The organism is Bernardetia sp. MNP-M8, from assembly GCF_037126285.1.
Lineage (GTDB): Bacteria > Bacteroidota > Bacteroidia > Cytophagales > Bernardetiaceae > Bernardetia.
The window spans coordinates 4,895,317-4,952,987 of record NZ_CP147012.1; the positions used below are offsets into that span (position 1 = coordinate 4,895,317).

The following is a 57,671-nucleotide window of genomic DNA, read 5'->3' on the forward strand; positions in this document are numbered from 1 at the left end:
GAGCGACCAAAAAAACAACTAAACCAGCAGGAACATCATATTTGAAGTTTCCAAAAAGAGAAGGTTCTGAATAAGTGTTTTTTTTAGTAGTGGTGTTTTTAGTGATTTTGGGAAATGAATTAGGCATTTTTGTAAGAGTAGTTAAGCAGTAGTTGTGTGTTTTTTAATTTTCTTTTTCATTAGAAATACTTCAAAAAGATAATGTGTTACTTGTTGAGGAAGTAAATAAAAAGTATTTTTGATAGTAATACTTTTGTTTTAAACAAACATACAAAATTTTGGTCTACTTTGAAATTCTTATTGTGTTATTTTAAGGAAGGAAATGAAGTAATAAACCTTATCAGGGTTTGTATTAAGATAGTTCAGACTTCTAGTCTAAACATCAGAAACAGTATTTTATCAAATTCAACAGTCTGGAAGACTGTTATACAAAAATAATTGTGATAACCTTTACTATTTAATCACTCAAAATAAAATTTTTCTTAAAAACTGTAATTCTCAATCTTATCGTGCAACATATTACAAAAAAAGCACTCTATTACAGAAGTTAATTAAAAATCATTTTTCACTCACTTAACTACTTTTTATGCAATTAGTCATCAAAAATCTCAATAAAACTTACGCCAATGGCGTACAAGCTCTTACAGATGTTTCCCTTACTATTAACAAAGGAATGTTTGGACTTTTAGGACCTAATGGAGCAGGAAAATCTTCTCTTATGCGAACAATAGCAACATTACAAGAAGCAGATAGTGGAGTAATTTCATTTCAATCTTCAACAGGAGAAATAAATGTCTTAGAACAAAAAGATAAAGTTCGTTCAATTTTGGGCTATTTACCTCAAGAATTTGGCGTTTATCCAAAAGTAAGTGCAGAGGTTTTATTGGATCACTTGGCAGTTTTGAAAGGAATTACAAATAAAAAAGAACGTAAAGAAGTAGTAGCTGCGCTTTTAAATAAGACAAATTTATACGATAAAAGAAAAAAGAATTTAGGAGGTTTTAGTGGAGGAATGAAACAGCGTTTCGGAATTGCTCAAGCTCTTTTAGCCAATCCAGAACTCATTATTGTAGATGAACCCACAGCAGGACTAGACCCAGCCGAACGAAATCGTTTTCATAATCTTTTGAGTGAACTTGGCGAAAACACAATTGTAATTCTTTCTACTCACATTGTAGATGATGTAAAAGAACTGTGTACGGATATGGCAATTATCAATAAAGGTGAAGTATTATTACAGATTCACCCTCTCAGAGCAATTGAAAAGCTAGAAAATAAGATTTGGAGAAAACGAATTGAAAGAAATGAAGTAGAAAGTTATGGAAAGAGAATGAATGTGATTTCGGATAGAATGAGCGCAGGAAAACCAGTCATTCATGTCTTTTCTGAAACGCAACCTGAAGAAGGTTTCGAAATTGTTGAGGCTGATTTAGAAGATGTTTATTTTAATACAGTTAGCAGTCACCAGTTAGCAGTTACCAGCAAATAGTAACCAGTTAATTTCAATTATTCGTTTTTTGACTTTGACAATTCTTTTCAGAAGGCTGTCAATAGTTAGAAAGAATAGTGGATTACTGAAAACTACTAACAAAGTTTTTTAAAAAAACATGAGAACTCATTCCTGTAATTCGCTTATCACTTACCATTTATCACTAATCACTAAGAAATATGCTTTTAGAAGTCATTCGTTTCGAACTCAAATATAGGCTCAAGCGTCCTGCAACCTATCTTTATTTTGCCATTCTTTTTCTGCTTACACTTGCAGCCATGACAAGTGATTTTGTACAAATTGGTGGCGCAGCAGGACAAGTCAAAATAAATGCTCCTGTTACTCTTGCCAATACAATCCTGATTATTACAGCTTTTTTTAGTATGATAGTTTCGGCTATTATGGGAGTAGGAATTTTGCGTGATTTTGAACATAAAACCCATTCTATGCTCTTTACTACGCCTATTACTAAACGAGATTATTTATTTGGGCGTTTTATAGGTTCTTTTATAATTCTAATTTTTGTTTTTAGTGGTGCTTTCTTTGGAATGACTTTAGGTTATCTTAAATCATTTTCTGAGCCTGATCGTTTTTTAGCCTTTAATCTTTGGCATTATTTACAACCATTTTTACTTTTTGGTATAACAAACCTCTTTATTAGTGGAACAATTATGTTTGCTGGTGGTGCTTTGAGCCGTAAAATGTTAGTCGTTTATACACAAGGAATTTTACTTTTGGTGCTTTATATTGTTGCACTCCAACTTTCTAGCTCATTAGAATATAAAGATATTGTTGCTTGGCTAGATCCATTTGGAATTTCAGCTTTTAGAAGACAAACAGAATATTGGTCTATTGCACAGAAAAACTCGCAAACAGCACAACTTACAGGTTTTGTTTTGTATAATCGTTTGTTATGGCTCAGTATTGCTTTTGTATCTTTATTTGTTTTATACAAAGGTTTTGCCTTTCGTGTTGTTCGTCAGAGTTTTATAAAACCTAAAGCAGAAAAGAAAACGATTGCTACTTCAATTGTGCTTACCAAGTTACCTAAAGTAAATCTTCATTTTGGCTTTGGTGCAACCACTCAACACGTTTTCAAACTAACTATTTTCTATTTTAAAAGTCTTTTTAAAGAAGTTCCTTTTCTTGCTGTCGTAATTGCTGGAATGCTCATGACTTTTGCTGCTTCAATGAATATGAATCGACTTTATGGAGCATATTCTTTTCCTACAACGTATTCTGTTATAGAACTTATTCAAAGTCAGTTTACACTCTTTTTCTTAATTATTGCTGTTTTCTATACAGGAGAATTGGTTTGGAAAGAACGAGAAGCTAAAATGGATTTAATTCTTGATGCACTTCCTACACAAACATGGATTGGAATTATTAGTAAATTCTTTGGACTTCTTTTATCCTATTCTGTTTTGATTGTGATGCTAATTTTTACAGGCGTTTTGATACAAACTTTCAAAGGATATTATAATTATGAACTCGGTTTGTATTTCAAGACAATGTTTACCGATACACTTTCGATGCTCATTATTTACACTTTACTTGGCTTATTTGTACAAGTCATGGTCAATAATAAATTCATTGGATTTGCTACAATGATTATAATTTTTATTGTTGATGGTCTTTTACAATATATTGATGTAGAGCATCCATTGTTTCACTTTGGAAGTGGAATGAGTTTAGGTACATATTCAGATATGAATACGTTTGGACATTTTGTAACGCCTTTTTCTTGGATGAGTGCCTATTGGATTATGTTTTCTATAGTTTTGTTGTTTTTAGCTATTTATTTCTCAGTAAGAGGAACAGAAACAAATCTTAAAACACGATTTGAAATTGGAAAATACAGAATCAATAAAGTGTGGGTTGCTGGTCTTATGGTAAGCGTTGTTGCTGTTGTGTTTTTAGGTTCTTTTGCATTCTATAATACTAATATTTTGAATGAATATAAAAATTCTAAAGAGCAAGAAAAACAACAAGTAGCCTATGAAAAAGAATTGAAGCAATACAAAGATGTAGAATTACCAAAAATAACGGCTGCTAATCTTAAAGTTGATATTTTTCCAAGTGAAAGAAATGTAGTTGCTGAAGGTTATTTTACACTCAAGAACAAAACAGATAAACCTATAAAAGATATTCATATCCAAAAAGGAGACAGAGGAAATATCCGAACAGAATATCTGAAATTTTCAAAAGAAGTTGGTCTGAAAGATAAATTTGAAGAATTTAATTATGAAATCTATACACTTGCAAAACCTTTACAACCCAATGAAATCATGAAACTCAATTTTAAAATGGTTTTGGAAACAGAAGGATTTGTCACTCGTGGAAGTAATACACAAGTGGTAGAAAACGGAACATTCTTTAATAATGGCTTTTTTCCTTCTTTAGGATACAATGAAGGCTATGAAATTTCAAGTGATGACAAACGAAAAGAATATGATTTACCAGAAAAAGAACGTATGCCAGCTCGTGAGGAAGAGAAATTTCATTCGCATAATCTTTTTGGAAATGATGCTGACATGATTGATTTTGAAATTGTTTTAAGCACTTCGCCTGACCAAATTGCCATTGCCCCAGGTTATTTACAGAAAGAGTGGACAGAAAATGATAGACGTTATTTCCATTACAAAATGGATGCTCCGATGGCTAATTTTTATGCTATGCAGTCGGGCAAATATGAAGTAATGAAAGATATTTGGAAGTCAAAAACTGATTCGAATGGAACACAAAAAGAAGTTGCTCTTGAAATTTATTATCACAAAGAACATACAGCTAATTTGGATAGAATGATGAACGGAATGAAAGATGCTTTGTCTTATTTCTCTGAAAATTTTGGAGAATATCAACATCGCCAGTTGCGTATTATTGAGTTTCCTCGTTATCAATCGTTTGCTCAATCATTTGCCAATACAGTTCCTTATTCAGAGGAAATTGGTTTTATGTTAGATATGAAGCAAGAAGATGTTGATATGAATTATTATGTTACAGCACATGAAACAGCACATCAATGGTGGGGGCATCAAGTTACAGAAGCTCCTGTGCAGGGAAGTACAATGCTTTCTGAAACGCTGTCTCAATATTCGGCTTTGATGGTAATGAAACATAAATATCCTAAAGAACTTGTTCAAAAATTCTTGATATATGAGTTGAATAGTTACTTAAGAGGAAGAAGTAATGAAAAAAAGAAAGAGCTTCCTTTAGATTTGGTAGAAGGACAGCAATATATTCATTATCGTAAAGGTTCTTTGATTATGTTTGCTTTGCAGGATTATATTGGCGAAGATAAAATAAATCTTGCCTTGAAAAATTATCTCAATAAATGGAAGTTTAGTGAAGGAAATTATCCAACTACGACTGATTTGACAGACGAAATAAAAGCTGTTACACCTGATTCGCTTCAATATTTGATTACTGATTTAGTAGAAAGTATTACTTTTTATGAAAATCAAGTCGAAAATGCAACTTATAAAGATTTGGGTAATGATACGTATGAAGTTACCTTAGAACTCTCTAGTGGAAAAGTCGTTGCAGATTCTTTAGGAAAAGAAACTGAATTGCCTTTGACTGAATGGATAGATATTGGAGTTTATGGAGAAGAACCAACTGAAGCAAATGCAGAAGGTTATAAGTTTGCTCCTCTTTTATATCTTGAAAAACATCAAATCACAAAAGAAAACTCTACATTAAAAATTAAAGTAAAAGGAAAGCCTGTAAAAGCTGGAATTGATCCTCTTAATAAACTTATCGACAGACACCCTGATGATAATGTCAAAAAAGTAGAGAAAGAGTAGCCTTTATTTATTTGAAGTCAAAAGTCCAACAAAAAACCACTTTTAGAAAATAAACTCTAAAAGTGGTTTTTTATTTTTCTGATGTGTCTTCCTAATATTGTAGTGATGAATATCAAACAATTTTGACTAAAAATCGTATTCGGTGTAGTATTACAAAATGTTATAATCCCTACGAAAATGCAGTTGCAGAACATGTCAATGCATATTTTGAAACAAGAATTTTACTAGAAACTCAACAATCTTATTTGACTTGGATGAAACAACTGGTAGAGCAAAGTGTACAAATATATAATAAAGAATCAAGAAGAAAATGTTCAAATAAGAACCTATAAAAAAGAAAAATCAGACAGTTTAGAAACTGCCTGATGTATATATAATTTATCTAAAAAACTGTAACACTATTTCAAGACGAGACAACTTCTTTAATAGGGAGAAATAAAATAGTATAAATTTTAGATTCTTAAGGAAGAAAAATAACTTCATTAGGACCTGCACTTGCAGTAAATGTATTTTTTAGAGTTCCTTTATTGTCATATTGTATTACTTCATTTCCTTCTGGACCTTGAAAATTAGCAATTCCTACCCAAATATCACCATTTGAAGGGTCAATACTTACCCCATAAGCACCATTCTGAATAATTGGAGTTGTAGCTTGAGCTGTCGCAGTAATAGGTAACTCATAGATTCCACTGCTAAAATTATAATACAAAATATCTTTGCTTGGATTAATAGCTAAATGTCCACCTACATTTTCACTTCCTGCATTCAATTGAATAGTAGTTTCGATACTATTTGTAGATGTATTTATCTTATAGATTGCTCCAGTTGAAGAACCAAAAGGAGATGCTGTCACCCAAATATCACCATTTTTATCTAAAAGCATATCTTTTGGGCTGTTTGGAGAAATATCAATTGTATTTTCTAATACATTGCTAGAAGGGTTATAAACTGAAATAGTAGAACCAAAAGTATTAGCAACAAATGCTTTTTTAGTCTTACTGTCAAACACTACATATTCAGCACCTGAACTAGCTTCTATTGTAGTAATAATTTTTTTTATTTGAGTATCTATAACCAAAATTTTTGCAGGAATATCTCCAAAATTTCCCCAAGTAGTAATATATGCTTTATTGTTTCCAACATCAGCAAGATAACGAGGGTTTGCAAATTTGAAGGTGGTAGTATCAAAAATAGTTGCCTGTCTTTCGAATGTTCCTCTATGTACAACTTCAATTTTATCACTTCCACTTACCATCAAATAAGCTTCATCTTCCAAAATAGATATAGATTGAAGTTGATCTCCTAAACTATCACCAGTAACGGTCTGAAAAATTTGCTGAGTAACACTATTAGATGTAGAGATGTGTCCAACTGAAGAATTATTCATTCCAAAAACACCTTCATTAACTACTAAATAACCTTGTGCATATTTTCCCTCAAGAATATCAGGAGTATTTTCTCCGTCATCATTACAAGAAGAAAAAACAGAAACTGAAATAAGAACATACAAAAACAGAGTCCAAAAGTTTGGACGTAAATTAGAATTACGAATAGACATAAAAATTAAAAAGAATAAAATAAAATAATGACTCTAGTTTTTTCCCGAACTGAGAGTACAAGAATAGAAAAGGCAGGTCTCCTGACTGATTTGAAAAATTGCTGACCTTCCCACCTAAATCAATTACGAATTATGAAATAATCAGTGTAACTAATTAAAAATTACGAATTGAATAAATTTATAATTAGGCAGTGGTATGTAGAACACAATTATTTTTTGAAGTAGAATTACTTGATAACTATCAAAAAACCAAATTCACAGTTGCGGGTACAGTTACGGAATAAATCACATAAAATGATGACCGTATTCCCTTTTCAGTGTTTTTATATAAAAAACACCACCTTTTCAAGCTGCAAAGGTAGTGTTTTTTGTGAAATGATTTTGTATTATTTTATCGCCCTTTACTAGATTTATCTTATTTGTGTTTCTAGAGCCATAAAATGAGTGACTTCATTAGAATAAAGAGGAAAGATTTGAACTTGACAAGTATAAGGCGTTTTATCTTTTTTATAATTGACAACTGATATTTTAAAAGGTCTTCTTTTTTGAAGGTTCATTTTGATTTCCTTTCTTGATGGTCGTCGGTAGGGACACCAACAACGGCTATAGCTCTTATACTCCTCCAAACGTAATTAGTGAGTGTCTAATCGGAATTCCTATTTGGATTTTGTATGAAATAAGTATTCTTAATTTCGGCTTCTATTCAAAAGAATAGAAATATAGCAATTGCAAAAGCTGAAAAATTAAGACAAATGGAATAAAATAATTTCTAATTTTATATAATTTTTCTAATAAATCAGAAAATTTATAAAACTATATCTATATAATCTAGTTATGTCTCCAACTATTACCTCCTAGCCTTTATACTATTTTTCAATCATTATTTTTTGTATGTTATTTAATAAAAAACAAGCTACAAAGAAGGCAATAGTCATTTTTTAAACTCTCTTAGATAGTTCATGCTAGATTCTATTCCATTTTTACGTGTTCCAAAACACTTAGCTCCTGAAAAGCACCGAGATTTTGCTATTCTTACGATGGTAGGAGTTTTAGGTTTTTCTGCTCATGTAGTATTTTTGATATGCTTTCTGATTTTTGGAGTATATTCAATGGCATATTTTAATATAGCTAGTTGTTTTCTTTTTGCTGTTATTTTTATGGCAAACAGACAAATTGACTCAAATACGTCTACACTATTAACTGTTGCTATAGGAGAAATTATTCTTCACGCTATTTGTGCAGTTATTATTATAGGCTGGGATTCTAACTTTCATTACTATCTCTTTTTGGCAATGATGACTTCGTTTTTAACAGGTCGTGTGGGCATGACTTCTTATTTTTCTAATGGGATTGCTTTTTTTTCTTACCTAGCTCTTTATTTTTATACTTCTAATTTTGCGCCTTTACAGGAAATTTCAGAAACAGGAAAATTTACATTTGGAATAATGAATTTAATAAGTGCTGGCATAATGGTAGTTACAATTACAGCTTATTTCAATTATGTAGCCAGCGAATCAGCTAGAAAATTTATAGCTTCAAACACCGAACTTTCTCAACAAACAGAAGAATTAAAGACACAATCTGAAAAATTAAGTAAAGCCAATACACATACAATGGATAGCATTAAGTATGCCCTGCGTATTCAAGAAGCAATGCTTCCTTCATCAAAGGAATTAACTCAAATTTTGGGAAATGAAAATTATATGGTGTTTTATAGTCCTAAAGATATTATTTCAGGCGATTTTTTTTGGTGTAAAGAGGTAAAAAACAAAAAAATAATTGCTCTTGGAGACTGTACGGGGCACGGCGTTCCAGGGGCAATGCTTACAATGATAGGAGAAAGCCTTTTGAATAGTATTATAGAAAAAGGAATTACACAACCGTCTCTTATTTTAGATGCTTTACAAGATTATTTTTCTACGTTATTTATCAGTAGAAATGATGTGAGAGATGGAATGGATATTTCTATTTGTACAATTGATAGTAATCAAAATCAACTCTCTTTTGCAGGTGCTAAAGCTCCTCTTACTTATATACAAAATGGAAAAATAAAGGCGATAAAAGGAGATAGAATGAGTATAGGACAAACATTTACTCGTAAGTTTATACCTAGAGATTTTACAAATCATCAGATAGATATTTCTATTCCAACTACTTTTTATATGTATTCTGATGGTTATCAAGACCAATTTGGAGGAAAAAATAATACAAAATTTTATAGTAAAAATTTGAGAAAACTTCTACTAGAAATTTATGAGCAGCCTATGAAAAAACAGCGTCTTGTCTTTAAAAGAACCCTTTTTAAATGGAGAAATCTAAATAAACAAACTGACGATGTTACTATACTTGGGTTCAAAATCGATCCTAATGAATCGCAAGAAAAAACAAAGAGTATAGAAGAACAAATAATTGAAAATGAATATAATGATGATAAATTAAGTGATGAGATTATTCAAAAACAATTGGAAATTCGAAAAATTTTGTATGAAGAAAATTATCGAAGTTAGTTAGAAATTGTTTAAGAACAGAACACAGATAAAGTGTTCATTCTTCCATAAAATGTCCATTCTTAAATAACTTCAAAGTATATATAGAACCAAAATTATAAAAAGGCTTTTAAACTTATTTAGTTTGAAAGCCTTTTTTGTTGTTTATTTTTTTAACTTGAGCTAGAAAAATTCTTTGAATAAAAAAACATTCAATCAAATGAAAACAAATACACTAGTATCATTTTTTATCTTGTTGCTTTTCTCTATCTCAATTTGTAAAGCTCAAAGCACTTATAAAAATGAACCTTCATTAGAAAATCAGTATGGCACACCAAATGCAGATGCACCAAAAGAAATTTTAGATTATGCTGATTTAATTGGAAAATGTAATTGCAAATCTGTCAGTCGAATTAATCAGACAGAATGGTCAGATACAGTTGCCATGACTTGGGAATTCAAATATATCATGAATGGAATGGCTATTCAAGACCAAACTCTAAAGGCTGATGGAAAACATTCAGGCAGTATTCGTCAGTTTAATTCAGATAGTTCTCGTTGGTATGTGCATTATTATAGTAGCTCAGTAGCTATTCCTATTATGTCGGTTTGGGAAGGAAATAAAAATGAACAAGGTGATATAGTTTTGTATAAAAATCAACCTTCACCAACTGGTGCAGCAGGTTTTTACAAAATTGTGTTCTCAAATATTTCTAAAGAGAGCTTTGATTGGACAGGAGCTTGGGTAAGCAAAGATGAATCTATCATTTATCCAACTTGGAAGATATTTTGCAAAAAACAAGTTCAACTCACAGCACACCAAGAAAAAGAAATTATATTGAAAAATATAGATGCATTTTCAAAAGCCTATATGAATGCTAATTTTGAGGCGATTGCAAATTCTTATTCTATTGATGCCAAGATTTTCCCTAGTGGTTCGGATATTATTGATGGACGAGAAGCGATAAAAGAAAAGTGGATTATCAAAGATGGAAGCAAAATTCTGAATCATAAAATTACACCTTTAGAGATAAAATTAGTAGGTGATTATGCCTATGATTTTGGATACTACGAAGGAGAATCAGAATCTAAAGAAGGAGAAAAATCTAGTTTTAAGGGAAAGTACGTCATTGTTTGGAAAAAAACAGAGGGAAAATGGAAAATGTATTTGGATATTTGGAATAGAATTTAAAATTATTTTTATCAACATTTTTATATATATTTTCTCAAACAATTCAATTTTAATTGGATTGGTAATTTTATAATTCATTCTATTTTAGTGTATCATATTGCAAGGTTTATTGTATGAAGTAGCAAAAATAAGATAAAAAAATTTCGTGCGTTTGCCCTAGTCTTTTTTGATTTTATCTAAAAAATTTTCAGCATCTTCTACTGTATAGAATATATTTTGAGGAAGAGAGGAACGCTCAGCAATTCTTCCAAACTGTAAATTTACAATATCATTATTTGGCAAAACTCTAGCAACCTTTAAAAGTCCGTTCTCAGTTACATACTTTTGAATTTCTTCATGATATTTATCTAACTTTGGAGACTGTATTTGCATATTTCTGATATCTGATAGAATAGTAAAATTAGGTTGAATTTCTTTAATTACATCTTTCCAATCAGATAAAAAAATATCCATATCTTCTATTTTCCAAACTCCTTTTTGAAGTCGAAAGTAGACACGGTTTTTTGATGTATCAATAGAAAACATATAATTTTTTCTGTCAATTAATTTTATTTTCATTTTACAATAAATTTTTTTATGTTTTATCTACATTCATCCAAAAACTTATCTAAAAATCTATCAGCTAGTTCGTATGTTTCGAATCTACTTATCGGAACTCCAGAATGTTGAGCAATACGAGCCATTTGCAAATTAGAAATATCATTTTCTGCTACAATTTCAGCAATATGACAAAGTCCATTTCTAGAAACATACTCTTGCATATTTTCAAAAACTTTTACCATTTGGCGAGACAAAATAGGCATCAAACGAAAATCACAAATGATGGTAAAATCTACAGTTATTTTGTTTATTATTTCATGCCATTCTTCAAAAAAATGACAAAAATCATCTTCATCGTTCCATTTTTGGAGTATAGAAAGGTAGACTCTATTTTTTGAATAATCTACTTCTAGTGTATAGTAAATATTTTTTGATACTTGATTTTTCATAAACAGTTTCTAATAATTATAAGTAAGTTTACAAAGATAGAATTTATTTATGATGTTATTCCCCTAATTTTTATACTTTTTTTCTTGTTGATTTAGATATTCTTCTGCTTCCTCAAGAGAGGGAAACATATTTTTGGGAATTTTATTCTTATCTTCCAAACGATCAATTTGTATATTAGAAATGTCATTTATTGCTGCTACTTCTGCTACATGAAACAGTCCTTTTTCTGTAAAATAATTATGTGTTTTAGAAAATAGAGCTGCAATTTCTTTAGATAAAATTGGCATTACTTTCAAATCAGAAAGAATTGTAAAATTAGTTTCAAGCGACTCCACAGCTTGTTTCCACTCTTCAAAGAAAGTAGGAAAATCTTCAATTCCATTCCAAGGAGCAAGAACATAAAAATAAGCTCTATTCTTTGTTTTATCTATTTGTATATGATAATATTGAGTCTTTGCAATATCTATTTTCATCTTTTTATCTCTTTTTTTTACTAGAGAATAAGTTCTTTAAATTTTGTTTATTAAGTAAATTCCACTAGCCACAATATCATATATTTGGTTTTGTGTTTTGCTAATTAATTACAATTAAATTTCAACTATATCTTGATAAAAAAGACTACATATTCAAATTAGCTACTAATTGGTCAAGATAATTTTCAGCTTCCTCTTCAGTTTTGAATTTATTGACAGGCATTTGATTACGTTCAGAAAGTCTGTGTATTTGCAAATTCGAAATATCATCAACTGCTGCTGTTTCTGCAAGAGCAATAAGCCCATTCTCTATCAAATAACTTTGAATTCGTCCAAAAAGAGCCTCTATATCATAATTCAACTTTGGCATCAATCTCAAATCAGAATGAATTGTAAAATTTGGTTTCATTCTTTTTGCTGTTTCTATCCATACCTCTTCAAAATTCTCAAAATCTTTTATTCCAGACCATTTAGCTAATACTGCAAAATAAATCCTGTTTTTTGAAAGGTTTACTTCTATACAATAATGTTCCGTTTTTAATACTTCTGTTTTCATGATGAGATATTCTTATTTAATGTGAACTTATTGAGACACCAACGATTTTATAGAGTGGTTTGTTGATAGTGTTACACTAGAATAGCAACAAAGGTAAAGTTTTTCTATCAAAACAGATTTTTTTTTTAGCCTACATAAATTCCCATCACCAAAATATCATCTGTTTGTTTTTCGGTCTGTTTCCAGTCTTCCAAAATCTGATTTAAGGTATTTTCTTGTTCTGAAATAGGAAGTTTACTTATTTCTAACAAAAGTTCTCTAAACCGTTTTTTCATGAATTTCCTAATTTCACTTTGTCCATCTTTTGGCTTTCCAAATTGGTCTTGAAAACCATCACTTGCCATATAAAGTGTTGTTTGAGGAGGAAGAATAAATGTAGATGTTTCAAAGCTTTTTTCTTTTCGCTTTTTATAATTTGATTTTCCTCCTCCAATAGCATGTTTTGAGCCTTTTACTTCTTGTATTGTTCCATGTTCTACTAAATACAATGGATTTTTTGCGCCTGCAAACTTTACTGTTCGGGTTGTGTGGCAATAATTAATAATAGAAATATCCATTCCATCTCTAGTATTTTGATTTCTAAATGTAGCTTCTACTTTTTCATCAAGAAGTTTTAAAACTTCATTTGGCTGAGTTACTTGTTTATTAATTACAATTTCTGTCAATAAATCATTTCCCATAACGGTCATAAATGCCCCTGGAACGCCATGACCTGTACAATCTGCACAAACGACAATAGAATGTATTTTTTCATTAACAATCAATTTGGTAAACCAATAAAAATCTCCAGAAACAATATCACGAGGTTTAAACAATACGAAACTCTCAAGAAATAAATCCTCTAAACCATTTTTGTCTCCTAAAATTGATTGCTGAATTCGTGCAGCATAACGAATTGAATCTGTAATATGTTGATTTTTTTCCTCCAAAATGTGACTTTGCTGTTCTAATTCAGTATTTCGCTCATTTACTTCAAGAGTTCTTTCAGCTACTTTGTGTTCCAAATTTATTGTTAAATCTTCTACTCTATTAAAAGCTCTTGAAAAACGTTTGGCAAGAATTCCCATTTGTAAAAGAATAAAAGCACCAAAGCCAAATTGAATCAAGTCAAAATATGAGGTTAGCGAAATTCCTACTGTATTTAGTCCATCATGTATGCCTGTAAGCAGTAAAAATGCAATACCTAGAGTTTGCCAAAGCGTTTCATCTCGTTTTTTGTAAATAGCTGTTCCTAATATAATCACACCAAAAAGGATTGCAATAACCATCTGAACAATCTGTAAATACTGTATAAATTGAAGGAAAATATAAGTCGGTAAAAGCAAAAACAACAGACTCAAAGCAGCCAAACCTCCAGAAACAGGAAACATAAACTTTTTAGCCTCTCTTGGATAAAGTGATTGCAAATATAAAATAGCTGTTGGAAAAAGCAAGAAAAACGAACCGTAATAAAATCTTGGTTGAAGACTTGAATCAAAACTTGTATGCAAATGAAGATATTCGTAAAAATAATGGTCTGCAAAAATCAGATGAATAACTCCTAAAAAGAAAGTCAAAAGCCCAAAATATAATGTCGATTTTTGTTTTGGGCGAAAAAGAAATAAAGCAAAATGATAAACAGCAATAAAAAATAGAAGTCCAAGCCAAATTCCACTCCATGTCTGCTTTATTTCCTTAGTTTGTAACAGATTTTTGTATATTCCAATTTTGAAATTTTCAAGAATTCCACCAATAAAAAAATCAGGATTTGCTACTTGTACAACAATATCTAGTTCTGCATTTTCTCCCTCTAACATAAGTAAGTCTCCCGAAAAAACATCATCAGCTTCTTTTGCATTTGTTGTCATTTTGCCTGCCTCATAAATTAATTTTTGATTGACAAATACTTTGTTTGCAGACCATATTTTAGGAATTTTGATAGCCAAATTTTTACGCAGATTTCTAGGCAATTTTACTTGAATTCGGTACGTTGCTGCACCTCTTGATGGATAATTTTCTCCCGTTTTTGGGTCTTTATAGGTATTCCATGATGTTGGAACAAGTACATATTGAAACTCTTTTTGCTCTTCTATATTTTTAGGTAAAATCCATTTATTCCAAAAAAATTGCCACTCACCTTTCAATATAATTACTTCTTCTGAGTCCATTATTTTATCTGAAAGATCTATTATTCCTTTTTCAGATTCGATAGAAAGTTCTTTTTGATAAGAACAAGAAGAAAATAAAAAAACCAATAGAATTCCTAGCACAAAATGAATTCTAAAAATCATTTGAACAGACAAAAACCTAAGTAAATAGGAAGATAAATATGGAAATGTATTTTTTAATGTATAGTTTTGCATTTGGAAAGGCAGATGGATACTCAAATAAAACAGTTCAATAAATCTAAATTACAATAAAAATAAATAAATCCATTACCTATTTATATTTCAAATTTGTTAAAGTATTTTTTACAAAAAATAATCCTATAAAAAACACTTAAAGTTTAATAGCTTTAAAGATACAATATGATAGAATTAGAAAGATTACTACATCATCTCTTAAATCAGTTTTTAGTTTATACTCAAAATGCTCCTCTACTTTTTAATAGTGGTATTTTTTTGGTTCTTTTTCTTATTTTTTATGGTGGATATATTCTTCTTTACAAAAATGATTTGTTGAGAATTGTTTATGTCATTGCTTTTAGTTTTTTTTTCTATTACAAATCTAGTGGAGGATTTGTTTTTTTACTTGGTTTTTCTGCTCTTTTCAATTATTTAAGTGGGTTCTTAATAGATTCTTTTCAGCTAAAACGAAACAGAAAAATAATACTTTGGATTAGTATTTTAGTAAACGTAGCTTTACTTTTTTACTTCAAATATACTTTTTTCTTTCTCAAAAACTGGAATGCAATTACTTCTCAAAATATTCAATTAGAATCTATTTTTCTTCCTATTGGAATATCTTTTTTTACATTTCAAGCTATTAGTTATGTTGTTGATGTCTATAAAAAAGAAATTCCTGCTTGTCGAAACTTATTTGACTTCACCTTTTATCTTAGTTTTTTTCCTCAACTTGTGGCAGGTCCTATAGTTAGGGCAAAAGATTTTTTACCACAAATTCGCCAAAAATTAGAATTTGATTCGGTTAACTTAGGTTGGGGACTTTTTTGGATTTTGAAAGGACTCTTTAAGAAAGCTGTTTTGGCTGATTATTTGGCTCAGTATGTAGATTTGATTTATTCGAATGAAGCAGGTTATACAGGCTTTGAGCATCTTTTGGCAATGTATGGCTATACCATTCAGATTTATTGTGATTTTTCAGGTTATTCGGATATGGCAATCGGACTCGCCATGCTGATGGGTTATGAGCTTTGTATCAATTTTGACCGTCCGTATTTGGCTACTTCAATTACAGAGTTTTGGAGACGTTGGCATATTTCACTTTCTACTTGGCTGCGTGATTATATTTATATTCCTTTAGGTGGAAATCGTCATGGCATTTTGAGAATGTATCTGGCTCTTATGGCGACAATGCTGATTGGTGGTTTTTGGCATGGTGCAGATTGGAAATTTGTTTTTTGGGGAGCTATGCATGGAGTGGGTTTAGTTGTTCATAAACTTTACTTGACACTTATTTTAGAATTTAAGAAAAATAATTTAGACGATTATAATATAAATAATAATCAGAAAATAGGCTTTTTGAAGAAAACAATTCTTTCTACTTCTGATAATCTATTTAATTCATTAAAAAATAGTATTGGATGGATTATGACATTTCATTTTGTGGCTTTTTTATGGGTTTTCTTTAGAGCAGAGAGTTTTGAAAAAGCATGGTTTTCTATTCATAAAATTTTAACCACAACAGATTTTGATTATGCGCTTCCTTTTTGGGAAACTCGTCCTTTATTTATTGTAATGCTTGTTCTAGGATTAGTTGCACATTTTAGTTCAAAATTATCGTATCAAAACTTAGGGAATTATTTTGCTTCGCTTCCCTTTTGGGCAAAAGCTGTTTGTTATTTAATCGTTGTTCAGATTATTTTGCAAACGCAATCTGAAGGGGTACAGCCGTTTATTTATTTTCAGTTTTAGGTGTAAGTGTAAAGAATAAAAATCTATGGATACGACTTCTATCGTTCTTAGTATAATCTTATTTATCTTTATTGGTATTCCTTCAATACTATTTTTGAATCAAATTAGTCGTGCTTTAGTAGGCTCTTTATTTACCAACGAAAATATTGAGCTTTATTTTGGTTCTTTACCAAGTGAAGAGGAAAGTTTTAAAGTAAAAATAAGTCGTTTCAAACTCTTCTTTGTAAAAAATTACTTTTGGTTTCAAGGTTCTTGTCGTTTTATAGATACTCGCTTTTTGTCTATTCAAAAGAAGATTATACAGATAGGCTCTACTTTTATTACATTTCTCATTTCTTTAGGACTTTACTATTTGACAGATGAATATAATTTTCATCAAATTATAAAAGTTGCCAGTATTTTACTTTTTGTAGCTTCTTGTCTAAATATTTTGTTTTCCCTTACTCAACAAGATGATTTCATTGAAGATATCATTGGAACGACAATGAAAAATTATATATATAGTGAAACTGATGAAGAACAACTTTCTGATATAAATGAAGAACTGACTGCACTATTTCATCAAGGAGTAGATTATTTTAATAATGCAGAATACGAAAAAGCAATAGTTCCTTTACAAGAACTAGTAGATAGAACACATAAAAATCCATTAATTATTGATGTTTTATTTCAGTCTTATTTAATGAGTAAAAAATATATAGAAGCTGAAGAGTTTGTAGATTATTTAGAGAAAAACCACAAATTAACTTCTAATCATTATTGTAATTTTGGTTTAGCAAAGTCTTACACACAAAAATATCAAGAGTGTTTTCATTACTATAAAAAATCCTTAGAATTAGATAAAAAAAACACTTTTACACTCAATAATAGAGGTTATACTTATAATCTAGTAGAAAAATACGAAGAAGCTATTTTGGATTTTGATGCAGCAATACACTTAGATTCTGCGTTTTCTCATTCTTATAACAACAGAGGATTAGCCAAAATAAAATTAGGAAGAACAGAAGAAGGTTTAAAAGATATTCAAACTTCAATGAAACTTGATGATAAAAATTCGTATGCTTATCGTAATTTAGGAATTTATCATTTTGAGAAAAAACAATATAAAATAGCTTTGAGCTACTTTGAAAAATCATATCAATTAGATAAAACAACACATTTAATTGAAGAAAATATCAAGGAAACAAAATCAATTCTCAAAAAATTAGAAGAAAATTAAAGACATTATAAAAAAATAAAACCAAACTCATTTTGAATACATTCGGACATATTTTTAGAATAACCACTTTTGGAGAATCTCACGGCGAAGGCATAGGTGTTGTCATAGACGGCTGTCCTGCTGGTTTGGAGATAGATTTGGAATTTCTAGCAAGTGAAATGAAACGCAGAAAACCGGGGCAATCCAAAATAACAACTCCTCGCAAAGAAAAAGATAACCTACAAATTTTATCAGGAATCTTTGAAGGAAAAAGCACTGGAACTCCTTTAGCTATTTTTATTCCTAATCAAGACCAAAAAAGTGGCGATTATTCACACATTGCTACAAAATTCCGTCCTTCTCATGCAGATTATACCTACCAACAAAAATATGGAAACCGAGATTATAGAGGTGGAGGAAGAAGCTCAGCAAGAGAAACAGCTGCACGAGTAGCAGCAGGAGCAGTTGCAAAATTATTCTTAAAATCAAAAGGAATTTCTATTCAAGGCTATGTCTCTCAAGTGGGAAACATTACATTGCAAAAGGATTATTCAGAATTGGACTTTTCTAAGTACAATCAAAATAAAGAGAATATTATTCGCTGTCCAGATGAAGAAACAGCAGAAAAAATGATTGATTTAATAGAAAAAGTCAAAAATGAAGGCGATACAATTGGTGGAGTTGTTTCTTGTGTCTTAGAAAATGTTCCTGTTGGTTTGGGAGAGCCTGTTTTTGACAAACTACATGCTGAACTAGGAAAAGCAATGTTGAGTATAAATGCCGTAAAAGGATTTGAATACGGAAGTGGCTTTGAAGGCGTAAAACTCAAAGGTTCAGAACATAACGACGAGTTTTATACCGATGAAAACGGAAAAGTTCGTACAAAAACAAATCATTCAGGAGGAATACAAGGAGGAATTAGTAATGGCGAAGATATTTATTTCAAAGTTGCTTTTAAGCCTGTCGCTACTCTGATGCAAGACCAAGAAAGTGTTGATACAGAAGGAAATAAAGTTGTGGTTTCTGGAAAAGGAAGACATGACCCTTGTGTAGTTCCTAGAGCTGTTCCGATTGTGGAAGCGATGGCTGCCCTTGTGATTGCTGATTTTTATTTGAGAAAGAAATGAGGTTAATTAAAAATGAATAATTACGACTTGATAAATCAGCGTAGCTAATTAGGTATTAAATAACTAGCTACACTGATTTTCAATTCATAATTTACAATTTATAATTCACCATTCACAATTTGATTCTACTCTTCTTCTTCAGCAATTTCCTCTGCAATCGTTCTAAAATATCCTTCTAATTCAGATGGATTGCGTGGATGTTGTGTATCCAATTTTTGACGAGTAGAGCTTTCTCTTGATTCAGAAAGGCTATCAGTTACATATTCCAAAATATCAAATGCTTCTTCTGCCATTGCATTTTCCCAGTCTAAAGTAGGGTTTACTTCTACCATTTCCCAAGCACAAACTTTATCATTACTTATCAAAATTGAGTTGAGTTGTTTGGCCTGTTCTACACTAAGTCCATTTTCAACTGGTGTTCCTGTTCCTTCTGATATTTTTGGGTCAAGACTATCGACATCAAAAGAAATATAAATCAAATCACAATGTCCTAAATGCTCCAAAACTTCGCTAGAAATCTGTTCTACCCCTTTTGAATTAACTTCTGAAGTAGGAAAATTACGAATCCCATACTTATTCATCAAAAATTCTTCTTCTTCTTCTACATCTCTAACTGAAACAAAAACAATGTCTTGAGGAAGAACATTTTGTCCGTTTCCTCCAATATGTTTGAGTTTGTTCCACCACTTTACAGTATCTTTATGTGGATCATTCCTACGAGATTCTTTGTTATCTTCTCCTGTAGCAATTGCCAAAGGCATTCCATGAATATTTCCAGAAGGAGTAGTATAAGGTGAGTGTAAATCTGCGTGTGCATCTATCCAAATTACACCTAGTCTTTTGTCAGGATAAGCTAGTTTAATTCCTGCTATCGAACCTGCTGCTGTAGAATGGTCGCCAGCCAAAATCAATGGAAAATAACCATCTTCGATGGCATCTCTTACCGCTTCACAAGTTCTACGTTCTACTTTATAGACCGAATCTACATGTTTTGCATGGTCATAAGGCGTAGATTCAAAAAGAGCATCATTTTCAGTTTCTACCTCTGCAATATCAAAACGAATAAAATAATCGCTTCCTTTATCCAAACAAGCTGTTTTGAGTGCATCCACTCCCATACTTGCCCCTCGTGTTCCTGCTCCTAATTCTGAACGTACTTCAATAAGTTTTATAAAATCCATATAATTTTTGTATTGATAAAATTTGTGTCCTGTATTTATGTGTTATTTTCAAGTTATAATTTGATTTAATTGACAATTGTGTATAAAATAATCAACAATTAAATAAAACGATTCTGAAAGTTTGAAATATAGGAAATTCAAATTCAAAATGCTATTTCCTCAATAAATTTTGAGTATAAATGAAGGCAAAAAGTGCCTATTTTTTTCATTTTGCAAAAGTAATCAAAATCCCCTAAAGAAAACATTTATAAAATCTGATTTTTTAGAAAAAAACCAATTGCATTTTTGCCATAGAAAAAAATAAACTTTCCTTTTATTTCGCTAATCCTTACTTATTTCAAAAATAAAAATGTACCTTTGTGTCTACAAATCCCCTCTATTACTATTTATTCTATTTCTACACAGAATTATTCATAGTTATAAATTACATTCTCAATCCCAAGAATAGTAATTTTTAATTTCATAATTCGCAATTGAATTTCTTTGATGACAAAATCATATTCTAATTTTAGAAACCAAATCAAAACTATACTATTTGGTTTCTCTCTGCTCTTTACATTATTCTTTTTTAGTACATATCTAGCAAATGCACAGGCTTTTCGTACTACTTGGATTGCTGAGGATGGAAGAATTACTATTCTTACAGATCTTCACCCTGGTTTTGTATACGATTATGACATCACTTGGACAAACCTCACTAATACAGGTGTAGGGAATGGTTCTGCTACAGGTCAAACGAACAACTATACTATAGCAGGCTTAGAAAGGGGAAGTACTTATGAAGTAGCTATTACAGGTATTTTCCCTCACTTTCGCATTCATTGGCAATCACAAAGTAAAATTAGGACTATAGAAGAGTGGGGAATTAATGTTTGGAAAAGTATGAGTTCAACATTTAACGGTTGCACTAACCTTACATACAATGCTATTGACACACCAAACCTTTCTCAAGTAAGCCTGTTAGCTGATATGTTTAATAGATGTACTGCTTTTAACGGTAATATTGGAAATTGGAATACTGAAAATGTAACGAGTATGTCTAGTATGTTTGAACGTGCTTCTTCTTTCAACCAAGATATTGGAAATTGGAATACTGAAAGTGTAACGAGTATGTCTAGTATGTTTAAAGGTGCTTCTTCTTTTAACCAAGATATTGGAAATTGGAATACTGAAAGTGTAACGAGTATGACTAGTATGTTTGAAGGTGCTTCTTCTTTCAACCAAGATATTGGAAATTGGAATACTTCTACTGTAATAGGGATGAGTGCTATGTTTCGTTATGCTACATCTTTTAATCAACCAATTGGAAATTGGAATACTCAAAGTGTAATGTATATGTCTAATATGTTTGAAAATGCTTCTTCTTTCAACCAAGATATTGGAAATTGGAATACTCAAAATGTAACGAATATGAGTTATATGTTCCATAATGCTATATCTTTTAATCAACCAATTGGAAATTGGAATACTCAAAGTGTAACAGATATGACTGGAATGTTCTCTGCCGCTACATCTTTTAATCAACCAATTGGAAATTGGAATACTCAAAATGTAACGAATATGGGGTCTATGTTTTATAATCTTCCATCTAATAATGCTACATCTTTTAATCAACCAATTGGAAATTGGAATACTCAAAATGTAACGAGTATGGTAGTCATGTTCTATAATGCTGTATCTTTTGACCAACCAATTGGAAATTGGAATACTCAAAATGTAACAGATATGAGAGGTATGTTTGCAAGTGCTAATTCTTTTAATCAACCTATTGGAAATTGGAATACTCAAAGTGTAACAGATATGAGAGGTATGTTCAATAATGCTACATCTTTTAATCAACCTATTGGAAGTTGGAATATTATTAATGTTAGATTTATGGAAGGTATGCTCTCTAGTTCTGGAATAAATATCCCAAACTATGACTCTACACTAATAGGCTGGGCTACACAGAATATACAGCCAAATGTATCTTTGGGTGCTGATAGTTTAACTTACTGTAGTGGTGCAGCAGCACATAGTATCCTTACTTCTGCTCCTAACAACTGGATTATTACAGGAGACACATTTGGAGGAGCATCAATAAATAACATTACTTTACCACAAAATCAATATGATTTATGCCCAAATACACAAACTACTCTTGAAATGGCAGGTAATGGAGTTGTATCTTGGTATAATTCGCCTACAAGTAATACGCCTATTTATACAGGAAATAATTTTACTACCCCAACTCTAATAGCAGACTCTACTTATTTTTATGCTCAAGATTCAGTTGTAGGTTGTGGAAGTAGCAATCGACTAGAAGTATTAGTTACTACATTGTCAATAGATAATATTACTTTACCTCAAAATCAGTACGGAGCATGTTTGAATGACACTACTGTTTTAGAAGTTACAGGAGGAGGAACGGTTTATTGGTACGATTCGCCTACAAATACAACACCTTTACACATAGGAAATAGTTTTACAACTCCAATTCTTACTCAAGATTCTACTTACTTCTATGCTTTAGATTCTATTGTAGGTTGTAATAATAGCGAGCGATTAGAAATGTTAGTAACTGCCTCTCAATCATTAAGTGCAGTAAGCAAAACTAATTATATTGCTTATTTAGATAGTACAGGACAAGTCAGCGTAGATGCAGCTTTATTAGATAGTGCTAGTTCAGCAGCTTGTGGAGACACAATAGTTTCATACCTTTTTGACGATACAGGTTTAGCTACTCGTACTTTTTCTTGTACTGATTCTATTTACAATGCAATTTTACGAGTTACAGATAATAGTGGAAATACAGAAACTTCTCCTACAATTATCCACGTAAAAGATACTATTCGTCCAGTTGTTGTAACGAGAATACTCCCTATTCTTTTTGATGCTTCTAATCAAGCTACTATTGTAGCTAGAAATTTCCTTACTTCTTTGAATGATAATTGTACAGATTCTACAAATATAGGTGTAGTATTTAATCATACAGGATTAGATAGTTTACGTCTTTATTGTGGAAACAGCTTTACAAGAAACTTTAATTTACGAATCACAGATCAAGCAGGAAATCAAACTATTCAACCTGTAATGATTATTCCTTCGGCTACAAGCTATGACTTTAATGTAAATATTATTTCTGAGCCTATGCGCCCTGCGATAGCTTCTTCAATTACAGTTCTTGCAAATAATTATTCTTGCGCTCCTCAATCAGGGGAAGTAAAAGTTACTTTACCTGCTACTGTAACATATAATTCGGCTTCCATTACTCCAGATAGAATCGTAGGAAATGATTTATTTTGGGATGTAACAGATTTGAGTTATGATAGAAGTTTTTTAGTTAAAGTTTTTGTCACTCCAGATATAAGTTTAAATATTGGCGATGAAGTTTGTTTTACAGGACATATTACACCTGAAACAAATGACCTTGCTCCTTCAAATAATTTAAAATCATATTGCTTTCCAATCATAAACTCCTACGACCCGAATGACAAACAAGTCTATCCACAAGGAATCTGTGATGAGAAATTTACGAAGCGTTCAGATTTGCCATTGACTTATACAATTCGCTTCCAAAATACAGGAAATGCACCTGCTTTGAATGTAAACATTGTAGATTCGTTGAGTAATTTATTGGATAGAAGCTCTTTGAGAGTTGTGGGAAGTAGCCACCCAATGGTTGTAGATACAACAGCAAATAATAATGTTATCAATTTCCGTTTTGATGATATTAATCTTCCTGATAGCACTTCTAGTCCTGCTTTAAGTCAAGGGTATGTTATTTTTGAACTTGATGAAATTGCGACACATACAGATACTTCAAGAATTGAAAACAAATCTTATATTTATTTTGATACGAATGCTCCAATTATCACAAATACAGTCAAAAATACAATTTTGGATGTCTTGCCTTTATGTGATCCTGCTGGTGGTTCAAATCCACCAATTGCAGATTGCCAGTTGCCAACTAATTTGACAGCAGAAGCACTTTCTGCAACAAGAGTAAAATTATCTTGGGCAACTCCAGCAAATTCAAATGCTATCAATTATGAAATTTGGAGAAATAATCAGTTACTAGAAACTATTGTTTCTTCTCAATTATCATTTATTGATTCATTAGTTAGTTCAAGCACACAATATACCTATTCTATAAAAGCTATTTGTGGAAATAATACAGCGACTACTAACTTTGTTCAAGTACGTACCATTCCATCAACGCCAACTTTATTTTCTTTAGAAGCTGCTTGTAAAGGAGAAAGTGGCACAATTGAAGTACGAAGTAGTGGAGCTGTCTATCGTGTTTATACTTCTCAAGATGCTACAACACCACTTTTTGAAACATCTAATGCAACTATTCAAACACCTGCTTTGAATGATACAACTACTTTTTATATTTCGGTTATTATAAATAGCTTAGAAAGTGAACGATTAGAAGTTGTTGTTCCAATAAAAGAAGTTTTTGAGGCAATTGTTGAGCAAGGAAGTTTGTTCGAATCGTGTACCAATACCTTTACACTTTCAGCCAACGAAGTAGAAAATGCTTCTTATCTTTGGTTTAGAGATAATATTCAGGTAGGAAATACAAGAGCATTAGTTGTTTCTTTTGAAGGAAATTATACTGTAAGAATTTCAAAAGAAGGTTGTTTTGCTGTTTCTGAAGCTACAAAAGTGGTTTTTGTAGATGCTCCAACTGCCAAAATCGAACAAGGAAGTGAAGTTACTTTCTGTGGAAATGGAATGCTAAATGCTCAAGATACAAGCTCAAATGTAATATATACTTGGTCTTTAAATGGAACAGATGTAGGAACAGGAACATCAATTTCAGTTTCAGAGTTTGGAAACTACACTTTAACAGCAAGTCAGCCTTCGTGTTTGGATAGCGTGAGTATTGCTGTTACAATTACAGATTTGCCTGTTGTGGTTCTTTCTGCTGATAAAACAGAAATTTGTTCAAATGAAGAAACAACGCTGTCTGTAACAACTGGCACAGGTTTTACTTACAAGTGGTTTAGAAATGATACAGCTATTTCAAATGATTCATCTACTTTAGTTACTTCTGAAATTGGAACTTACAAAGTAGAAATTATAACAGCAGAAGGTTGTCAAGTAGAATCAAATGAAGTAGAAATCACCGAAACACAATCTCCAGATGCAATGATTACGATAAACAAAGAGAATTCTTTTGACAAAACAATTACTGTTTCGTCTTCTGATTCTATTGTTTCAGTAGTTTGGTTTAAAGATGGAACTGAAGTAGCTAGTTTTGCAAATCAAAGAACGATTGAACCAACTGAAAGTGGAAGCTACAAAGCAAAAGTAACTTATATTTCAGGCTGTGAATTTGAAACCGAAGAAAAAGCATTTACTTTCGATATAGAAACTGGAATTGAAGAAGAATCTGCTAAAATATTTACTGTCTATCCAAATCCAAATAATGGTTCGTTTAAAGTAGAATTTGCTACCACAACCAATCAAAAGACAAATCTTGTTTTGGTAGATGCACTAGGTAGAACAATTTACAGTAAGGAAATTTCTAGAAACGAGAAAACTACTACTATTACACTTCCAAAAATAAGTGCAGGTGTTTATGTAGTTCAGATTGTTTCTCAAGGAAAAGTATATACAAAACAACTGATTATTCAATAAAATAATATTTCTTTCTAGTTCAAACATCAAAAAAGCCTTTACGATAATTTGTAGAGGCTTTTTGCTTTTAAAAGAATCAATCTTCAAGTTCCATCTTGATTAGCTTTACCACATTAGTTTTTTGTTTTTCCTCAATTGGTATGCTGGCAGTATTGACAAACAAATCTATCATAATAATAACCAAGAACTCCCCAAACTAAATTGAGTGTCGTAAGCAAATTATTAGTTGAAGTAAAAATAAAGAATACCTGCTTTCGGACGATGAAAAAAACGAAAAAAGTTTACAAGAAGAGTAGCTGTTGGAATAAAATTTCAAATTAGTTTTATCAACATTTTTATAAATATTTTCTCAAACAATTCAGTTTTAATTGGGTTGGTAATTTTATAATTCATTCTATTTTTTTTTGAATTTATTTTTAACATTATTTTTAACCCTAAACTATTTTTTACTTATGGCATTCGAACTTCCTAAGTTGCCTTACGCTTATAACGCTCTTGAACCAAATATCGATGAGCAAACAATGACAATCCACCATACAAAACACCATCAAGGTTATACTGATAAGCTAAATGATGCTATCAAAGGTACAGATATGGAAGGAAAAAGCATTGAAGAAATTATCAAAAATGTGAGTTCTTCTACTAGTAAAGCTGTTCGCAATAACGGTGGTGGATATTACAATCACGATCTTTTTTGGAAAGTTATGTCGCCAAACGGTGGTGGCGAACCTTCTGGAGAGCTTGCAGAAGCAATCAACAAAGCATTTGGTTCTTTTGCAGATTTCAAAACTAAATTTGAAGATGCTGCCAAAACACAGTTTGGTTCAGGTTGGGCTTGGCTTATCGTGAAAGCTGACGGTTCTTTAGCAGTTACAGGAACTCCAAATCAAGATAATCCTTTAATGGAATTAGCTTCTGAAAAAGGAACTCCTATTTTTGGAATTGATGTTTGGGAACATGCTTATTACCTCAAATATCAAAACAAACGTCCTGATTATGTAGGTGCATTTTGGAATGTAGCTAATTGGGATCAGGTAACTGAAAATTATAAAAAAGCTAAATAATTTTTCTTTTATAAAATTGAAAAATAACTAAAAAAGCGTTTTATCTCATTGAGATAGAACGCTTTTTTAGTATATTGGATTGAAGAAAAAAGATAAAACCAAATTTTAAATAACCTTATTTCGTTTTTAGACGTACAAACTACTTTAACAATATACATACGCTTTATTATGTATTTCTTTATTTAAACAAGTTCTTAACCATTTATACCTAACAAATAATTTATTTATGTTCAAAAAATTTGCCTCTGAAGCTCTCGGTCTTAGTGATATTGGAAAAATTATTCCTCCAAAAGATTATGATAAAGTTGAATCTGATGATTATATTTTACACGAAGACAATGAAAAAATATTTTTTCTTATCAAATCCAAACAAGACGAATATTGTTTTACCAATCGTGCCTTGATTCATGTAGATGGAACAAGTGCAATGAGCAAAAAACGAACATTAAAAAGATATGAATATTATAAGTATCCTGTTTCACATGTTTTATTAGAAACAGCAGGAACAATAGATTTAGATGTAGAAATAAAATTTAAGTTGGGCGCAAGAAATAGTGCATCTAGTGCATCTGCTTTTTCAAAACTGGGTTCTTCTTCAGATAGTGGAGGCATTTCTTTTTCTGTTGATGTCGATAAAAATCAGTTAGAACAACTAAAAGATTTGTATAAAGCTCTTTATGAAATGTCGCTTATAGAAAGTAGTAATTATTCAAGTTATAATGGTGCTTATGATACGCTCAATAAAGCTATTCAAGTAGTATCGAACAATAGAAATGATGGAGCAAATCAAGCTGAAGAATTAGAAAAAGTAACTAATTATATTGGTCAGTTTTTGGATGATGCAAAACAAAAATATGTCAGAAAAGACTATTCAGAGATATTTTTGAAATATATTAATAATTAGAATTTAGCTTCAGCAAATTTAAGCTATTCATAAAATACGTTTAAAACTTAGGTTTTAAACGTATTTTTTGTCGAAATTTGTTTTTAATTTTTTCGTGCTTTAAAAAGTACGATACTCACTCTAAAGAGTAGGCTACATGTTGCAAATTCAGAATATTTATAAAAAATTTCCTTTAATGGAAAACTATGCTGTCGATGATATTTCTTTTTCACTCAAAAAAGGCGAAACATTGGCTCTTTTGGGAGAAAGTGGAAGTGGAAAAACAACACTACTTAGAATGATAGCAGGATTAGAAAAACCTTCAAAAGGCTCTATCACTTTGCAAAACAAATTAGTTTTCGATAATAACTCTACTTTTATAAAACCTGAAAAACGAAATGTAGGCTTATTTTTTCAACATTATGCCCTTTTTCCTCACCTTACTGTTTTTGAAAATATTGCTTATGGATTGAGTAGCAAATTATACAACAAATCACAGAAAAAAGAACGAGTAGCTGAAATGCTTGCTTTGGTAGAGCTTCCAAATTATGAAAAACGATTTCCTCATGAGCTTTCTGGAGGACAACAGCAGCGAATAGCTTTAGCTCGTGCGCTTGCTCCCAATCCAGAACTTTTACTTTTAGATGAACCTTTTTCAAATCTTGATGAGCAGCTTAAAGGCGAAGTTCGCCATCAAATCAAAACAATTTTAGAAAAAACACAGACTACAACTATTTTGGTGACTCATGATTTGCAAGATGCTCTTTCACTTGCCAACCAACTTGCTGTGATGCGAAATGGAAAAATTGAACAGTTAGATAATCCTCAAAAGTTATATCAAAATCCGAATACAAGTTATGTAGCAACACTTTTTGGAGAAATTCAAGAAATTTCAAATAATCAGTTACAAAAAATATATACACGTCCAGAATGGATTGAAGTTATTGATAGAAATACGTTAGAAAATAACATTAGTTTAAAAACACAAAAAATTCAAATAGAAGAAATAGAGTTTTATGGGAATAGTTATAAAATAATTGGTAAGAACTTAGAAAATCATATTTTCAAAATTCATACAAATACTTATCAAGAATTTAGAAAAGGTGATTCATTGCAAGTTGAGATAAAAAAGACTTTTTCATTAGATTAGTTATCAAAAGATTTTCGTATTTTGATGTTTACTTTACTACTTACACTACATTTTGCATCTTAAAAATACTATGAAAATTAAATCTTTAGTTTTAGTTTTTTCTATCTCATTTCCTTTATTTATTTTTTCTTGCCTTATTTCATCTTGTCAAACAGCAAAAAAAGCAGAAGATGCAGAGCAAGAAAATACGACCGAAAAATTAGCACAACTATTACAAAAACACAAACAAGATTCTATACAAAATGCCTTTTGTGACTGTTTGGTAGAAGATAGCATAAGCAGAGAAGAACAACTAAAAAATATTGATAATTTTCTATCTCAAAAAGTAGATATAAATTTTCCTTGTGCTTTCGAAGAAGAAGTAAATTCTAATGTAGCAGAAACAGCCCTTATAAATATGGGGGTAGCTATAAGTAATCGTATTTTGCGTACAAAATTTAGAAAAAGACAGACAAAGACAAATACAATTCTTAAAAGTTATCCTATTTTAATGCTTTTTAATGAAGATACAAGTATGATTGCGCAGCTTGTTAGTCGTGGTGCAAACTTAGATATAAAAACAAAAGATATTGTTTCGCTTCCAGAATATTATATCAGTCAGAATGAGTTACAAAACCTGCAGTTTTGTTTAGATTTGGGAGCAAAAGCAGAAGAAATGAGGATTTTTACAAGTAATGAAAAAATGATAGAAATTTTGATAGAAAAAGGAGCAAAGACTGAAAATATAGACAAAATCACCTTATTTGAAAGCGACAATTATAAAAAGGTAGCAGAAAAGTATAAAATTGACTTGAGTAAAGTCACTTGTATAGAATTCAATCAAATAATACAAATAAAAAAATTCAGTAAAATTAATTTTGAACGCACAGAATGGCTCTTAGCAAATGGAGTTTCTTCTTCTTGTATAAATAGTTATTTTTTAGAAAATGTAATTGATGAAAATTTTGATGGTAGAATTTTTAGTACAAGAACCAAGAGAAAACCAAATCAGCATACAAGAAAAGAATGGATAGAAATGTTAGGTAAATATGATGTAAACTGGAATCAATGCACTTCTTTTGGAAAAAATCCTTTAATACTTGCTGTGGAAAAACACGATAAAGAACTCATACAAATGCTTCTAAATCAAAGTGCAGATATAAATTTTGCTTGTAATTTTGCAGGACAAAAGAAAACAGCTAAAGATATTTTAGAAAAAGAAATAAAATATGCAGAGGAAAACGAACTGCGTAAAAAAGAAAGAAAACAAGAAAATTACAGCAAAAAAGAAGCAAACAAACATGCTGATTATATGAAAAAGCTAGATGAAATTAAAGTATTATTAGAACAAAAATAATTTCATAAAAACCTTATAATAAATCTCTAAAAAATCCATTCAATGGTTCAATATCTTTTGTTTCTCGTTTCAGATTACTGGCATAAATTCCACATTCTGAAATTTGAGCTTCGATAAAAGAATGAATAAAAGCAGGAACTTCTATTCTGTCTCCTTCTTTTGCAATTAGTTTGTCTTCCCAAAGATTTTCGATAGCATCTTTGACAGATTTTTCTTCTTTTGTTTGCAGATTATTTACTAAATATTTGAACTCCATGGGAGCAGCTTCATTTCTTGTTTTGATGTAATAAGCAGCCAAAACAGGACGCAAAATATAGAAATATTTTTTAATAGAAATTTGATTTTCTTCTATCTTTGAAATCATTCCTTTTGCAATTCCGAGATAATGAAAAATAAGTGTTTTGGCAGAAAAGTAGTCTTTTGAAAGTTGCCAAAGTCTATTTCTAAATGCTTCACTTTCTTTGCTTTGTCTGTAAATAATTGGTGATTGTAACCATTCAAAAGGAGTTGCATTTGATTTTACCAAAAGAGATAAGGCTTTTTTGATGTCCCAAGCAGATAAATCTACATCTTTATCAAAAAACTTATCAATAGAATCTAAAGGAGAATTGACAGATAAATACTTTTCTTTTTGGTGGACAAACAAAAAACGAACATCATAATCACTATCGGGCGAACCAAATCCCCACGCACGACTGCCACTCTCACAGGCATACAAAATTTTAATATTATTTTCTGTTTCTACCTTTTTCAGACATTTTTCAATATAAACTTGAATGTCTTTTGGAATAGAATTTTCTAAATTGGTTTGCATGGAAATTAGTTTTTAAATAGAGAATCTTCAAAATCTTTTTAGGGCAAATACACAAAATTCATTGCTAACTTTCTAAGATACTCTACATCATAAATAGTGATTAGTTATTAATGAAAAAGCATTACTTTTACATTAAATTACTTGTACCTACAAAGATAATAGAATAACTTTAGAAGTTAGATTTCAAAAATTAGAAATAACCTATTATTTTTGTTGAAATTTTCTTAATTCTTTTTTTCCAAATTATGATAGCTCAAACATTAGAAACACCCTATTATGCTGTTATTTTTACATCTATTTTGAATGATAAAATAGACAAAAATGAATATTCCAGAACAGCTATTCGAATGGTAGAACTAGCAAAAGAACAGGAAGGTTTTTTGGGAGTTGAGTCTGCTAGAGAGGAAATTGGAATAACAGTTTCGTATTGGAAAGATTTGGAATCGATAAAGAAATGGAAATTTCAATCTGAACATACTTTGGCTAGAGAAAAAGGGCGCACAGAATTTTATAAAGCCTTTAAAACTAGAATTGCAAAAGTAGAACGAGATTATGATTTTTTTATCTAATTTTTTTTTGCTTTGCTATATTAAGCTCTAAACAAAGGCAAGAAAGTTATAAACTTATAATTGTAGAACAGTTTCTAATATCTCAGTGTTAGGGCATGATAATTAATTTCACTTCCTAATTGATTAATGCTTAAATTTACCTCATGGAAAAAGAAATGGAGAGTAAGAATAATAAGACGAATAAACAAAAAGCAAACTGGATAGAAAAACTCAAAACTCGTTGGCAAGTAAATTCAGCTTGGCAGGTTTTTGTTATTCTGATTGTTTTTGCTCTAACAGGTTTTACGGTTATGTATGGCAAACGCTGGTTTTTTGGAATCATTGGTTTTGATGAAACAACACCTTGGTATATCAAAACTATTGTTTGGATTATTCTTATTTTACCTATTTATCAAATTGTACTCCTTTTTTACGGTGCAATTTTTGGACAATTTAATTTCTTTTGGAACTTCGTAAAACGTACTTTTGGTAGAATTTTCTTTTTTCTAAAAAAATAGTTAAGAATCAAATACTAAGGCAAAAAAACACAATAAACCAGTTATGCAACGCAAAAAATTAGATTTAGCACTACAAGGTGGAGGTTCTCATGGAGCTTACACATGGGGAATTTTAGAACGCCTTTTAGAAGACCGAAGAATAATTATTGATGGAATTTGTGGAACTTCAGCAGGAGCTATGAATGCAGTCATTACAGCAGCAGGATTACAAAAAGGAGGACGTTTGGGAGCTATTGCTCATCTAAATGACTTTTGGAGAAGAGTAGCACACCTTCAAAATTTTGGAATGATAAAACCAAGTGGTTTTGATAAACTTTTTAATAGTGGAATGTTAAAGTTATCTCCCATCTATAATATGATGGAAATGTTTATGATGCAGTATTCTCCTTATGAGTTTAATCCACTAAACATCAATCCATTGCGTTATATTTTGGCTGATATGGTAGATTTTGAAAAACTCAAAAATACACGTTACAATAAGCTATTTATTTGTGCGACCAACGTAAGAACAAGTCAAGCAAAGGTTTTTGATAATGAAACAATGTCTTTAGATGCTGTTTTGGCTTCTGCGTGTTTGCCTTTTCTTTTTCAAGCTGTTGAAATTGATGGAGAAGCCTACTGGGATGGTGGTTATATGGGAAATCCCCCTCTTTATCCACTTATTGATAATACTCGTACTTCAGATATTATGATTGTACAAATAAATCCAATTCGAATTCCACATGTTCCAAAAACAGTAGAAGAAATTAGAGATAGAATCAACGAAATTGCCTTTAACTCTAGCTTAATACACGATATTCGTCAGATAAATTTAGTCCGAAAAATGCTAGACCGAGGAATAAATATTGATGGAAAATTTAGAGATTTATTTATTCATAATATTGCTCCAGAGCGTTTGATGGCAAAATTGAGTTCAAAGACAAAAATGAATGCAGAACTTAGCTTTCTATTAAAACTCAAAAAATACGGAAAAGCTGCTGCCGACCGTTGGCTAAGAGAAAATTTTGATAAAATAGGAAATGAATCTACTTGTGATATTGAAGAAGTATTTTTGAGTAAAACAAAAATCCCTATTGCACAACATGATGTAGCAATAGATTTAGATGATACAATTTAGTAAAATCCAAAATCTAACTATTCTTTTTGAGACAAGAGTTGGATAAATCCCATGTAACTTTTACATATCATTTTTAGAAATAATACTTGGATCTATAATAAAAAAGTCAATACATTCTTGTCCATTGAAATCTACTTTTTGAGCATATTCCCACACTGTTTTTATTTTTTTACTTTTTGTAACAACCCTGAAAGTAGCCGAATAATTATTTCCTGTTGCTAGTTTTTCTTTTGTAACTTGAGCAAGTTTTGGCAGGTCGTCTTTATGGATAAATCCACCAAAACCATTCTTTTTGATAAAATTAGCATCGTAACCAATTAAGTCTTCACCATATTCATTGACATAGACAATTTCTAATTTTCCACCCAATGTAGCACGTCCTACTAATGCAGGTACTTCATCAAGAATACTCAGTAAGGATTCTAAGAATTTTTCTCTTTTTTCTAATTGATCTTGATGGTTTTTTAAGTCGTTTATATTTTGTTGGATTAATTTTTCTTGCTCTTTTTGGGTTGTAATATCATCACTGACAGCTGTAATTTTGGTTACATTGCCATCTTGGTCTTTGATAGGAATATAAAATGTTTTGAGAAAAATAATTGATTTGTTTTTGGCTTTCAGTTTTACAATTCGTTCAGTATATTCTCCTTCTACAGTTTCTTTCCAAAGATGTTCGAAGGTTTCATTCCCCTCTAATTCCTCAAAATCAGAATAACTATGCCCCATGACTTCATCCTCATGATACCCTGTGATTTCTTCAAATAAATTATTAACTGTCAGAATATTTCCTTCTTTATCAAAATCGACAATGATATTAAAATCATTGATAAACTCATGAAAATCTTTAAACTCTCTTGTTTTGTAATCCAGTTCTTCCTGTGCTGTCTGCAAATATTCCATGCTAATACGCATTTCTTCTTCTTGCGCTGTCATTTGTTCTAACAAGTTTTCCAATTCAATTTGCTGATTTTTGGATTCAGTAACATCATAACTCAATTTAGTTACTTTTTGAAGCTCATTTTTTGAATTAAGAGTTGGTGTATAACTTCCTCGTACCCAAACTGTTTTTCCTGTATTGTATTTTCTTTCAAAAGTTCCCTCTACAGTTTTTCCTTCTCTCAACTGTTGCCAAAGATTTAAGTAGTCTTCTTTTAAAGCTGTTTGTTTTTCTACTAAGTCAGAGTGATGTTTTCCTATCAGATCTTCTTTGTCTTCATACCCCATAATCTGCAAGAAATTATTATTTACTTGAAGTATTTTGCCTGTATTATCCATTTCTAACATAGCTACCGAATTATCAATTGCTCTTAATTGCTCCTGACTCTGACGACTTGCAGAGGTTGCTTTTTCTCTAGCTTCTTCAGTTTCTTTAAGCAATCTCTTTAACCTAGCATCTTGCTTCATCTGACGTGTAATATTATGTCCGATGGCAATATATTTATAAATTTTCTTATTTTTATCTCGTACAGGAGCAATAGTTAGGTCAATCCAAGAGTGGCTTTTATCTGGGCGTTTAGTCTTGAATACTAAATGTCCTATTTCACCAAGTTGTACTTGCGCCCATACTCTCTCCCACGATTGCAAATGCTCTTGTTCATCTATTAATGTTGATAATTTCAGTCCATCTAAATCATCTTCATATCTACGAATTGCATCAGTAACACGCTCATTAGCAGAAATAATACGTCCCTTACTATCAAGTTGAATAAGTAAAGCAGAAAGATTTAGAGCTTCCAACTGTGCCGTGACTTCGTTTTTGATATACTCTGTTTCACGCATTTGCTTGGCAAGTTCTTCCTGCGTGCTAGTTAGTTCTTCTACATTCTGACGCATCTCTTCCTCTTGAGAAGCAATTTGCTCTGCATTTTCTTGAGATTCTTCTAATAAACGTTTGTTTTCTTCCTGTGAACGAAGGGCAATCATAGTGGCTGCAATACGACTAGAAATTTCTTCTAAAAAACTACGTTCATGTGGAGAGAGAGGACGCAAAAGGGCAATTTCCAAAACACCCACCAAATCTTCACGCAGTTGCAAAGGCAAAAGCATAAGACCCTGTGGGGGAGCTTCACCAATAGCTGATTTTATTTTAAAAAAATGAGGAGGAGGATTTTTGAGATAAATTGGATTTTGAGATTGGGCTACCTGTCCTACCAAACCATCTCCAATTAATATTTTTTGATTTAATTTTTCAACATCATCGTAGGCATAAGCTGCTGTTGCCTTTAAATAAGGTTCATGCTTATAAGAATCTTTGTGCAAAGAATAAAAAATACCTTGATGCGCTCCCAAATAAGAAACAACTTTATTGAGAACTTGCTGTGAGAGTATACTAAGTGATTCACTAGAAACCAAAATATCACTAATCTGTGCTACTCCATCACTTCGCCATTTATTTAATCTTTCATTTTCTACAAATGTAGTTAAGCTATTTCTCATATTTAAAAGAGCTTCTCCCATTACATCATTTTCAGCAGGTTGAAAGTCTGAATTAAGTTCGCCTTCTGCAATCTGATTTGCAAATTCTAAATTACCTGAAAAATTGAGTTGTTCGTTGAGATAAATCTTGTTTCGTGCATCTTGGTCAGTTTGTTTTTTAAGATAACCTGCAAAAAATACAGCTATGGCAAGTTCTGCACCACCTAAAAGAGAACCAAAAAAAGCAACTTGAGAATCTAAATTTTCTATGTTTAAAAAATAATTTTTAATTCCTTCTTGTCCAAAGGCACTATACAGCACAAAGCAAATAATATTATAAGCTCCAATTATGGAAGCATAAAAAACTAGAATACGCCAATTTTGATAAAATACTAAAACAGTTAGGGTAATAAAAAACACAAAATGAATATAGAAAGCTCCATGTAACTGTATCAAATATAAAACTCCCATAAGTGCCAAAACAGCCGTCAAGACATAACGAGAATCTTGAGGCATTACAAAACGTTTAATCAAATGATAGCTCAAAAAAGCTCCTGCACTAGGCAAAAACCAATATACTTGTACAAATTCATCGTAAAAAACAGCCAATACACCACTAAAGCCCATATAAATAAGTAAAAAACGTTCCATTACAGAATCAATATAATGGAAGGCTTCCTCTTCATAGGCTTCTAAGAGTGCATCATCTGGAACAAAATTTTCGACGTTGATATATTGCTTCATTTTATATTTTTACTATTTCTTTTTGTATGTGTAGTTTAATACACTGTTTCAAAAGTTTTACAATGTTTTTTGTGTGTTCAACTCCCCAGAGTTGAACGAAACGCTTCCTCAGAAGCGTGATTCAAGCAAATAAATCACGCTTCTGAGGAAGCGAAACATTCAGTTCTGAGGAAATGAATGCACAACAACATGCAATAAAGCTTTTGAAACAGTGTATTTAAGAACTTAATTTACAACTTCATTTTTTGAGTTCAAAATAAAATTTGATTTTATATCATAAATGTGAGCTTCTAAAATTAAAATACAAAAACAGCTCTAGCAAAATTTATCTTTTCACTAGAGCTGTTTTGATTTTTATCCTATAAAAATAAATTACTATTTTATTCTCCACTTCCGTTTGGTAAAACAGTTCCAAACAAGACTAAAGCTTCTGAAGAATTTGAAGCATTTGAGATAACAGTAATTACTTTTCTCTGTTGCCCTGCTTTATGAGCAGAGTTAAAACGAACAATTATTTTTCCTTCTTCATTGGGTGCAATAGGCTCTTTTGTCCATTCTGGAGCAGTACATCCACAAGTGGTTCGAATATCTTGCAGCATTAATGGATAATTTCCCGTATTTTTGAATGAAAAGACATATTCAACTATTTTACCTTCTTCAACTTCACCAAAATCATGTTCCCGATTTGCAAAAGTGAGTTGTGCTTGACGGTCGTCAGCTTTTTTGATAAAAGTAGTTGTTTCTTTCTTTGTTTCTGTATCTGTTTGTGCTTGAATAGATTGAACAGACAAAAAAGTAAAAATTCCTAAAAGCCATGCAAAAAATATTTTTTTCATAATTAGTTGAGTGTAATTTTATTCTTAATTAAAAGATTTATATTTAAAACCTTATATTCTTAAACTTTGTTTCTAATTTTAAAATTAATAAGAATAAGTCAATTATTTTGCCATAAAAATAAATTTAACATTTATAGTTATAGCTAATATACGCTTCTTATTTTATCTATCATTTTAACTATTCTATTAAAAGCTATGAAACCTATTTCTAAATTGATTTCTCGTTACTTACTTTTTTCTATCTCTTTACTTACTACTTCTTTTTTATTTACATCTTGCGAGCTAAATGACGAACGAGTAGGAGGCTTTCCACCAGAAGGACAAATTTGGGTAGAAGTTGAAAATCAAGACTATACCTTTTCAGATCCTAGTGGAACAATTCCTTCTCTTTTAAATACATATTCTGAGGTAGCAGGGTCTCTTTCTATTTATCGCTCTACTACTTCTAATTCAACTGTTATTAGTAATTTTCGTGTCCTTCTTACTCGTTTTGATTTTGATAATACTACTCCTAGAAAACTAGACAAAGAAAATGTACGTCTTGAGTTTTCTCAAGGTAATATAACCTACATAGGTGCTGCTGATAAAGGGGATGTTCAATTTGAAATTTTGAGTATAGAAAATGATGTAATGAAGGCTAATTTTAGTGGAACACTAGAACATAGAGAAAACCCAAATCAACAAATAAGAATAAGAAATGGAGCTTTACATATAAAAGTCAGGAGAGAATAAGCAGTCAAAACTCAAAAAAGACCTTAAAACAATCCTATTTTTTAGTTAAAAAACTAATAAAAAAACTGTACTTTACTAAAAATCAATACTTTATATCTTTAAAAAAGAAATAGTGTATTGATTTTTTTGTTTAGAATCAAATAATATTTTGTAGATTTGTGCTTTCTGAAAATAAGCTGAAATATTAATCAAAAATTAATCTTTTCATTTATGTTAGAAAAAATTAGTAAGGTCTAGAACACCTACTTCCACACTCACTAACATTATATTTTTTACTAAAATCCAATTATATGGACTTTAAACGTAATTCGCTATCCTTTCTTTGTGCTTCACTAATTTTTACTTGTGCTGCTTTTACAGTTTCTCCTTCAGAAATTACTAAGCCTAACTCTAAATCAACAAATAAAAATAATAAAACGAAAAAGGCAAAAAAACGTTCTCATAGTCTTATTGTTGCCTCTACCTCTTCAAATTCCAATTCTCATAACTCAGTCTCTTCTTTCAATTGTTTTCAAACTCCTTTAGATTTATTACCCACTTTTCATTTGGTAAATAAAGACACTATTCTTGCAGAAAGTACGACTGTAGAAACCATTTCTAATGATTTAGAAACTCAGCAAGATGAGCAAGAAGATCAAAACGACATTTTTGCTTTACTTGACGAAGAAGCAAATCAAAAAACAAACGAAAACAATCTTGAGTTAGATGTAGAAGAGGCTAACTTTTTTGACTTTTCTAGTCCTAACAATATTGCTGTTAGCCCACAGTTGTTAGAAAAAGTAGTTATTAGAGATAATTTTGTAACTTCATTAGTTGATATTGCTGTGGCACAAGAAGGTGTTCCGTATGTACATGGAGGAAAATCACCCAAAGGTTTTGATTGTTCAGGATTTGTATCTTATGTGTATAGTCAATTCAAAATCAATCTTCCAGCTTCTTCTAGCTCGTATGACCATGTAGGTAAAAAAATAAAATTAGAAGATGCTCAAGTAGGTGATATAGTTTGTTTTACAGGAAGAAATTCTCGTTCTGGACGTACAGGACATGTTGGAATTATTGTTGAAAAGAATCCAAATGAACCTATAAAATTCATTCATGCAGCATCAGGAAGCAGAAGACAAATTACATATAGTACAATGGAAAGTAGTTATTACAAACCTCGTTTTCGTTCTGTGCGTAGAATTTCTGCTCCAGTTTTGGAAGAGATTTTAGAAAATGAAACTATTGAAAGTGCTGAATAAGAAATTTTGATTTATTTGTTAGAGTATTTTTGTAGGTTACAAGTAATTCAATAAATGTTATCACGGTTAATTATTCATGTGTGTTCAGCTTCGCTGAACTACGTCGTTATCAGAACTGAACAAAAACGCTTCCTCAGAAGGGTGATTAAAGCACAAAGTAACGCTAATACACAAAAACACCTTATATAAAAATAACCGTGATAATGTTTAATGTAAATGCTTTTTCATTAATAACTAATCACTAAAAATTAATCACTATTTATGACTATTAATCAAATTCAAGACGAAATTATAGAAGAATTTGCACTTTTTGACAATAAAAACGACCAATACGGTTATATTATAGAATTAGGAAAAAAATTAGACAAATTACCTGAAAGTGAATATAAAGACGAAAATTTAATTAAAGGGTGTCAGTCAAAAGTATGGCTTACTGCCGAAAAGTCAGAAGAACAATCAGAACTACAAATAAAATACATTGCTGATAGCGATTCGACACTTGTCAAAGGTTTGGTAAGCCTTTTGATGCGTGTATTATCAAAACAACCAGCAAAGGAAATCGTTTCATCAGACCTTTATTTTATTGACAAAATTGGATTAGGTCAGCTTTTATCTATGAACCGTTCGAACGGACTAGCTTCTATGGTAAAACAAATGAAAATTTATGCGCTCGCTTTCCAAGCAGTTTAAATAAAAATTACGAATTATGAATTATGAAATGGATATTTAATTATAACAGAATCCATTTATAAGAAATAATTTTCCATAGATTTAATAAAAAATGCAAAATACAGAAAATACTACACCAACCGTATCAACAAGAGATAGAGTTATCAATGCTATTCAAAGCATCTATGACCCAGAAATACCTGTGGATATTTATGAGTTAGGTTTGATTTATGAAATTAATACTGTTGAGCTTGTTCCAAATAATGCAAGTGTTCATATTTTAATGACACTGACTTCGCCAAATTGTCCATCAGCAGAACAAATTCCTGCTGAAGTAGAAGAAAAAGTAAAAGCCGTAGTAGGAGTAAAAGAAGTAAATGTAGAACTTACTTTTGACCCTCCTTATGAAGCTGAGATGATGTCAGAAGCAGCTCGTTTGCAGCTTGGTTTTATGTAAGTGAGTTGTGTGTGTCGCTTCGTTAAAACACAAAAAAAGACAAACGTCTTGGCAACCACTTTAAATTTCAATTTCACAATTTTCAATTAATATATTATGTATCCAGAACATTTGACTACGCCTATGAAAGGCGAGCTCGTAAATATAGGTTTTAAAGATTTAACAACTCCAGAAGCAGTAACAACAACACTTTCAGAAGACGGAACTACACTTATGGTTATCAATTCTGTTTGTGGTTGTGCAGCAGGTGCAGCTCGCCCTGGTGTTCGTATGGCTTTAGAGAAAACTAATAAAAAACCAACTCAGTTGGCAACTGTTTTTGCAGGTGTTGATAAAGAAGCTGTTGATAAAGTACGTGAGCTTGCTCTTCCTTATCCTCCATCTTCTCCTTCAATTGCACTTTTCAAAAATGGTGAAGTAATCCATTTTGTAGAGCGCCATCACATTGAAGGACGTTCGGCAGAAGCAATTTCTGAGCATTTGAAAGCTGTTTTTGAAGAACTTTGCTAAGTCAGTTACCAGTTAATTACTGAATACAATTTCATGACTCATCCTGAAATAGTGTTACAGTTTTTTAGATAAATTATATATAAGGAGGCTGTCCGAAAAGGTCAGTCTCTTTTTTATGCAGCTATTTTGAGTATTTCTTTTTCTTGGTTGATTTTTTTGATGCTGCAAACAATTTTTTCCTTTGAGGAGTTTTTTGATGATAAAAAATGCCACAAAAAGACGATTTTTTAGAATTGACATTATTTTTTAGCTTATTGGTAGTTTTTGCCACCATTTTTCTAAAATTATGCCCAAGAGCCATCAGTAGAAACTCCATTTCTACTTTTTCTAATCCCTTAAAAGTAAATCGATTAAATTTATGGTTGTATTTGAGTTGCCCAAAAACAGCCTCTACTTCTATAGGACGTTTGCTGCGCTGTTCTAGTCCTTTTTCACTCATTAATAAATTTCTAGCTTTTTCTTTCAGTTGGTTTAAACGATGATTCACTTGTATTATTCTATTGCCTTCAGCTTTATGACATAAATTACGAAGAGGACAATTTTGACACCTTTTTACTTGATAATAAAACACTTGTAATTCATATCCATTCCTTGAAGTACGTTTTCCACTCCTTATTTTCTCCATTCTTTGTCCCATCGGACATACATAAAAATCTAATTCTTTGTTGTAAAATAAATTCTGAACTAGGATAAACGCACGAAACTTTTTATACTGTTTTCAGTGTGTTTAAACGCACTTTAATTATCAGAGCAGATTCAATCTGCAAAGCTAAAAACTAGCTTGATTTGCTTTAAACGAGTACAATTTTTTTTCGTGCGTTTACCCTAATTAATTATTAATCAATAAATAAGTAAGCAAATCATTTATAGGTTAGCAAAATCTGTCTCACACCTCAAAGAAGTTTTGAAAGTTTAAATTTTCAGTTTTTAAATCTTTTTTAGATAGGATTTATTTTGACCATTTATTTTTTTATTCAAAACAAGTAGAATTAATGAATGGTTATACTTTCTTAGAGCAGGCAACTTGATTTACTATATTTTGGAGGATTAAACTACAAATTGCTTAAGAAGGCTAAAAAAATAAATTTGCATTTTTAGCTATCTATAAAAATAGGAATAAAACCCTGTTTATTAATTTTACTTTTTTACTTAAAAAGTGTATATTATGAAGTTATATTGATTTTTAAAATCCTAAAGAAATACTAAGATGGAAATATTTTGTGTAGTAATGGCAATAATAATTGCCCTTTTAGAAGTAGCTATGTTTTATGTAGCTTATAAGTTTTTAGATAAGAAATTTTTATGTGTTATTAGTTCAACTGTTTTGATAGGTTTTGGCATTGCACTTTTTACAAAAAGTATTCTAATGCTCAGTTATACTATTGGAACTTACTTTTTTATAAGTTTTTTAGTAACTCTTTATGGTTGGCGTTCTCTCAAAGGCGAAACAAAATTGATGACAGTGGTCTTACATATTATTATGATAATTTCTTCTTTGACTTGTCTTTATTTTGAATTGTATACAGCCACAGTTTCACTTTACTTTTTGAATATTCTGATTTCTATATTTTTATTTAGAAAAGATATTTTTAGGTAAAAATTTAATTACTTAAATCAAACCATTCTTAATTTTGTTGGTATTCTTAACTACCAACAAATTTATTTATTATCAAAATCAAAAAAACAACAATGGCATTTTTAAGAGTAGAGCATATTGGTATTGCTATCAAAAGTCTAGAAAAATCAAATGAGCTTTTTGAAAAACTATTTGGAAAAGAACATTATAAAGTAGAAAAAGTAGAACGAGAAGGTGTAAGTACATCATTTTTTCAGTTGGGAGAAACTAAAATCGAACTTTTAGAAGCTACTACACAAGAAAGTGCCATCTCAAAATTTATAGAAAAAAAAGGAGAAGGAATTCATCATATTGCTTATGAAGTAGATGATATTTATGCTGAAATGAAACGTTTAGAAAGTGAAGGATTTACACTCTTGAGTCAAGAACCAAAAACAGGTGCAGACAACAAACTAATTTGTTTTTTACATCCAAAATCTACAAATGGTGTTTTGGTAGAACTTTGTCAAGAACGAAAAAGTTAGAATAAAATTAATATTTTTGTAGGCTATCTATAAAAACAGGGTTTTAACCCTGTTTATTAATGCGTGAATTTTTCTAAACGAAGTCAAAATTTTGTCATTACAAAACAAATTTGTAACTTTAATTAGAAGTTTCTGTAAAAGAAAATCTAAAACAATCTATCCTAAAATAAAATAGTATTCTCTTGCTCATGATAAACTCTGAGATAAACTCTGATTCTGTTCTTTCTCCTAACGAACGGGTGATTGCTGCCATTTTAGCTGTTATCATTCATATTTTTTTGGCAATTATTCTGTTTGTAAAACCTGTTTGGGAGCGTCCTATTCCTGCTCCTGAGCCTGCTGGTATTACGATGGTTAGTTTTGGAAATGTAGCGACACCTACCGAAACACCTGCACCTTCTCAAACTGAATTTACGCCTTCTATTACAGAAACAGAAAATTCTGAAAACGAAACAGAACAAGTAGAACAAACCCAAGAAGTACAAGATATTACACCTCAAAATGAAACTCAAACGCCAGATATTCAGACTACTAAAAATGACAATACAGTAAGCGTTCCTGAAACGAAAAAGGATAAAAAAGAGGAAAAAAAGGAAAAGAAGGAAGAGAAAAAAGAAGAAAAGAAAACAGAGCCAAAAGAAGTAAAAAAGGAAGAAAAACAAGAAGTAAAGGAGGAAAAGAAAGAAGAAACACCAACTCCAGTAAAAGAAGAAAAGAAAAATGATGTTACCAATAACTCAAACGAAGATGGAGATTCGAAAACTAAAGACAAACAAGGCAATTCGGACGACCCAGAAGACAAAGGAAAAATAGGTGTAAAAGATGGGGCAGAGATTAGTGTTGTAGGTTGGAGATGGATACAAAAACCTCAACCCAACGATGCGCTAAACGAACAAGGAAAAATAGTATTTGATATTACTATTGACCAAAATGGAAATGTTATAAAAGTAGGATTAGTAGAAAAAAGCCCAACTATTGGAATTGCTACTTATACAGCCTATAAAAATGCAGTTTTAAACACAAAATTTGAACGTACACTTTCAAAACCTGCCACAGAATCAACGATAGGAAGACTGACATTCAATATTAGAGTCGGAAATTAATCTTTTTTTCTAGGACTTTCGAAAAAGCAAAATAGTAAAGAATATTTTTTTTTAATTAAACAGGTTTTAATCCTGTTTATGCTTTCTAATAAGCACAAGACAAAATCTTGTGCTTATTTTTTTATCAAAAAAAATAATTTTAGATTTATTTTTATAGGGGATTTTGTAAAATTTTAATTATGTTTACATTACTAACCTAAAAAACACACGCATTTTTCTGTAATTATTGATTTTTATAGAAAAGTGGATAAAAAAACACACCATTAATTAATTTTGTGATTTTTCTAAAAAAAAATAAAACATGACTTCTATTCTCAAAAAAGTTAGTCTATCGCTTCTGCTTTCCCTACTGCCTTTATTTGCTTTTGCTCAAACAACTGAATCTACTTCTACTCTTAATAGTGGAGATACAGCTTGGGTTCTGATTGCAACAGCTCTTGTTATGCTCATGACTCCTGCTGGCTTGGCACTTTTTTATGGAGGACTTTCACATAGCAAAAATACACTCAATACCGTCGGAATGAGTTATGTTTCCTTTTGTGTCGCTTCTGTAGCTTGGGTAATTGTAGGTTATTCACTTGCATTTAGTGATGGAAACGGACTTATTGGTTATTTGGATAATCTATTTTTAGAAAACATTGGTATCAACGAATTAGCTGCTAATACTTCTATTCCTAAATTACTCTTTGTCGTTTTTCAAGGAACTTTTGCTGCTATTGCTGTCGCTATTGTGAGTGGCTCAGTTGTCGAAAGAGTAAAATTTTCTTTTTGGCTTGTGTTTTCTTTTATGTGGATTTTGCTTGTTTATAGTCCGATTACACATTGGGTTTGGGGAGGAGGTTTTTTGAGTAATAGTGGCGAATTAGATTTTGCAGGTGGAACAGTTATTCATATTAATGCAGGAGTGGCAGGACTTGTATTAGCTCTCTTGTTAGGAAAACGAAAAGATTTTGGTAAAACAACAGAAATGCCTATTTCTCTAACGCTTACTGTTGTTGGTTCGGCTCTTTTGTGGTTTGGTTGGTTTGGGTTCAATGCAGGAAGTGCTTTAGGTGCAAACGGAACGGCTGCAAATGCGCTCTTGGTTACAAATGTAGCTGCAAGTATTGGAGGACTTTCTTGGATAGCCATCGAATGGATTAATAAGAAAAAACCTAGTTTGTTGGGAGTGGCTTCAGGTGCTGTTTCTGGTTTGGTAGGTATTACGCCTGCTTGTGGATATGTAAGTGTGAGTGGTGCGTTGGCAATTGGTCTTTTTTCTGGTCTGATAGGTTATTATGGCGTTATCAAACTCAAAAAAGTATTAGATTATGATGATACATTAGATGCTTTTGGAATACATGGGTTAGTTGGTATTTGGGGTTCTCTAGCTGCTGGTATTTTTGCAAATCCTGCTATTAATCCTGATGCTATTGGTGCTTTATATGGAAATATAGAGCAAATAGGCGTACAGTTATTGGCTATCCTAACAGTAATTGCCTATTCATCTATTGCTACAACAGTTGTTTATTTTGTGAGTGCATTTGTTACAAAAGGCGCACGAGTAGATGAAATTATGGAAAAAACAGGACTAGATGAAGCCTATCACGGAGAAAAAGGATTTAATATTCAGTAATTGTTTTTTGTCGTTGGTGGGGACACCAACAACGGCATGGTAATTTTTGAAATAATTACGAATTAATCTAACAAACATACAACAAGTTCCTATTCAATTGTTATGATTGAATAGGATTTTTTTTATTGGAAAGGAATTGTTTTTTTTATAGTTTTATTCTAAATTAAAATCTGTTTGCTTACATATAGAGGTTTATAAAACAAATACATGAACAAAATTACAAAACCAAGTAGAATCCTCAGTCCTGCCTATCGCAAAATTAATGTGACTAGAAATGAAATAAATAATTTCAAAAGTGCATTGAATATCTGTTTGGAGCATATCAAAATAAGCGAAGAGAAAAATGAGAGTGAAGAGAACATAAAAAAATATGTAGGCGATTTTTTGCACCAAGCATTTTATCAAGAGTATTTAATCAATACAAAAGACAAAATTGATTTGGCTATTTATGCTGGAAAAGATGCTACTAGCAATATTAGTGTTTTGATAGAAGCCAAACGACCAAGCAATAAAAGTGAGTTCTTGAAAACAGATAATCTCAATAGAAAAGCATTACAAGAACTATTGCTCTATTATTTGAGAGAACGAGTAACATTAGAAAATAATCAAATCAAATATTTGATTGCTACGAATGGCAATGAATGGTATTTTTTTAAAGGAGAAGATTTTTACAATACATTTTATAAAAATAAAAAACTGCTCAAAGAATATAACGAGTTTGTAAACAAGCAAAAGGATTCTTCCAAAAATGAGTTATTCTACAATGAAATTGCTAAAAAATATATTGAAGAAGTAAAAGACGAATTGCCATTTCTATATATCGATATCAAAAAAGATTTTCAAGAATTTTTGCCTATCGAAAATACAGATGATGATAAGTTAGTTTCTCTGTACAAAGTATTTTCTCCGATTCATCTTTTGGCACAATCGTATGGAAATGATAGCAATCAGCTCAACAAGCAGTTTTATTACGAACTTTTGCACATCATCGGACTAGAAGAAGTAAAAGAGAAAGGCAAAAAAGTAATTCAGCGAAAAGAAAAAGGAACACGAAATGACGGCTCACTCTTAGAAACGACTATTTTTATTTTAGAAGATAGAGATTACTTGAGAAAAGTAGATAATCTCAAAACGTATGCACAGAATAAAGAAGAACAATTATTCAATGTCGCTTTAGAGCTTTGTCTGACGTGGATAAACCGAATTTTGTTCCTCAAATTATTAGAATCTCAATTGGTAGTTTATAATCAGGATTCGAAATATAAATTTCTGAATACTGATTTCATTACTGGTTATGATGATTTGGAAGAACTGTTTTTTTCTGCTTTAGCAAAGAAAATAGAAGACCGAAACGAGCGCATAAAAGAAAAATACAATCATATTCCCTACTTAAATAGTTCGCTTTTTGAACCCAATCAATTAGAAGATACAGCTCTACGAATTTCGAACCTGAAAGAAATTGATTTAGAATTGTATGATAAAACGGTTCTGAAAGATAATCTAAAACGCCTTACTGGTGGTTTGCCTACTTTAGGATACATTTTTCGCTTTTTGGAAGCCTATGATTTTAGTGGAGAAAAAGGCGAAAAAGTAGATGAGAGCAATCAAGCCAAAACGCTTATTTCGGCTTCTGTATTGGGACTTATTTTTGAAAAAATAAATGGCTACAAAGACGGCTCGTTTTATACGCCTGCCTATATTACGATGTATATGGCTAAAGAAGCCTTGCGTAGGGCTGTCGTGCAAAAATTCAATACGTATTATACGTGGAAATGTAGCGATTTTGAGCAGCTAAAAGAAGATTTGAAGGATTATATACGAAATGGCGATAGAGAAACTATCCGAAAAGAAGCCAATCAAATCATTAATTCACTCAAAATATGTGACCCTGCTGTGGGTTCTGGACACTTTTTGGTAAGTGCTTTGAACGAACTTATCGCCATAAAAAGCGAGCTTAGTATTTTGATAGATAAAGACGGAAAACGTTTGAATGCTTATATTCAGATTGATAACGACGAACTGATTATTGAAGACGAAAACGAAGAAATATTTACCTACAAACCCAAAAATAAAACAAGCCAACGCCTACAAGAAACGCTTTTTCATGAAAAACAAAGTCTTATTGAAAGCTGTCTTTTTGGTGTAGATATAAATCCAAATTCTGTCAAGATATGTAGGTTGCGTTTGTGGATAGAACTATTGAAAAATGCGTATTATACTCAAGAAAATCAACTTCAAACGCTGCCAAATATTGATATTAATATCAAAACTGGAAACTCTCTGATTAGTCGTTTTGAGCTAGATGAAGATTTGAAAAATGCCTTCAAAAGCAAAGATAATCCGTATAGTTTGAACGATTACAAAAATGCTGTTCAAGAATACAAAAATACCAATAACAAAGAGCGAAAAAGAGAAATTATCAAAATTATTGATACAATAAAATCAGCTTTTACAGGAACGCTAGACGGAAAATTTAAGAAAAAAATAGCATCTGCAAGAGGAAAACTAGAACAAAAACAAACCGAAGTACAAAACCTAGAAGCATTTGGACAAAAAATAAGCAAAACTCTAAGTGCAGAACTCAAAAAACTAAAACTAGCTCTCAACAAAGCACAAGAAGAAAAAGAAGGGTTACTAAACAATGTAATTTATCAAAATGCCTTTGAATGGCGTTTTGAGTTTCCAGAAGTCTTGAATCAAAAGGGGGAATTTGTAGGTTTTGATGTGGTGATTGGGAATCCTCCTTATGGTGTTAAAATAGTTGATAGAGAATTTATGAAAAAGGAGTATCCTAGAACAAGTTATGGACAGCTAGACACGTATAAATACTTTACAGATTTGGGTTTGAGAATTTTAAATATTGATGGAAATATCGGTTTTATTACTTCTGATAGCTATTTAGAAAAGGAATATTTCAAAGATTTGAGAAAGTTAATGGTTTCAAAATCCGTAGAAATTACTAATATTAAGCTAGGTAACGATATTTTTGATGAGGTTAATCTACCTACTGCTATATTCAATTTGAAAAAAGGAAATTCTCAAAATAAATCCTTTTGGTTTGGAGATATTTCCTCAATCAATAGAAAAAATGTATCTATTTGTTTAAATCAATTGACTTTCTCAAGAGAACAACCTGATTATGATGAGCAATTTACTATCAAAAACTCTATTTTATCAGGTAAAAAAACTATTGCATTAATTGATATATATGACCAAGTTATGGGTGTTAAAGTTTATCAAATAGGTAAGGGTAAGCCTAAGCAAACAAGTTTTGAAAAAGATAATGATATATTTATATCTAAAAAAAACAAAAACAATGAGTATGTAAAGTTTATCAGCCAAGGCATAAATAGGTATTATTATGAGGAAAAATCAGAATACATTAGATATGGCGAATGGTTAGCTGAACCAAGGCAACCTAAGTATTTTTTTTCTGAAAAAGTAGTAGTTAGGGAGATAATAAATCCAAGAGTATTTGCTACCTACTTCAAAGAGAATTGCATAATAAAAAATGTAGCTGCTGTAATTATTAAGAGGTCAGATAATTATCAATTGGATTACCTTCTAGGCATTTTAAACTCAAAACTCATAACATATTATATTTTTGAGCAAACACCTAAATCAAATAATAAATCTTACCCTAGTTTTAACTCTAAATTGTTAAAATCTTTACCTATTGCTGATGTGAATATAGATTCTCAAAAGAAGATAGGGAAAATCGCAATGAAAATTCTATCCTCAAAAAAACAAAATCCTGATACAGACACAAGTGCTTTAGAAAATGAAATTGATATTTTGGTTTATAAACTCTATGATTTGAGTTATGAAGAGGTTTTGCTAATTGATTCAGATTTTGGCTTGAGTGAAGAGGAGTATAATAGAAAGTAGTTTTTACCTCAACGACGGCTTTAATCTCGTTGACGGTTGAATATAAACCGTCGTTGAGACTCAAATGCAGCCGTCAACGAGGATTTTGTTTTGCTTATTGATTCTGATTTTGGCTTGAGTGAAGAGGAGTATAAGTGAAGAGGAGTATAATAGAAAGTAGTTTTTACCTCAACGACGGCTTTAGTCTCGTTGACGGTTGAATGTAAACCGTCGTTGAGACTCAAATGCAGCCGTCAACGAGGATTTTGTTTTGCTTATTGATTCTGATTTTGGCTTGAGTGAAGAGGAGTATAATAAAGTATAGTGGTTTTTACCTCAACGACGGCTTTAGTCTCGTTGACGGTTGAATATAAACCGTCGTTGAGACTCAAATGCAGCCGTCAACGAGGGTTTTGTTTTGCTTATTGATTCTGATTTTGGCTTGAGTGAAGAGGAGTATAATAGAAAGTAGTTTTTATCTCAACGACGGCTTTCGCCTCGTTGACGGTTGAATATAAACCGTCGTTGAGACTCAAATGCAGCCGTCAACGAGGATTTTGTTTTGCTTATTGATTCTGATTTTGGCTTGAGTGAAGAGGAGTATAATAGAAAGTAGTTTTTACCTCAACGACGGCTTTAGTCTCGTTGACGGTTGGTAAATATAAACCGTCGTCAGTCGTCAAATGCAGCCGTCAACGAGGATTTTGTTTTGCTTATTGATTCTGATTTTGGCTTGAGTGAAGAGGAGTATAATAGAAAGTAGTTTTTACCTCAACGACGGCTTTAGTCTCGTTGACGGTTGAATGTAAACCGTCGTTGAGACTCAAATGCAGCCGTCAACGAGGGTTTTGTTTTGATTATTGATTCAGATTTTGCTTTAAGTGAAGAGGAGTATAATAAAGTATAATGGTTTTTATCTCAACGACGGCTTTCGCCTCGTTGACGGTTGAATGTAAACCGTCGTCAAATGCAGCCGTCAACGAGGATTTTGCCCATAAAAGACAAAACTTAATATTGTCTAATAACCTTGTTTTGCAGACAAAATAACCCGTTTTGCAAATTAAGTTTGTTTAAATATTCATAACTATAGACTTTTGACCTATTAATCAGTTAATTAATTTTAATTCTTTCTAATATGAAAAAGTCAGTTGTTTATATTGTTCACACAGCATTTTGGGTGTTATACTTTTTATTGCTTTTGCTGATTATCGCTGCTGCGACAAAAGGGTTTTCATCAAATATACCTTTTGGATACATTGCCAAAGTAGGATTTTCATTTGTTGTGATTCCTTCTGTTATTACATTTTATCTGTGTTATTTCTACCTGTTTACAAAATACATCAAAACAAAAAAAATAGTTTCTTCACTTGTTTATGCTATCTTGTTTTCTGTTGGTTCGGCTCTTGTTGGGGGACTATTTTTAAGCCTGCTTTTTGGTTTAGATATGATGTTTAAAGGTGGTATAAGTTCTTTTCTTGCTCAACTTTTTTCTATGGTACTGATTGGATTGCTTGCAGGTGTAATGAGCATTATTATCAATGGTTTTATTACTTGGTATGATGAAATAAAATTAAAAGAAGAACTCATTATTAAAAATCATCAAATTGAATTAGCCTTAGTAAAAGCACAATTAGATCCCCATTTCTTATTCAACACAATTAATAACATTGATGCCTTGATACTCAAAGACCCAAAAATAGCTTCTGAATACTTAAATAAACTATCAGATATTCTTCGGTTTATGCTTTTTGAAACTAAAGCTCAAAGAATTGATTTATCAAAGGAAATTGAATACATAGAAAAATACATTGCGTTACAAAAAACAAGAACAGCAAACGAGAGTTTTGTGCATTTTACACTAAACGGAAACTTATCCAATCAAGTGATTCCACCCATGCTTTTAATCTCATTTATCGAAAATGCATTCAAACACACAGCCAATAAAAAAATAGAAAATGCAATAACCATTTCCTTAAATATTGACGATAAAACAATAGTTTTTGAGTGTGAAAATAAGTACAACCCTAAAAACAAAATTCAAATAGAACATAGTGGCATAGGAAATAATTTGATTAGAAAAAGAATAGAACTTTTGTATCCCCAAAAGCACAATTTATCTATCATTAACCTCAACAACTCTTACCGAGTAACCTTAACCTTAATAAATGACTAAATATACATGTATCATCATAGAAGACGAACCTTTGGCATTGGAAAAGACCAAAGGTTTTGTCGTAAAAATTCCTTTTTTGGATTTACTTGAAACATTTGATAATGCCCTTGAAGGATTGACATTTTTGAAGTCTAATAAGGTGGATGTACTTTTTTTAGATATCAATATGGACGAACTTTCAGGTATTGAGTTGTTGGAAAGTTCTAATTTAGATTGTCAGGTAATTATTACGACTGCCTATTCAGAGTATGCCTTAAAAGGCTATGAACTTTATGTTACTGATTATTTGTTAAAACCTTTTTCATTTGAACGTTTTTTGCAAGCAGTAAATAAAATTCAAGACAAAAAATTGGTCAAATCTAATGAATTGACGAGTAATTATATTTTTATAAAAACAGAAAATCGCTTGGAAAAAGTTAATCTTGATGAAATACTATTTATTGAAGGAATGAGAGATTACAGAAGAATACACACCACTAACAAACGAATTATGACACTTCAAAACTTTTCGGAGTTGGAGCAACTTATATCAGCAAAATTAATTTGTCGGGTGCATAAATCGTATATGGTTGCTATTAGTAAAATTGAAGAAATTGAACGAAGTCGAATTAAAATTTCAAATGAACTTATTCCTATTTCAGAAACATATAGAAAGCATTTTTTTGCACAGATTAATATTTAATGGGTTATTGTAGCCTACTACTTTTTTTAAAGATCGAAGTCAAATCCTATCAGTCAATCGCTCATTATCTTGTAACAAAAGTTTATTTGTGTTTTACTATTGTCAGTGAGAACACCAACAATGGTAGAATTATAATTTACAATCTTTTTTTATAAAGTGTTCATTTATAAGTGATTGAACTAAATTATTTAGAGCTTATTTATTAAGCATCTTTTTTAGAATGAAACCCATAACTTTAGTTATGGAATAGTTGGAGGATATTTTCCACCTTTCTACTCCTCTTTTCCCACGATTAAAATCGTGGGTTTTGTTATATGTAATTCTGCCCAATTACTTAACAAAATATACAGTAGTGCGAAAGTCTTATAGATGTTATAATCCATATTTTGCAGACAAAAAAAAGGTGTTTGCATAATCTATTTTCACAACAGAAGCTATTATTCGACATTTGTTTCAGTATTAATTTAAAACCAATTAAAAAATGAAACGAATTGCATTTATCTATGTCGCATTGCTGATTACTTTTTCAGCAACAAGTCAAAATCCTACAAATCTTATTGATAATTTATTTATCGATTGGAGTACAGAAAACAATCCAGGGGGTGTTGTTTTGGTAACACATCAAAACAATCTTGTTTTTACAAAAGCGTATGGCTTGGCAAATATTCCGTACCAAATTGCAAATACAGAAGAAAGTGTTTTTAATATTGGTTCTTTATCAAAACAATTTACAGCCATGGGAATTGTTTTGTTATATCTTGATGGAAAACTATCCTTTGATGATGATATTAAAACCTATTTACCTGAATTTACTGATTTTGGAAAGACGATAACTATTCGACAGTTATTGCATCACACAAGTGGATTAAGAGCCGTTCCCGAATTGTTTGGTCTAGCAGGTTGGCGTTCGGGCGATGCCATTTCAAACGATGATGTTTATAGATATTTATTAAAACAGCAAGATTTGAATTTTGAACCTAATTCTGAATTTATGTATTCTAATTCAGGTTATATTTTACTTGCTAAAATTATTGAAAGGATTTCTAAACAAGACTTCAAAAGCTACATGAAAGAAAAAGTTTTTCAACCACTTCACCTGAATTCCACTTTTGTTGAGGAAGATTATTCTGCAATCATTACCAAAACGGCAAATTCTTATACTGAAACAGCACCTTCATTTTTTCAAACGGTTGAAAACAACGATTTAACTTATGGAGCTTCCAATGTCTATTCTACAAGTGTCGATATATCGAACTGGGCAAAAAATTATACTAAAGCTCCTAAAAGTTGGAAAAAAGCCTTTTCAATACTTGAAACTTTAACTACATTAAATTCAGGCGAGAAAAATAATTATGCTTTTGGAATTGTAATTGATGATTTTTTTGGAAATCGTAGAATACAACATACAGGTGCTATTGCTGGTTTTCAGTCAATAATGTATTCTTATCCTGATGAAGACTTACAAATTATCATTTTGTCAAATTTCACTTCAAATCAATTATCACAAAAAGCCAATCAAATCAGCCAACTTTTCCTACAAAACAAATCTAAACCTACCAAAATTGAAGAAATAAAAAGTTCCTTTAAAATTAGCATTGAAGATTTGCAAAAAAATGAAGGAATGTATTGGAACGATAAAAATAATTATTCCCGAAAAATTTTTGTAGCCAACGATACTTTGTGGTATTTAAGAAATAATAATCAAAAATCGCCTCTTCTTCCTATATCTGAAACAGAATTTCAAATGGGGGGTATCAATGAAAAATTAGTTATAAAATTTGATATTCATTCAGCAAAAATGACTTTAATTTTTGCGAATAATTCCACTGAAACATTTGAAAAATACGAAGATAAATTGCTTACGTTGGAGGAATTAAAATCATATACAGGAGAATTTTATAGTAGCGAGTTAGAAACTTTTTATACTATAACGCTCAAAGACAAATCATTATACGGTTATCATAGTCGCTTTGGTGAATTTGAAATTCAAGTGCTTAAAAGAGATGTCGTGAGCTGGTCAGGAATGGCAATTTCGAAGTACAAAAGAAATGGAAATAGTATTGGCTTTTGGGTAACCATGAATGGAATTCGAAATTTGTGGTTTGAAAAAAAATAAATGTCAATATTGACCAAATTTATCTTTGCAGATATCGACAACAGTGAAGGTGATATAATGAATAAATTTTGAATGCAAAAACTCTTATCCAATTTCAAAAATTAGATAAGAGTTTTTTAGAATATTAATTGAACAGGATTTTAACCCTGTTTTACCTTTGCTGTCATTGGTGGAGACACCAACGACACTTTATTTCAACCAACCTTCTACTTCTTCTTTGGTTGGATTTTTTACTTCTTTGAGTTTCATTTTCTTACGCATTCCACATATATCATTGAAAAGTTTTGAAGGAATTGCTTCTTTCAAGTCTTCAATTGTAAGGAAACCTAGCTTTTGAATAATTGGAATAAGCTCCGAACGGATTCCTAATGCTTCATAATCACTTTCAGATGCATATTTTGGTTGTTTTTTAGGGCGCATTTGAGGGAAAAACAAAACATCTTGAATAGAGTTTTGATTCGTCATAATCATAGAAAGACGGTCAATTCCGATTCCTAAACCTGCTGTTGGTGGCATTCCGTATTCAAGAGCATTTAAGAAATCTTCATCCAAAATCATTGCTTCATCATCACCTCGTTTTCCAAGTTCTAACTGTTCTTCAAAACGTTTTCTTTGGTCGATTGGGTCGTTAAGCTCAGAAAAGGCATTACAAATTTCTTTTCCATTACAAACTGCTTCAAAACGCTCTACTAAACCTTCTTTTGTTCTGTGTTTTTTGGCAAGTGGCGACATCTCAACAGGATAATCTGTAATAAATGTAGGCTGAATCAGTTTTGGCTCACAATGTTCTCCAAAAATCTCATCAATAAGTTTTCCTCTTCCCATTGTATCATCAATCGGAACGCCTAATTGTAGAGCAGCTTTACGCATTTCTTCCTCACTCATTTCCGAAATATCAACACCTGTAAAATGCTCAATGGCTTCGTACATTGTGTAGCGTTTCCAAGGACGAGCAAAGTTAATTACATTTTCGCCTACCTGTACTTCTGTCGAATTATGAAGTTTTAAAGCAATTTTTTCTACCATTTCTTCTACCAAATTCATCATCCACTCGTAGTCTTTGTAAGCTACATAGAGTTCAATTTGAGTAAATTCTGGATTATGAAAACGGCTCATTCCCTCGTTTCTAAAGTCTTTTGAAAACTCATAAACACCATCATAACCACCAACAATTAATCTTTTTAGATAAAGCTCATTTGCAATACGCAAATAAAGAGTCATATCTAATGTATTGTGGTGTGTTTTGAAAGGACGAGCTGCTGCGCCTCCATAAATTGGCTGCAAAATTGGTGTTTCTACTTCTAAATAATCTTTATCATTTAAAAATTCACGCATCACATTCATAAGCTGAGAGCGTTTTTTGAAAACGTCTCTAACCTCAGGGTTTACAATCAAATCGACATAACGCTGACGATAACGCTGCTCTGAATCTGTAAAAGCATCATACGTTTTTACTGTTCCATCTTCATTTTCTACTCGCCTTACGACAGGTAGAGGATGTAGAGATTTTGTAAGAATCGTAAATTCGGTAGCACGAAGCGTAATTTCGCCTACATTCGTACGAAAAATATATCCTTTTACCCCAATAATATCTCCAATATCTAATAGCTTTTTGAAAACAGTATTATACATCGTTTTATCTTCATCAGGACAAATATCATCTCTACGAAAATAAACTTGCAAACGTCCTGTGCTATCTTCAATTTCTGCAAAGGCAGCCGAACCTTGAATACGATTTGTCATCAAACGACCTGCAAGAGAAATTTCCTTAAAATCATCAAAATTCTCCTCTCCTTCTGGTTTTTCTTCTGGAAAAAGAGCTTTAATCTGTTTGGCTGTATGCGTAAAGTTATAAAGTGCAGCAGGATAAGGTTCTATTCCTAGTTGTATAAGTTGTTCTCTTTTCTGACGACGCAGAATTTCTTGTTCGCTAAGTATTGGTTGCATAAAATGAGTAAAAGTCGTATTTAGTAACTGGTTCAAGCGTCGACGCTTGAACCAGTTACTATTACTATCAATTATATATATAGTTTAAAAAAGCCTTTTTTTAGATATAAGTTTCAAAAATACGGATTATTTGAATAGAACAAAAAAAATAGACTTTATTTATAAAAAATAAAGATGTTCTTATCAATTTGGTATTCAAATTTGAGTGTTTACATTCTTTCAGGCATATCGATACCTAAAAGTTTGCCTGCGTGTTTTAATGTCTTTGCTGTTGCATCAGAAAGGGCAACACGAAGCGATTTTTTAGCTTCATTTTCTTCTCCAAAAATTGGAAGTTCGGCATATAATTTACTATACTGACGAGCTAAATCATACATATAATTTGCTATCGCAGACGGTGCATAATTAGTTGCAGCTTCATTCAGATAAGAAGGATAATCAGAAAGTAAACGGATTAATTCTTCTTCCGTACTTTCCAACTCTTCTAAATTCTCAAAAGAAGTAGATTGGTGTGAAATGTTAGTTTCATTTGCTTTACGTAAAATAGCCGAAATTTTGGCGTGGGTATACTGTAAATAAACACCACTATTTCCTTGAAAATCAATAGAATCAGCAGGATTAAAAAGCATTTTCTTCTTAGGTTCTACTCTCAAAAGATAATATTTCAATGCTCCTAAAGCCAACATTTTGTATAAATTCTCAGCTTCTTCTTCCGAAAAATCATCAATTTTTCCTACTTCTTGTGTTCTTTCTCTTGCCATTTCTACCATATCAGCTACAAGCTCGTCAGCATCAACAACAGTTCCTTCTCTTGATTTCATTTTTCCAGATGGCAGTTCTACCATTCCGTAAGAAAGATGATACATTCCATCAGCATAACTTCTACCTAGTTTTTGCATAATCAGTTTCAAGACTTTCATGTGATAATCTTGTTCGTTTCCGATTACATAAACTGATTTTTGCATTGGAAAATCACTAAATTTCAAATCTGCTGTTCCGATGTCTTGTGTCATATAAACAGAAGTTCCGTCGCCACGCAAAACGAGTTTTTCATCCAATCCATCTTCTGTTAAGTCTATCCAAACCGAACCATCTTCTTTTTTGAAGAAAATTCCTTTTTCTAATCCTTCTTCTACAGCATCTTTCCCAGACAAATAGGTATTTGATTCATAATAAAATTTATCAAATGTTACTCCGATGCTTTTATAGGTTTCATCAAATCCTTCATAGACCCAACCATTCATTTTTTTCCAAAGGTCGGTAGTTTCTTTGTCGCC

The 57,671-nt window shown here is 31.2% G+C and carries 43 protein-coding genes and 1 riboswitch (2 of these 44 only partly in view); of the genes, 28 read left to right on the top strand and 15 right to left on the bottom strand.

Going from position 1 to position 57,671, the window contains the following annotated elements; genetic code table 11:
• Positions 1-127 carry the 5' portion of a SulP family inorganic anion transporter gene (locus V9L04_RS19790; RefSeq protein WP_338791665.1) on the bottom strand. 1,625 nt of this gene lie to the left of the window's left edge, so the window shows 127 of its 1,752 coding nt (coding positions 1-127); it begins with the start codon at positions 125-127; its stop codon lies beyond the left edge, outside the window.
• A gap of 459 nt (positions 128-586) precedes the next feature.
• Between V9L04_RS19790 and V9L04_RS19795 the strand changes: the two genes are divergently transcribed.
• Together V9L04_RS19795 and V9L04_RS19800 are read left to right on the top strand one after the other, a co-directional pair.
• Entirely contained in the window at positions 587-1,489 is a 903-nt protein-coding gene (locus V9L04_RS19795; RefSeq protein ID WP_338791666.1) for an ABC transporter ATP-binding protein, read from the top strand.
• 179 nt (positions 1,490-1,668) lie between these two features.
• Positions 1,669-5,295, top strand: coding sequence for a M1 family aminopeptidase (locus tag V9L04_RS19800; protein ID WP_338791667.1), 3,627 nt, complete (start codon positions 1,669-1,671; stop codon positions 5,293-5,295).
• A gap of 460 nt (positions 5,296-5,755) precedes the next feature.
• On the opposite strand, the gene V9L04_RS19805 is transcribed toward V9L04_RS19800, so the two are convergent.
• Entirely contained in the window at positions 5,756-6,853 is a 1,098-nt protein-coding gene (locus V9L04_RS19805) for a DUF5074 domain-containing protein (protein ID WP_338791668.1), read from the bottom strand.
• A gap of 53 nt (positions 6,854-6,906) precedes the next feature.
• A riboswitch (cobalamin riboswitch) is annotated at positions 6,907-7,213 on the bottom strand.
• A gap of 50 nt (positions 7,214-7,263) precedes the next feature.
• On the bottom strand, positions 7,264-7,410 hold the full coding sequence (locus V9L04_RS19810) for a hypothetical protein (protein WP_338791669.1): 147 nt from the start codon (positions 7,408-7,410) through the stop codon (positions 7,264-7,266).
• Positions 7,411-7,812: 402 nt separating this feature from the next.
• On the opposite strand from V9L04_RS19810, the gene V9L04_RS19815 reads away from it, so the two are divergent.
• Positions 7,813-9,360 carry a SpoIIE family protein phosphatase gene (locus tag V9L04_RS19815; protein ID WP_338791670.1) on the top strand — a complete coding sequence of 516 codons (1,548 nt, stop codon included), beginning with the start codon at positions 7,813-7,815 and terminating at the stop codon, positions 9,358-9,360.
• Between the two features lie 199 nt (positions 9,361-9,559).
• Positions 9,560-10,531, top strand: coding sequence for a DUF4440 domain-containing protein (locus tag V9L04_RS19820; protein ID WP_338791671.1), 972 nt, complete (start codon positions 9,560-9,562; stop codon positions 10,529-10,531).
• A gap of 156 nt (positions 10,532-10,687) precedes the next feature.
• Here the strand turns inward: V9L04_RS19820 and V9L04_RS19825 are convergent, their stop codons facing one another.
• From V9L04_RS19825 to V9L04_RS19845, 5 genes are all read right to left on the bottom strand, one after another.
• Positions 10,688-11,089 carry a hypothetical protein gene (locus V9L04_RS19825; RefSeq protein ID WP_338791673.1) on the bottom strand — a complete coding sequence of 134 codons (402 nt, stop codon included), beginning with the start codon at positions 11,087-11,089 and terminating at the stop codon, positions 10,688-10,690.
• Between the two features lie 23 nt (positions 11,090-11,112).
• Positions 11,113-11,520, bottom strand: a complete 408-nt coding sequence (locus V9L04_RS19830) for a hypothetical protein (protein ID WP_338791674.1) — start codon at positions 11,518-11,520, stop codon at positions 11,113-11,115.
• Between the two features lie 63 nt (positions 11,521-11,583).
• A complete protein-coding gene (locus V9L04_RS19835) occupies positions 11,584-11,994 on the bottom strand; it encodes a hypothetical protein (RefSeq protein ID WP_338791675.1) in 411 nt (136 codons plus the stop codon).
• Positions 11,995-12,139: 145 nt separating this feature from the next.
• Positions 12,140-12,550, bottom strand: a complete 411-nt coding sequence (locus V9L04_RS19840; protein WP_338791676.1) for a hypothetical protein — start codon at positions 12,548-12,550, stop codon at positions 12,140-12,142.
• A 125-nt stretch (positions 12,551-12,675) separates the two neighbouring features.
• Positions 12,676-14,892: a 7TM diverse intracellular signaling domain-containing protein gene (locus V9L04_RS19845; RefSeq protein WP_338791677.1), complete on the bottom strand. Its 2,217-nt coding sequence runs from the start codon at positions 14,890-14,892 to the stop codon at positions 12,676-12,678.
• 165 nt (positions 14,893-15,057) lie between these two features.
• Between V9L04_RS19845 and V9L04_RS19850 the strand changes: the two genes are divergently transcribed.
• From V9L04_RS19850 to aroC, 3 genes are read left to right on the top strand one after another with little or no spacing between them, the layout of a single operon-like run.
• Positions 15,058-16,623, top strand: coding sequence for an MBOAT family protein (locus V9L04_RS19850; protein WP_338791678.1), 1,566 nt, complete (start codon positions 15,058-15,060; stop codon positions 16,621-16,623).
• A gap of 25 nt (positions 16,624-16,648) precedes the next feature.
• Positions 16,649-17,842 carry a hypothetical protein gene (locus V9L04_RS19855; protein ID WP_338791679.1) on the top strand — a complete coding sequence of 398 codons (1,194 nt, stop codon included), beginning with the start codon at positions 16,649-16,651 and terminating at the stop codon, positions 17,840-17,842.
• Positions 17,843-17,871: 29 nt separating this feature from the next.
• A complete protein-coding gene (aroC, locus tag V9L04_RS19860; RefSeq protein WP_338794216.1) occupies positions 17,872-18,948 on the top strand; it encodes a chorismate synthase in 1,077 nt (358 codons plus the stop codon).
• Between the two features lie 125 nt (positions 18,949-19,073).
• Here the strand turns inward: aroC and rocF are convergent, their stop codons facing one another.
• Positions 19,074-20,129, bottom strand: coding sequence for an arginase (rocF, locus tag V9L04_RS19865; RefSeq protein ID WP_338791680.1), 1,056 nt, complete (start codon positions 20,127-20,129; stop codon positions 19,074-19,076).
• Between the two features lie 486 nt (positions 20,130-20,615).
• On the opposite strand from rocF, the gene V9L04_RS19870 reads away from it, so the two are divergent.
• The 5 genes from V9L04_RS19870 to V9L04_RS19890 all read left to right on the top strand — a co-directional run bounded on the left by V9L04_RS19870 (position 20,616) and on the right by V9L04_RS19890 (position 30,190).
• Positions 20,616-25,757, top strand: a complete 5,142-nt coding sequence (locus V9L04_RS19870; protein ID WP_338791681.1) for a BspA family leucine-rich repeat surface protein — start codon at positions 20,616-20,618, stop codon at positions 25,755-25,757.
• A 452-nt stretch (positions 25,758-26,209) separates the two neighbouring features.
• A complete protein-coding gene (locus tag V9L04_RS19875) occupies positions 26,210-26,821 on the top strand; it encodes a superoxide dismutase (RefSeq protein ID WP_338791682.1) in 612 nt (203 codons plus the stop codon).
• 226 nt (positions 26,822-27,047) lie between these two features.
• Complete coding sequence (locus V9L04_RS19880) at positions 27,048-27,725, top strand: PH domain-containing protein (RefSeq protein ID WP_338791683.1); 678 nt, start codon at positions 27,048-27,050, stop codon at positions 27,723-27,725.
• Between the two features lie 175 nt (positions 27,726-27,900).
• Positions 27,901-28,854, top strand: a complete 954-nt coding sequence (locus V9L04_RS19885) for an ABC transporter ATP-binding protein (protein WP_338791684.1) — start codon at positions 27,901-27,903, stop codon at positions 28,852-28,854.
• 70 nt (positions 28,855-28,924) lie between these two features.
• On the top strand, positions 28,925-30,190 hold the full coding sequence (locus V9L04_RS19890; RefSeq protein ID WP_338791685.1) for a hypothetical protein: 1,266 nt from the start codon (positions 28,925-28,927) through the stop codon (positions 30,188-30,190).
• A 13-nt stretch (positions 30,191-30,203) separates the two neighbouring features.
• Here the strand turns inward: V9L04_RS19890 and V9L04_RS19895 are convergent, their stop codons facing one another.
• Complete coding sequence (locus V9L04_RS19895; RefSeq protein WP_338791686.1) at positions 30,204-31,004, bottom strand: nucleotidyltransferase domain-containing protein; 801 nt, start codon at positions 31,002-31,004, stop codon at positions 30,204-30,206.
• Between the two features lie 245 nt (positions 31,005-31,249).
• Between V9L04_RS19895 and V9L04_RS19900 the strand changes: the two genes are divergently transcribed.
• The 3 genes from V9L04_RS19900 (at position 31,250) to V9L04_RS19910 (ending at position 33,187) form a co-directional block, all read left to right on the top strand.
• On the top strand, positions 31,250-31,573 hold the full coding sequence (locus V9L04_RS19900; protein ID WP_338791687.1) for an antibiotic biosynthesis monooxygenase: 324 nt from the start codon (positions 31,250-31,252) through the stop codon (positions 31,571-31,573).
• A 143-nt stretch (positions 31,574-31,716) separates the two neighbouring features.
• On the top strand, positions 31,717-32,070 hold the full coding sequence (locus V9L04_RS19905; protein WP_338791688.1) for a DUF6787 family protein: 354 nt from the start codon (positions 31,717-31,719) through the stop codon (positions 32,068-32,070).
• A gap of 43 nt (positions 32,071-32,113) precedes the next feature.
• Positions 32,114-33,187, top strand: coding sequence for a patatin-like phospholipase family protein (locus V9L04_RS19910; RefSeq protein ID WP_338791689.1), 1,074 nt, complete (start codon positions 32,114-32,116; stop codon positions 33,185-33,187).
• A 60-nt stretch (positions 33,188-33,247) separates the two neighbouring features.
• On the opposite strand, the gene V9L04_RS19915 is transcribed toward V9L04_RS19910, so the two are convergent.
• Positions 33,248-36,346: a PAS domain S-box protein gene (locus tag V9L04_RS19915; protein WP_338791690.1), complete on the bottom strand. Its 3,099-nt coding sequence runs from the start codon at positions 36,344-36,346 to the stop codon at positions 33,248-33,250.
• 380 nt (positions 36,347-36,726) lie between these two features.
• Complete coding sequence (locus V9L04_RS19920; RefSeq protein ID WP_338791691.1) at positions 36,727-37,182, bottom strand: DUF1573 domain-containing protein; 456 nt, start codon at positions 37,180-37,182, stop codon at positions 36,727-36,729.
• 195 nt (positions 37,183-37,377) lie between these two features.
• Between V9L04_RS19920 and V9L04_RS19925 the strand changes: the two genes are divergently transcribed.
• The 5 genes from V9L04_RS19925 (at position 37,378) to V9L04_RS19945 (ending at position 40,791) form a co-directional block, all read left to right on the top strand.
• Positions 37,378-37,914, top strand: coding sequence for a hypothetical protein (locus V9L04_RS19925; RefSeq protein WP_338791692.1), 537 nt, complete (start codon positions 37,378-37,380; stop codon positions 37,912-37,914).
• A gap of 290 nt (positions 37,915-38,204) precedes the next feature.
• Positions 38,205-39,155: a C40 family peptidase gene (locus tag V9L04_RS19930; RefSeq protein ID WP_338791693.1), complete on the top strand. Its 951-nt coding sequence runs from the start codon at positions 38,205-38,207 to the stop codon at positions 39,153-39,155.
• 261 nt (positions 39,156-39,416) lie between these two features.
• Positions 39,417-39,845: a SufE family protein gene (locus V9L04_RS19935; protein WP_338791694.1), complete on the top strand. Its 429-nt coding sequence runs from the start codon at positions 39,417-39,419 to the stop codon at positions 39,843-39,845.
• Positions 39,846-39,936: 91 nt separating this feature from the next.
• Positions 39,937-40,281, top strand: coding sequence for an iron-sulfur cluster assembly protein (locus tag V9L04_RS19940; RefSeq protein ID WP_338791695.1), 345 nt, complete (start codon positions 39,937-39,939; stop codon positions 40,279-40,281).
• A gap of 96 nt (positions 40,282-40,377) precedes the next feature.
• A complete protein-coding gene (locus V9L04_RS19945) occupies positions 40,378-40,791 on the top strand; it encodes a BrxA/BrxB family bacilliredoxin (protein WP_338791696.1) in 414 nt (137 codons plus the stop codon).
• A 121-nt stretch (positions 40,792-40,912) separates the two neighbouring features.
• Here V9L04_RS19945 and V9L04_RS19950 read toward each other — a convergent pair whose 3' ends face one another.
• Positions 40,913-41,416 (bottom strand): transposase, encoded by a 504-nt coding sequence (locus V9L04_RS19950; protein WP_338791697.1) that lies wholly within the window; start codon positions 41,414-41,416, stop codon positions 40,913-40,915.
• 603 nt (positions 41,417-42,019) lie between these two features.
• On the opposite strand from V9L04_RS19950, the gene V9L04_RS19955 reads away from it, so the two are divergent.
• The 8 genes from V9L04_RS19955 (at position 42,020) to V9L04_RS19990 (ending at position 54,447) form a co-directional block, all read left to right on the top strand.
• The gene (locus V9L04_RS19955; RefSeq protein WP_338791698.1) at positions 42,020-42,388 is read left to right on the top strand and encodes a hypothetical protein; all 369 of its coding nucleotides are present in this window, start codon (positions 42,020-42,022) and stop codon (positions 42,386-42,388) included.
• A 92-nt stretch (positions 42,389-42,480) separates the two neighbouring features.
• On the top strand, positions 42,481-42,891 hold the full coding sequence (gene mce, locus V9L04_RS19960) for a methylmalonyl-CoA epimerase (protein WP_338791699.1): 411 nt from the start codon (positions 42,481-42,483) through the stop codon (positions 42,889-42,891).
• Positions 42,892-43,079: 188 nt separating this feature from the next.
• Positions 43,080-43,994, top strand: coding sequence for a hypothetical protein (locus V9L04_RS19965; protein WP_338791700.1), 915 nt, complete (start codon positions 43,080-43,082; stop codon positions 43,992-43,994).
• 301 nt (positions 43,995-44,295) lie between these two features.
• Positions 44,296-45,609 carry an ammonium transporter gene (locus tag V9L04_RS19970; protein WP_338791701.1) on the top strand — a complete coding sequence of 438 codons (1,314 nt, stop codon included), beginning with the start codon at positions 44,296-44,298 and terminating at the stop codon, positions 45,607-45,609.
• A 207-nt stretch (positions 45,610-45,816) separates the two neighbouring features.
• A complete protein-coding gene (locus V9L04_RS19975; protein WP_338791702.1) occupies positions 45,817-49,497 on the top strand; it encodes a TaqI-like C-terminal specificity domain-containing protein in 3,681 nt (1,226 codons plus the stop codon).
• 1,114 nt (positions 49,498-50,611) lie between these two features.
• Positions 50,612-51,649: a histidine kinase gene (locus V9L04_RS19980; protein ID WP_338791703.1), complete on the top strand. Its 1,038-nt coding sequence runs from the start codon at positions 50,612-50,614 to the stop codon at positions 51,647-51,649.
• Complete coding sequence (locus V9L04_RS19985; protein WP_338791704.1) at positions 51,642-52,331, top strand: LytTR family DNA-binding domain-containing protein; 690 nt, start codon at positions 51,642-51,644, stop codon at positions 52,329-52,331. Before V9L04_RS19980 ends, V9L04_RS19985 begins: the two co-directional genes overlap by 8 nt.
• Positions 52,332-52,812: 481 nt before the next feature.
• Positions 52,813-54,447 (top strand): serine hydrolase domain-containing protein, encoded by a 1,635-nt coding sequence (locus V9L04_RS19990; RefSeq protein WP_338791705.1) that lies wholly within the window; start codon positions 52,813-52,815, stop codon positions 54,445-54,447.
• Between the two features lie 189 nt (positions 54,448-54,636).
• Here the strand turns inward: V9L04_RS19990 and lysS are convergent, their stop codons facing one another.
• Both lysS and argS read right to left on the bottom strand, forming a co-directional pair.
• Complete coding sequence (lysS, locus tag V9L04_RS19995; protein WP_338791706.1) at positions 54,637-56,394, bottom strand: lysine--tRNA ligase; 1,758 nt, start codon at positions 56,392-56,394, stop codon at positions 54,637-54,639.
• Positions 56,395-56,603: 209 nt separating this feature from the next.
• Positions 56,604-57,671: the 3' portion of an arginine--tRNA ligase gene (argS, locus tag V9L04_RS20000; protein ID WP_338791707.1), read on the bottom strand. The gene runs 720 nt beyond the window's last position; only the last 1,068 of its 1,788 coding nucleotides appear in the window; its start codon lies beyond the right edge, outside the window; the stop codon is at positions 56,604-56,606.

Bases quoted from the DNA above. Each gene is read 5' to 3' on its own strand.
- V9L04_RS19875 (WP_338791682.1), top strand. From the start codon at position 26,210: ATGGCATTCGAACTTCCTAAGTTGCCTTACGCTTATAACGCTCTTGAA.
- V9L04_RS19915 (WP_338791690.1), bottom strand. From the start codon at position 36,346: ATGAAGCAATATATCAACGTCGAAAATTTTGTTCCAGATGATGCACTC.
- V9L04_RS19925 (WP_338791692.1), top strand. From the start codon at position 37,378: ATGAAACCTATTTCTAAATTGATTTCTCGTTACTTACTTTTTTCTATC.
- V9L04_RS19805 (WP_338791668.1), bottom strand. From the start codon at position 6,853: ATGTCTATTCGTAATTCTAATTTACGTCCAAACTTTTGGACTCTGTTT.
- V9L04_RS19940 (WP_338791695.1), top strand. From the start codon at position 39,937: ATGCAAAATACAGAAAATACTACACCAACCGTATCAACAAGAGATAGA.
- V9L04_RS19825 (WP_338791673.1), bottom strand. From the start codon at position 11,089: ATGAAAATAAAATTAATTGACAGAAAAAATTATATGTTTTCTATTGAT.
- V9L04_RS19850 (WP_338791678.1), top strand. From the start codon at position 15,058: ATGATAGAATTAGAAAGATTACTACATCATCTCTTAAATCAGTTTTTA.
- V9L04_RS19920 (WP_338791691.1), bottom strand. From the start codon at position 37,182: ATGAAAAAAATATTTTTTGCATGGCTTTTAGGAATTTTTACTTTTTTG.
- rocF (WP_338791680.1), bottom strand. From the start codon at position 20,129: ATGGATTTTATAAAACTTATTGAAGTACGTTCAGAATTAGGAGCAGGA.
- V9L04_RS19975 (WP_338791702.1), top strand. From the start codon at position 45,817: ATGAACAAAATTACAAAACCAAGTAGAATCCTCAGTCCTGCCTATCGC.
- V9L04_RS19830 (WP_338791674.1), bottom strand. From the start codon at position 11,520: ATGAAAAATCAAGTATCAAAAAATATTTACTATACACTAGAAGTAGAT.
- mce (WP_338791699.1), top strand. From the start codon at position 42,481: ATGGCATTTTTAAGAGTAGAGCATATTGGTATTGCTATCAAAAGTCTA.
- V9L04_RS19840 (WP_338791676.1), bottom strand. From the start codon at position 12,550: ATGAAAACAGAAGTATTAAAAACGGAACATTATTGTATAGAAGTAAAC.
- V9L04_RS19910 (WP_338791689.1), top strand. From the start codon at position 32,114: ATGCAACGCAAAAAATTAGATTTAGCACTACAAGGTGGAGGTTCTCAT.
- V9L04_RS19965 (WP_338791700.1), top strand. From the start codon at position 43,080: ATGATAAACTCTGAGATAAACTCTGATTCTGTTCTTTCTCCTAACGAA.
- V9L04_RS19985 (WP_338791704.1), top strand. From the start codon at position 51,642: ATGACTAAATATACATGTATCATCATAGAAGACGAACCTTTGGCATTG.
- V9L04_RS19905 (WP_338791688.1), top strand. From the start codon at position 31,717: ATGGAAAAAGAAATGGAGAGTAAGAATAATAAGACGAATAAACAAAAA.
- V9L04_RS19935 (WP_338791694.1), top strand. From the start codon at position 39,417: ATGACTATTAATCAAATTCAAGACGAAATTATAGAAGAATTTGCACTT.
- lysS (WP_338791706.1), bottom strand. From the start codon at position 56,394: ATGCAACCAATACTTAGCGAACAAGAAATTCTGCGTCGTCAGAAAAGA.
- V9L04_RS19795 (WP_338791666.1), top strand. From the start codon at position 587: ATGCAATTAGTCATCAAAAATCTCAATAAAACTTACGCCAATGGCGTA.
- V9L04_RS19815 (WP_338791670.1), top strand. From the start codon at position 7,813: ATGCTAGATTCTATTCCATTTTTACGTGTTCCAAAACACTTAGCTCCT.
- V9L04_RS19870 (WP_338791681.1), top strand. From the start codon at position 20,616: ATGACAAAATCATATTCTAATTTTAGAAACCAAATCAAAACTATACTA.
- V9L04_RS19895 (WP_338791686.1), bottom strand. From the start codon at position 31,004: ATGCAAACCAATTTAGAAAATTCTATTCCAAAAGACATTCAAGTTTAT.
- V9L04_RS19980 (WP_338791703.1), top strand. From the start codon at position 50,612: ATGAAAAAGTCAGTTGTTTATATTGTTCACACAGCATTTTGGGTGTTA.
- V9L04_RS19835 (WP_338791675.1), bottom strand. From the start codon at position 11,994: ATGAAAATAGATATTGCAAAGACTCAATATTATCATATACAAATAGAT.
- V9L04_RS19845 (WP_338791677.1), bottom strand. From the start codon at position 14,892: ATGCAAAACTATACATTAAAAAATACATTTCCATATTTATCTTCCTAT.
- V9L04_RS19930 (WP_338791693.1), top strand. From the start codon at position 38,205: ATGGACTTTAAACGTAATTCGCTATCCTTTCTTTGTGCTTCACTAATT.
- V9L04_RS19890 (WP_338791685.1), top strand. From the start codon at position 28,925: ATGAAAATTAAATCTTTAGTTTTAGTTTTTTCTATCTCATTTCCTTTA.
- V9L04_RS19990 (WP_338791705.1), top strand. From the start codon at position 52,813: ATGAAACGAATTGCATTTATCTATGTCGCATTGCTGATTACTTTTTCA.
- V9L04_RS19945 (WP_338791696.1), top strand. From the start codon at position 40,378: ATGTATCCAGAACATTTGACTACGCCTATGAAAGGCGAGCTCGTAAAT.
- V9L04_RS19855 (WP_338791679.1), top strand. From the start codon at position 16,649: ATGGATACGACTTCTATCGTTCTTAGTATAATCTTATTTATCTTTATT.
- V9L04_RS19800 (WP_338791667.1), top strand. From the start codon at position 1,669: ATGCTTTTAGAAGTCATTCGTTTCGAACTCAAATATAGGCTCAAGCGT.
- V9L04_RS19955 (WP_338791698.1), top strand. From the start codon at position 42,020: ATGGCAATAATAATTGCCCTTTTAGAAGTAGCTATGTTTTATGTAGCT.
- V9L04_RS19885 (WP_338791684.1), top strand. From the start codon at position 27,901: ATGGAAAACTATGCTGTCGATGATATTTCTTTTTCACTCAAAAAAGGC.
- V9L04_RS19950 (WP_338791697.1), bottom strand. From the start codon at position 41,416: ATGGAGAAAATAAGGAGTGGAAAACGTACTTCAAGGAATGGATATGAA.
- V9L04_RS19810 (WP_338791669.1), bottom strand. From the start codon at position 7,410: ATGAACCTTCAAAAAAGAAGACCTTTTAAAATATCAGTTGTCAATTAT.
- V9L04_RS19970 (WP_338791701.1), top strand. From the start codon at position 44,296: ATGACTTCTATTCTCAAAAAAGTTAGTCTATCGCTTCTGCTTTCCCTA.
- V9L04_RS19880 (WP_338791683.1), top strand. From the start codon at position 27,048: ATGTTCAAAAAATTTGCCTCTGAAGCTCTCGGTCTTAGTGATATTGGA.
- V9L04_RS19820 (WP_338791671.1), top strand. From the start codon at position 9,560: ATGAAAACAAATACACTAGTATCATTTTTTATCTTGTTGCTTTTCTCT.
- V9L04_RS19900 (WP_338791687.1), top strand. From the start codon at position 31,250: ATGATAGCTCAAACATTAGAAACACCCTATTATGCTGTTATTTTTACA.